The 53,477-nt window shown below is 67.4% G+C and carries 40 protein-coding genes; 18 read left to right on the top strand and 22 right to left on the bottom strand.

Going from position 1 to position 53,477, the window contains the following annotated elements:
• Positions 1 to 108: 108 nt before the first annotated feature.
• The 6 genes from AWC02_RS11380 to mutA all read right to left on the bottom strand — a co-directional run bounded on the left by AWC02_RS11380 (position 109) and on the right by mutA (position 9,747).
• On the bottom strand, positions 109 to 1,866 hold the full coding sequence (locus AWC02_RS11380; RefSeq protein ID WP_085128879.1) for an AMP-binding protein: 1,758 nt from the start codon (positions 1,864 to 1,866) through the stop codon (positions 109 to 111).
• A 548-nt stretch (positions 1,867 to 2,414) separates the two neighbouring features.
• The gene (locus AWC02_RS11375; protein ID WP_085128878.1) at positions 2,415 to 3,131 is read right to left on the bottom strand and encodes a thioesterase II family protein; all 717 of its coding nucleotides are present in this window, start codon (positions 3,129 to 3,131) and stop codon (positions 2,415 to 2,417) included.
• A 76-nt stretch (positions 3,132 to 3,207) separates the two neighbouring features.
• Positions 3,208 to 4,473: an esterase/beta-lactamase LipL gene (gene lipL / locus AWC02_RS11370; RefSeq protein ID WP_085128877.1), complete on the bottom strand. Its 1,266-nt coding sequence runs from the start codon at positions 4,471 to 4,473 to the stop codon at positions 3,208 to 3,210.
• 76 nt (positions 4,474 to 4,549) lie between these two features.
• The gene (gene meaB / locus AWC02_RS11365) at positions 4,550 to 5,539 is read right to left on the bottom strand and encodes a methylmalonyl Co-A mutase-associated GTPase MeaB (protein ID WP_085128876.1); all 990 of its coding nucleotides are present in this window, start codon (positions 5,537 to 5,539) and stop codon (positions 4,550 to 4,552) included.
• Entirely contained in the window at positions 5,540 to 7,828 is a 2,289-nt protein-coding gene (gene scpA, locus AWC02_RS11360) for a methylmalonyl-CoA mutase (protein ID WP_085128875.1), read from the bottom strand.
• A gap of 5 nt (positions 7,829 to 7,833) precedes the next feature.
• Positions 7,834 to 9,747, bottom strand: a complete 1,914-nt coding sequence (mutA, locus tag AWC02_RS11355) for a methylmalonyl-CoA mutase small subunit (RefSeq protein ID WP_085128874.1) — start codon at positions 9,745 to 9,747, stop codon at positions 7,834 to 7,836.
• A gap of 164 nt (positions 9,748 to 9,911) precedes the next feature.
• Here mutA and AWC02_RS11350 point away from each other — a divergent pair, with 164 nt between their 5' ends.
• Together AWC02_RS11350 and AWC02_RS11345 are read left to right on the top strand one after the other, a co-directional pair.
• A complete protein-coding gene (locus AWC02_RS11350) occupies positions 9,912 to 10,694 on the top strand; it encodes a TVP38/TMEM64 family protein (RefSeq protein ID WP_237160431.1) in 783 nt (260 codons plus the stop codon).
• A gap of 195 nt (positions 10,695 to 10,889) precedes the next feature.
• Positions 10,890 to 11,570, top strand: a complete 681-nt coding sequence (locus AWC02_RS11345) for an MIP/aquaporin family protein (RefSeq protein ID WP_085128872.1) — start codon at positions 10,890 to 10,892, stop codon at positions 11,568 to 11,570.
• A 10-nt stretch (positions 11,571 to 11,580) separates the two neighbouring features.
• Here AWC02_RS11345 and AWC02_RS11340 read toward each other — a convergent pair whose 3' ends face one another.
• From AWC02_RS11340 to AWC02_RS11330, 3 genes are read right to left on the bottom strand one after another with little or no spacing between them, the layout of a single operon-like run.
• A complete protein-coding gene (locus AWC02_RS11340) occupies positions 11,581 to 11,964 on the bottom strand; it encodes a DoxX family protein (protein WP_085128871.1) in 384 nt (127 codons plus the stop codon).
• The gene (locus AWC02_RS11335; RefSeq protein ID WP_085128870.1) at positions 11,961 to 13,109 is read right to left on the bottom strand and encodes an SPFH domain-containing protein; all 1,149 of its coding nucleotides are present in this window, start codon (positions 13,107 to 13,109) and stop codon (positions 11,961 to 11,963) included. Before AWC02_RS11335 ends, AWC02_RS11340 begins: the two co-directional genes overlap by 4 nt.
• Before the next feature lie 14 nt (positions 13,110 to 13,123).
• Positions 13,124 to 13,558 carry an NfeD family protein gene (locus AWC02_RS11330; protein WP_085128884.1) on the bottom strand — a complete coding sequence of 145 codons (435 nt, stop codon included), beginning with the start codon at positions 13,556 to 13,558 and terminating at the stop codon, positions 13,124 to 13,126.
• Positions 13,559 to 13,637: 79 nt separating this feature from the next.
• On the opposite strand from AWC02_RS11330, the gene AWC02_RS11325 reads away from it, so the two are divergent.
• Positions 13,638 to 14,468, top strand: coding sequence for a hypothetical protein (locus AWC02_RS11325; RefSeq protein ID WP_085128869.1), 831 nt, complete (start codon positions 13,638 to 13,640; stop codon positions 14,466 to 14,468).
• A 10-nt stretch (positions 14,469 to 14,478) separates the two neighbouring features.
• Here the strand turns inward: AWC02_RS11325 and AWC02_RS11320 are convergent, their stop codons facing one another.
• The 9 genes from AWC02_RS11320 to AWC02_RS11280 all read right to left on the bottom strand — a co-directional run bounded on the left by AWC02_RS11320 (position 14,479) and on the right by AWC02_RS11280 (position 23,346).
• Positions 14,479 to 15,507 carry a ferrochelatase gene (locus AWC02_RS11320; protein ID WP_085128868.1) on the bottom strand — a complete coding sequence of 343 codons (1,029 nt, stop codon included), beginning with the start codon at positions 15,505 to 15,507 and terminating at the stop codon, positions 14,479 to 14,481.
• Complete coding sequence (gene inhA, locus AWC02_RS11315) at positions 15,508 to 16,317, bottom strand: NADH-dependent enoyl-ACP reductase InhA (RefSeq protein WP_085128867.1); 810 nt, start codon at positions 16,315 to 16,317, stop codon at positions 15,508 to 15,510.
• Positions 16,318 to 16,351: 34 nt separating this feature from the next.
• Positions 16,352 to 17,095 (bottom strand): 3-oxoacyl-ACP reductase FabG1, encoded by a 744-nt coding sequence (fabG1, locus tag AWC02_RS11310; protein ID WP_419179242.1) that lies wholly within the window; start codon positions 17,093 to 17,095, stop codon positions 16,352 to 16,354.
• A gap of 96 nt (positions 17,096 to 17,191) precedes the next feature.
• A complete protein-coding gene (locus tag AWC02_RS11305) occupies positions 17,192 to 18,199 on the bottom strand; it encodes a VWA domain-containing protein (protein ID WP_085128865.1) in 1,008 nt (335 codons plus the stop codon).
• 28 nt (positions 18,200 to 18,227) lie between these two features.
• Positions 18,228 to 19,139, bottom strand: a complete 912-nt coding sequence (locus tag AWC02_RS11300; protein ID WP_085128883.1) for a DUF58 domain-containing protein — start codon at positions 19,137 to 19,139, stop codon at positions 18,228 to 18,230.
• Between the two features lie 62 nt (positions 19,140 to 19,201).
• Entirely contained in the window at positions 19,202 to 20,317 is a 1,116-nt protein-coding gene (gene moxR1 / locus AWC02_RS11295; protein ID WP_085128882.1) for a chaperone MoxR1, read from the bottom strand.
• Positions 20,318 to 20,449: 132 nt separating this feature from the next.
• Positions 20,450 to 21,088 (bottom strand): NlpC/P60 family peptidoglycan endopeptidase RipB, encoded by a 639-nt coding sequence (gene ripB, locus AWC02_RS11290; protein ID WP_419179244.1) that lies wholly within the window; start codon positions 21,086 to 21,088, stop codon positions 20,450 to 20,452.
• A 73-nt stretch (positions 21,089 to 21,161) separates the two neighbouring features.
• On the bottom strand, positions 21,162 to 22,592 hold the full coding sequence (gene ripA / locus AWC02_RS11285) for an NlpC/P60 family peptidoglycan endopeptidase RipA (protein WP_085128864.1): 1,431 nt from the start codon (positions 22,590 to 22,592) through the stop codon (positions 21,162 to 21,164).
• Positions 22,593 to 22,842: 250 nt separating this feature from the next.
• A complete protein-coding gene (locus tag AWC02_RS11280) occupies positions 22,843 to 23,346 on the bottom strand; it encodes an Rv1476 family membrane protein (protein ID WP_336385674.1) in 504 nt (167 codons plus the stop codon).
• Between the two features lie 177 nt (positions 23,347 to 23,523).
• Here AWC02_RS11280 and AWC02_RS11275 point away from each other — a divergent pair, with 177 nt between their 5' ends.
• Both AWC02_RS11275 and AWC02_RS11270 read left to right on the top strand, forming a co-directional pair.
• Complete coding sequence (locus AWC02_RS11275; RefSeq protein ID WP_207568043.1) at positions 23,524 to 26,358, top strand: aconitate hydratase; 2,835 nt, start codon at positions 23,524 to 23,526, stop codon at positions 26,356 to 26,358.
• Between the two features lie 12 nt (positions 26,359 to 26,370).
• The gene (locus AWC02_RS11270) at positions 26,371 to 26,934 is read left to right on the top strand and encodes a TetR/AcrR family transcriptional regulator (protein WP_085128862.1); all 564 of its coding nucleotides are present in this window, start codon (positions 26,371 to 26,373) and stop codon (positions 26,932 to 26,934) included.
• Between the two features lie 102 nt (positions 26,935 to 27,036).
• On the opposite strand, the gene AWC02_RS11265 is transcribed toward AWC02_RS11270, so the two are convergent.
• The 4 genes from AWC02_RS11265 to trxA form a co-directional block, all read right to left on the bottom strand.
• Positions 27,037 to 27,237 (bottom strand): helix-turn-helix domain-containing protein, encoded by a 201-nt coding sequence (locus AWC02_RS11265; RefSeq protein ID WP_085128861.1) that lies wholly within the window; start codon positions 27,235 to 27,237, stop codon positions 27,037 to 27,039.
• A gap of 115 nt (positions 27,238 to 27,352) precedes the next feature.
• Positions 27,353 to 28,990, bottom strand: a complete 1,638-nt coding sequence (locus tag AWC02_RS11260; RefSeq protein WP_085128860.1) for an ABC-F family ATP-binding cassette domain-containing protein — start codon at positions 28,988 to 28,990, stop codon at positions 27,353 to 27,355.
• A 27-nt stretch (positions 28,991 to 29,017) separates the two neighbouring features.
• On the bottom strand, positions 29,018 to 29,839 hold the full coding sequence (locus AWC02_RS11255) for an enoyl-CoA hydratase (protein ID WP_085128859.1): 822 nt from the start codon (positions 29,837 to 29,839) through the stop codon (positions 29,018 to 29,020).
• 26 nt (positions 29,840 to 29,865) lie between these two features.
• Positions 29,866 to 30,240, bottom strand: a complete 375-nt coding sequence (trxA, locus tag AWC02_RS11250) for a thioredoxin (RefSeq protein WP_064999940.1) — start codon at positions 30,238 to 30,240, stop codon at positions 29,866 to 29,868.
• A 176-nt stretch (positions 30,241 to 30,416) separates the two neighbouring features.
• Here trxA and AWC02_RS11245 point away from each other — a divergent pair, with 176 nt between their 5' ends.
• From AWC02_RS11245 to AWC02_RS23025, 13 genes are all read left to right on the top strand, one after another.
• Entirely contained in the window at positions 30,417 to 31,058 is a 642-nt protein-coding gene (locus tag AWC02_RS11245) for a DUF5666 domain-containing protein (protein ID WP_085128858.1), read from the top strand.
• Positions 31,059 to 31,119: 61 nt separating this feature from the next.
• Complete coding sequence (locus tag AWC02_RS21945) at positions 31,120 to 31,548, top strand: hypothetical protein (protein WP_165757894.1); 429 nt, start codon at positions 31,120 to 31,122, stop codon at positions 31,546 to 31,548.
• Entirely contained in the window at positions 31,494 to 32,234 is a 741-nt protein-coding gene (locus AWC02_RS11240) for an exonuclease/endonuclease/phosphatase family protein (protein WP_085128857.1), read from the top strand. The genes AWC02_RS21945 and AWC02_RS11240 overlap by 55 nt, the downstream gene beginning before the upstream one ends.
• 114 nt (positions 32,235 to 32,348) lie before the next feature.
• Positions 32,349 to 37,472 (top strand): DEAD/DEAH box helicase, encoded by a 5,124-nt coding sequence (locus AWC02_RS11235; protein WP_085128856.1) that lies wholly within the window; start codon positions 32,349 to 32,351, stop codon positions 37,470 to 37,472.
• The gene (locus AWC02_RS11230; RefSeq protein WP_085128855.1) at positions 37,472 to 40,351 is read left to right on the top strand and encodes a helicase-related protein; all 2,880 of its coding nucleotides are present in this window, start codon (positions 37,472 to 37,474) and stop codon (positions 40,349 to 40,351) included. The genes AWC02_RS11235 and AWC02_RS11230 overlap by 1 nt, the downstream gene beginning before the upstream one ends.
• Complete coding sequence (locus AWC02_RS11225) at positions 40,348 to 44,466, top strand: Eco57I restriction-modification methylase domain-containing protein (protein ID WP_085128854.1); 4,119 nt, start codon at positions 40,348 to 40,350, stop codon at positions 44,464 to 44,466. Before AWC02_RS11230 ends, AWC02_RS11225 begins: the two co-directional genes overlap by 4 nt.
• A 97-nt stretch (positions 44,467 to 44,563) precedes the next feature.
• On the top strand, positions 44,564 to 45,943 hold the full coding sequence (locus AWC02_RS11220; RefSeq protein WP_085128853.1) for an AAA family ATPase: 1,380 nt from the start codon (positions 44,564 to 44,566) through the stop codon (positions 45,941 to 45,943).
• On the top strand, positions 45,940 to 46,449 hold the full coding sequence (locus tag AWC02_RS11215; protein WP_085128852.1) for a PIN domain-containing protein: 510 nt from the start codon (positions 45,940 to 45,942) through the stop codon (positions 46,447 to 46,449). Before AWC02_RS11220 ends, AWC02_RS11215 begins: the two co-directional genes overlap by 4 nt.
• Entirely contained in the window at positions 46,446 to 47,141 is a 696-nt protein-coding gene (locus tag AWC02_RS11210; RefSeq protein WP_085128851.1) for an RNA ligase family protein, read from the top strand. The genes AWC02_RS11215 and AWC02_RS11210 overlap by 4 nt, the downstream gene beginning before the upstream one ends.
• Before the next feature lie 29 nt (positions 47,142 to 47,170).
• On the top strand, positions 47,171 to 47,389 hold the full coding sequence (locus AWC02_RS21640; protein WP_133055629.1) for a hypothetical protein: 219 nt from the start codon (positions 47,171 to 47,173) through the stop codon (positions 47,387 to 47,389).
• A 15-nt stretch (positions 47,390 to 47,404) separates the two neighbouring features.
• The gene (locus AWC02_RS11205; RefSeq protein WP_085128850.1) at positions 47,405 to 49,504 is read left to right on the top strand and encodes a UvrD-helicase domain-containing protein; all 2,100 of its coding nucleotides are present in this window, start codon (positions 47,405 to 47,407) and stop codon (positions 49,502 to 49,504) included.
• A gap of 13 nt (positions 49,505 to 49,517) precedes the next feature.
• Positions 49,518 to 51,782: a GmrSD restriction endonuclease domain-containing protein gene (locus tag AWC02_RS11200; protein ID WP_085128849.1), complete on the top strand. Its 2,265-nt coding sequence runs from the start codon at positions 49,518 to 49,520 to the stop codon at positions 51,780 to 51,782.
• Between the two features lie 131 nt (positions 51,783 to 51,913).
• The gene (locus AWC02_RS23025) at positions 51,914 to 53,404 is read left to right on the top strand and encodes a serine/threonine-protein kinase PknH/PknJ (protein WP_419179243.1); all 1,491 of its coding nucleotides are present in this window, start codon (positions 51,914 to 51,916) and stop codon (positions 53,402 to 53,404) included.
• Positions 53,405 to 53,477: the final 73 nt, after the last annotated feature.

The following is a 53,477-nucleotide window of genomic DNA, read 5'->3' as shown; positions in this document are numbered from 1 at the left end:
CGCAGCGCCTCAGCAACAATCGCCCGACGATCCGGACCCCCCACCGACGCAGCACTCTTCTCGCTCAACTCAACCTCCCCGTGAGCCACGCGAGCAGCTCGTCATCTGTCATACAGACCGAGCAGTCGCATCCAGTCGCTCGAACCCATCCCGCTGATAGATCTCCACACAGCTGGAGCGACGAATCTTGCCGCTGGTGGTGATCGGGATGGCGCCCGGCGGAACCAGAACCAGGTCCCCGCTCACCAAGCCGTGCGCCTTGGACAGCGCGGCGGTCACCTTACGTCGAACCTCGGTCAGCCGATCCAGGATCTCCTCCTCGGATCCCCCCTTGTTCTTCAACTCGGCGATCGTGACGAGCTGCTCGGACTCGCTGTTCGGGATCGAGATTGCCGCGACGCGCCCACCGGTGATCTCCTGGACGGTGGCCTCGATGTCGTCCGGATAGTGGTTGCGTCCATCCACGATCAGCAGGTCCTTGATTCGCCCGACGATGTACAGTTCGCCGCCGGAGATGACGCCGAGGTCACCGGTCATCAGCCAGGGTCCCTGCGGCGTCCCGGGCGACGGATTGACCAGCTTGCCGCCGAAAGTCGCCTCAGTGGCTTGCTGGTTGTGCCAATAGCCGGCCGCAACGTTGGGGCCGTGCGCCCAGATCTCGCCTACCTTCCCCTCGGGGTTCTCGGTCTGGGTTTCCGGGTCCACGATACGCACGGTGCACGCGCGTGGCACCCCGCAGCTGACCAGTTCCACCCCGCCCTCGGCCCCACCCGGCTCAGCGGTCCCTGCCGCCAGCTTCGTGTAGTCGAAGCGCGCGGTCGGCGGCGGGTTGCCAGGAGTGTTGGAGGTGAGGTAGACGCTCGCCTCGGCCAGCCCGTATCCGGGCCGCAGCGCCGCCGGGTTCAGGTCGAACTTGGCGAACCGGTCGACGAACCGGCGCAGCGTCGCGGCGTGAATCCGCTCGGCACCGAAACAGAAGGTGTGCACGTTGCCCAGGGTGAGCCCGGCCATGTCCTCGTCGGAGGTCCGCCGCACGGCCAGCTCATAGGCGAAGTTCGGCCCGCCGGTGAAACCGACCGGGGCCTTGGCCAGTTCCTGCATCCACCGGGACGGCTTGGCCAAAAACGCCATCGGGCTCATGTGCACCGTGTGCACCTGCAGCACCATCGGGTAGATGACGGTGCCGAGCAGGCCCAGGTCGTGGTAGAAGGGCATCCACGACACCACGTTGAGCTCCGGCGGTGCCATGCCGCCGGTCAGCGCGAAGGTGTCCGAAGCCATCTGCACCATGTTCGAGACGGCGTTGGTGTGGGTGACCATGACACCGGCCGGGGTACGGGTCGAGCCGGACGTGTACTGCAGGAACGCGACCTTGGTGTGCGCGGTCGCCGACGGCGCGAACGCCGGCTCGGAGTCCAGGTCCAGGGCGTCGATCTCGATGACCACCGGCGTCTTGCCGGCCAGGCCCTTGATGGAGCTGGCGATGTCGCCGACAGCCGCCGTCGTCGTCAGGATCGCCGAGGGCGAGCTGTCGCGCAGGGCCGCCGACACCCGCTCGTCGTGCACGCCGAACATCGGCACCGGCAACGGAACGGCGATCATGCCCGCCTCGAGTGCACCGTAGAATCCGACGACGTACTCCAGGCTCTGCGGCGCCAGGATCGCGACCCGGTCGCCCGGCGACGCGCAGGTCGCGAGCTCGGCAGCAACCACGCGCACCCGGTTGCGCAGCTGGGACCACGTCAGGGTCTCCCGGTAGCCGGCAGGGTCGACGTCGTAGTCGATGAAGGTGTAGGCCGGGGCATCCGGCTTGTCCCGTTCCAGGTTCGCCAACAGGGTCGGGATGTGCGTTTCATGTGCCGACATTGCGTTGTCTTCTCCTTGTGCTGTCACCCTCACCTGCGGAGCTCTTCGCCCCGCACGGTGTCCGAGCTGACGGTTTCGCTGTGCACGGTCCCTGCACAGCGGAGGTATGCAATTGGGTGAGCGACATTTAGGGATGCTTCCCCCGCGAGATCAGACGTTGCGAGCACCCCAAACGGAATTGCTCAGCTGAATACGTCAACCCCAGCGCAGGTCGGTTGCTGGCAGTGCCGAGCCAAGACGGGGGCGGGGACCTCCAGGCGCCGAGATCGCCCGGCAGCCATGGCCGGTGCGGAGGATTCGATCATCGACACGGGTACCCCTTCTGGATGTATGGAACCTTCGCAAGAACTCCTTGGACCCCGACATCCCAGGTGTTTCCCTCCCGCGGAGGCTATCACGGTCGCACAGCTGACAGGCAATTTGTGGCTGTCAAGCAGCGCAGATACAGCAGTCCGCCATAGTAGCGGAGAACTCATTACCGCACCACCGATGTCGCCCGTCACGGCGGCGAATCCAGGACTGCGCGCCGGGCGGAAATGGCGGAGATGTCAGCGCTCGAGCAGCCGCGCGAGCTTGCCTTCGATGTCGCCGACCAGTTCGGTCAGGTGATCGTTGAGGTAGAAGTGGTGACCGGGCGCGGTGAACACCCGCGCACTGAACTCCCCGGTGGTGCGCTGCGCCCAGGGCCCCACTTTTTCGTCGGTCGCGACGTCGTCTTCGTCACCATGGAAGGCGAATATGGGGCACGACACCTGCGCCTCCGGCGGGCAGTCGTAGTTCGCGATGGCTTTGAGGCCGCGCAGGGTGGGCAGAATCTTGGCCGCGAACTCCTCGTTCTCCAGGAACTCGGGGTTGACGCCCGTCATCGAGCTCATCGCATCCAGCAGGCCGCGGTCGGACTCGGGGATGTTGTCGTAGCCCGCCCGTCCCGGAGCCCCGGCCGCCGAGACGAACAGGGCGGCGATCCGGTGTCCGTCCGCCTCGAACCGGCGCGCGACCTCGAAAGCCAGCAGCGCGCCCATGCTGTGCCCGAAGAAGGCCACCGGCCCGTCGGAGGACGTGGGCGGCGCAACGGTCTTGCAGACCTGGTCGGCGAGGTCGTCGATGCTGGTGAAAGCGCCGAGGTCATGCGTTCCGCCCTTGCCGGGATACTGCACCCCGATCCGTTTGACGTCGGTGGTGAACGCCTTGGAGAACTCGACGTAGTACTGCGGCGATCCGCCGGCGTGCGGGAAGATGTAGAGCTTCGGCGTGCGGTCAGTCACGCGCCAACCCTACCGGCGGCCCGCCGTACCTCTGGGAGTCCCCGGCCCCGGACCGGCCCACCCGGGGCACGGGGCGCTAGCCGGTTGCGGCGTCGGGCTGCGCGAACGGCTCCCCCAGCTGCGGCACCGGGGTGTAGCCCTTCCGGCGTGCCTGGGCCGCGCCTCGGCGGATGAGCGCCGCGGTGGCCACGAAACCGCCGTGGTCGACGCCGATGAACGGGGTCAGTAGCCGGTTGTGCACGAAACCGATCGCCAGCCCGGAAGCCGGGTCGGCCCAGCCCATCGAACCGCCCAGCCCGATGTGGCCGTAGCCGGGCAGCGCGGAACCGAACGGAACCGCGTGATAGCCCAGATGGAACGCCAGCGGGATCACGACCGTGCGGTCCAGCTGCAAGGAGCGCCGGCCGTTCAGGCCGTCCACGGTCCGCCGCGACAACAACTGGGTGCCGTCGATCTGGCCGCCGTTGGCCAGTGCGCCGTACAGGCGGGCCAAGCCGCGCGCGGTGGCCACCCCGTTGACGGCGGCGGCTTCGGTGTCCAGCAGCGGGATGTCGCCGCGCACCGCGTCCATCACACCGGGGAAATAGATCGCGCCGAAACCCCCGTAGGGCAGCAGCGCGGCGGCCTTGGGCGCCAGCAGGTTCACCATCCGGTTCGATCGGCTGCGCTGGGGCATGATGATCTCCGCGGCCCGGGTCGGCGCGTCGACCGGCGGACGGCCCAGGTGCAGTCCGTCGATTCCCAGCGGCCCGGCGAGCTCGGAGCGGAACAGCTCCCGCATGCTCATGCCGGTGACGCCGCGGGCCAGCCCGGACAGCAGCCACCCATAGGTGAGTGCGTGATAGGCGGGCTTTCCGCGTTCGGGCCCCGGGGCCGCCGCGGCCAGCCGCGCCTCCATCGCCCGGTGGTCCAACAGGTCGGCCCTGCTGACACCGTTGAGGTGGGTCAGCCCGGCCCGGTGCCCCATCAGCTCGCGCACCGTGATCGCGGCCTTACCCCGGGCCGCGAACTCCGGCCAATACCGGGCGACCGGCATGTCGTAGTCGATGAGGCCGCGGTCGACCAGTCGGTGGATCACCGTCGAGGCCGCGCCTTTGGTGGCCGAGAAGACCATCGCGCCGGTGTCGGCCGACCAGGGAACCCGCCCGGCCCGGTCCGCCCAACCGGTCCAGACGTCCACGACCGGCTTACCGTCCAGGTACACAGCCAGGGCGCCGCCGCCGAAGCGCCGGCCCGGGAACGCCGCCGCGAAGGCACGCACCGCCCAGGAGAAGTTCGGGTCGGCCGCGCCGCGTATGTTCGCCGGCAAACCTGCCGCCGAGCCCTGGAAAAACTGTGTCATACCTGGCAATCTACTCCGCCGGAAGGCTGCCATAAGTCGAATTACCGCAACCGACAGATAGATTCGGGTGCGACGCCTAGTCCCAGACTGCCTCGAGGATGCGCTGGGCCGCCAGCGCGGGGGTCAGCTCCCCGCTGAGTACCTGTTCTTCCACTTCGGTCCGCACCGCGCGCACCGCGGGGGCGGACAGCGCGCGTTCGAGCACCGCGTCGCGCACCAGCTGGTGTGTCCACTCCACCTGCTGCGCCCGCCGCCGGGCCTCGAACTCGCCGGCGTCGATCAGCGTCTGCCGGTGCCGCTCCACCGTCTCCCAGAACTCCGCCACCCCGGTGCCCTCGATTGCGCTCATGGTCAGCACCGGAGGTCGCCAGAGCGTCTCACGCGGGTAGATGAGCCGGATCGCTGCCGACAGTTCCCGGGCGGCGGCCCGCGCCTCGGCGAGGTGGTGGCCGTCGGCCTTGTTGACCACCACGATGTCGGCAAGTTCCAGGACACCCTTTTTGATGCCCTGCAACTGGTCCCCGGTGCGGGCCAACGTCAAGAAGACGAAGGTGTCGACCATGTTGGCGACGGTGACCTCGGACTGGCCGACGCCGACGGTCTCGATCAGAATCACGTCGAAACCGGCGGCCTCCAACAGCACCACCGTCTCGCGGGTGGCCTTGGCGACCCCGCCCAGAGTTCCCGACGTCGGTGACGGCCGGATGTAGGCGCGTTCGTGCGCGCCGAGCCGCTGCATGCGGGTTTTGTCCCCGAGGATCGACCCGCCGGTGCGCGTCGACGACGGGTCGACGGCCAGCACCGCCACCCGGTGCCCCTGCTCGACGAGGTGCATTCCGAGCGCTTCGATGGTGGTGGACTTGCCCACACCGGGAACACCGGTGATGCCCACTCGGCGTGCCCCGCCGGCATCCGGCAGCAGAGCCAGCAGCAGTTCCTGCGCCTGCTGACGGTGGTCGGGTCGGGTCGACTCGACCAGGGTGATCGCCCGGGGAAGCACGGAGCGGTCCCCGGCGCGCACCGCCGCCGCCAACTCGGCGACGGTGTCGGACACGTTGTCGGCCATCTACGCGTGGTCTGCGGCCGGTCCTGCGGGGTCGGAGAGCTCATAGCCCCGCCGGGCCGCGAGCGTGTGCAGCAGGTCCACCGCGGCGTCCGCGATCACCGTGCCGGGCGGGAAGATCGCGGTCGCCCCGGCGGCATAGAGCTCGTCGAAGTCTCCGGGCGGGATCACCCCGCCGACCACGATCATGATGTCGGGCCGGCCCACCTGCGCCAGTGCGTCCCGCAACGCCGGCACCAACGTCAGATGGCCGGCGGCCAGCGACGACACCCCGACCACGTGCACGTCGTTGTCGGCGGCCTGGCGTGCCACCTCGTCGGGGGTGGAGAACAGCGCGCCGACGTCGACGTCGAACCCGATGTCGGCGAACGCGGTGGCGATCACCTTCTGGCCACGGTCGTGCCCGTCCTGGCCCATCTTGGCCACCAGGATGCGGGGCCGGCGGCCGTCGGCCTCGGCGAACTTCTCGACCAGGGCGGTTGCGCTTGCGATGTTGCTGCCCTTCCCCACTTCGTCACGGTAGACGCCGGAAATCGTCCGGATCTCGGCCTGGTGGCGACCGTAGACCTTTTCCAGCGCGTCGGAGATCTCCCCGAGCGTCGCCTTGGCCCGGGCGGCGTCGATGGCCAGCGCCAGCAGGTTGTTGCCCAGGCCGTCGGCCCCGGCCGCACCACTGGCACCGGCCGCGCGGGTCAGCTCGGCCAGTGCGGCCTGGCAGGCGGCCTCGTCACGTTCGGCGCGCAGCTGCTCGAGCTTGGCCAGCTGTTCGGCGCGCACCCGGCTGTTCTCGACCTTGAGCACCTCGATCTCTTGGTCCTCGGCGACCTGGTACTTGTTGACCCCGATCAACGGCTGGCGCCCCGAGTCGATGCGGGCCTGGGTACGCGCGGCGGCCTCCTCGATGCGCAGCTTCGGGATGCCGTCGCTGATGGCCTGGGCCATCCCGCCGTGCGCCTCGACCTCGGCGATGTGGGCCCGGGCCCGTTCGGCCAGCTGGTGGGTCAGCCACTCCACGTAGTAGGACCCACCCCACGGGTCGATCGGCCGCGTGGTGCCCGACTCCTGCTGCAGCAGCAGCTGGGTGTTGCGGGCGATGCGGGCGGAGAAGTCGGTGGGCAGCGCCAACGCCTCGTCGAGGGCGTTGGTGTGCAGCGACTGGGTGTGGCCCTGCGTGGCGGCCATCGCCTCGATGCAGGTTCGGGCGACGTTGTTGAAGACGTCCTGGGCCGTCAGCGACCATCCCGAGGTCTGGGAATGCGTCCGCAGCGACAGCGATTTCGCGCTCTTGGGGTCAAACCGTGCGACCAGCTCGCTCCACAGCAGGCGGCCCGCACGCAGCTTGGCGACCTCCATGAAGAAGTTCATCCCGATGCCCCAGAAGAACGACAGCCGGGGCGCGAACTTGTCGATGTCCAGTCCGGCGTCCAGACCGGCCTTGATGTAGTCCACGCCGTCGGCCAGCGTGTAGGCCAACTCCAGATCGGCCGTGGCGCCCGCCTCCTGGATGTGGTAGCCGGAGATGGAGATCGAGTTGAACTTCGGCATCTTGGCGCTGGTGTAGGCGAAGATGTCGGAGATGATCCGCATCGAGGGCTTCGGCGGGTAGATGTAGGTGTTGCGCACCATGAACTCTTTGAGGATGTCGTTCTGGATGGTGCCGGCCAGTTTCTCCGGCGGCACCCCCTGCTCCTCGGCGGCAACCACGTACAGCGCCAGGATCGGCAGCACCGCACCGTTCATGGTCATCGAGACGCTCACCGCGCTCAGGTCGATCCCGTCGAACAGCTGCCGCATGTCCAGGATGGAATCGATTGCCACCCCGGCCATTCCGACGTCACCCTGTACCCGCGGGTGGTCGGAGTCGTAGCCCCGGTGGGTGGCCAGGTCGAAGGCCACCGACAGACCCTTCTGGCCGGCCGCGAGGTTGCGGCGGTAGAAGGCGTTGGAGTCCGCCGCGGTGGAGAATCCGGCGTACTGACGAATGGTCCAGGGCTGGTTGACGTACATCGTCGGGTAGGGCCCGCGCACGAACGGGGCGTCGCCGGGGAAGCTGTCCAGCGGGTAGCCCTGCGCGACCGCGGCGGCCCGGTCGGCGGCGGTGTACACCGGCTTGACCGCGATACCCTCCGGGGTGTCCCATTCCAGCTGTTCGGGAGCGTAGCCGTGTGCGGCCGCGGCGCCCGCGACGTACTCGGCGACCGCTTCGGCGGTCACCGGGTCGGCGGTGCGCTCCCCGTGCAGGGCGACCTCGGCGAAGCTGCCCAGGGTGTTGTGCGAAGTGCTGGTGGTCATGGCGCTCAGGCCCCCAATCGGGTCAGTAGGTCCGACAACACCGCTACGGCATCGATTTTCATCGTCAGGTAGTCGTCCGGCCGGTTTTCGGGGTCGCCCTGGTCCCCCACGGCCTTCGCCGGGCCGGCAAGGTAGACCCGGGCGATGCCTGCGGCGCGCGCCGCCCCGACCACCGCGGCGGCTTCGTCGCCGTAGCGGGCGTCGCTGCCGCACAGCACCGCCACCTCCGGCGAGCCGGCCTGCGCCGCAGCCGCGGCCACCTGCTCGGCGCCGACCGTCCCGGGGTTGATCGCCGCGATACCGCCGGAGGCCAGCAGGTTGGTGGCGAAGGTGGTCCGGATGTTGTGTTCGGCCATGGGCCCCAGCGGCAGCAGCAGCACCTGCGGCCGGGCGCCGGTGCGCGCCAGGTAGGCGTCGGAGCGGTCGCGCAGAGCCTCGAACTGCGCCGCGTAACGCCGCAGGCCCGCCGGGTCGGCGGTGGTCGCCGAGGCCGGCAACGGCGGCTCGTCCAGGTTGGGGTACTCGTTGACCCCGGTGATGGCGCTGCGCCGGTGGGCGACGTTCTCGGCCCGGGCGGCGGCGACTCCGGCGATCCGCTCGCCGAGGTGCTCGCGGGCGGCCTGGAATCCGCCGAGCGCTGCGTATTTTTCGAGCTCCTGGAACTGCCGCCACGCCTGCTGCGCCAGCTGCTCGGTGAGGTCTTCGACGAACCAGGATCCGCCGGCGGGGTCCAGCACCTGGCCCAGGTGCGACTCCTCCAGGAGCAGCAGCTGGGTGTTGCGCGCGATCCGCCGGGAGAACGTCGCCGAGGTGCCCGGCTGCCCGCCGGGGATCGCAGTGTCGAACGGCCAGACCAGCACGGTGTCCGCGCCGCCGACGCCGGCGCCGAAGGCAGCCAAAGTGGTGCGCAGCATGTTCACCCAGGGGTCCCGCTGGGTCATCATCGCCAGTGAGGTCTCGGCATGAATCAGGGCGCCGCCGGCTTCCGGCGCTCCGGCCACCTCGGCAACCCGCGCCCAAAGCTGGCGCGCCGCACGGATTTTGGCGATGGTGATGAACTGGTCATCGTCGGCGGCGATCCGGAAGCTGATCTGGCGGGCGGCGTCGGCCACCGGCAGGCCGGCTTCGGTGAGCAGACGCAGGTAAGCGACCGCCGCGGCCAGCACTCCCGCCAGCTCGTCGGCGGCACCGGCGCCCAGGTTGTGCAGGCCGGGACCGTTGACGGCGATGGCCCGCACGCCCCGGCGCTCGGCGCAACGCGTCGCCACCGCGACCACGTCCTCGGTGGACGGCGCCGCGCGCTGCGTCAGCGGCGCGGTCAGCGGATCGGCACCCAGGTCCACCGACAGGTTGGCCCGATCGCCCGGTTCCAGCGCGTCGACCAGGGCCAGCATGGTCTCGGCCGCGGCGGTGTAGTCGCCGGCGCCCGCTCCGTCGAGGAGCACCGGCACCAGGCCCAGGTAGACGTCGTCGAAGACCTGCCGCAGCTGCGCGGCCGGTACGCCCTCCTCGCCGACCCGCAGGACCAGGGCGCTGGCGCCCTCGGTCAGCGCCGTTAGGACTGCGGCGTTGGTGTCGGCGGCAGAACCCGAGCCGTTGGGAAACGCCTCGGCCACCTTCCATCCGGTGTTGACGTCGCGGGTGGGGTCGGCGCCGCGGACGAAGGGCCACTGGCCGGGCAGGGGCTGCTCGGGCAGTGCGTCGAACGAGGTGTAGAGCGGGCGAATGGCGAATCCGCCGTCGCCCGCCAGCCCCTCGACGGGGGTGTCCAGCAGCCGTTCGGGCTCACCGCCGGTCTCCGCCTCGATGTCGGCGGCTTCGCGGCGCGTGCTCTTGGCCAGCACCCCGGCAACAGCGGCACGCCACCGAGCCCGGGCCTGCTCCATACCGGCGGGGTCTGCGGACACGTCGATTGACACCGGAAACTCCTGTGGTTACTCGCGGGTAGCTCTCGAAGTGCTACCCGACACGTGTCAACCAGGCTAAATGATCCCCATCGGCCGGCACGGACGAGGTATGCCCACCGGCGAAACTCCATTTGAGCGACGCAATGCGTTCACCGACGGCCCGTAGTCTTGCTGCCGTGAGGACCGCCGCGACCCGTTTCCCACACGTGCTGCGCGGCGCGTGGTCGACCTTCGTCGCCACCGCGCGCCAGGTCGCCCTGCGGCGGCTGGCACTGACGACGGCGGTGGTTGTGAGCCTGCTGGCGGTGGCCTGGCTGGTTCCGGTGCCGACCGCGGTCCAGCTGCGCGACTGGGCGCAGACGCTGGGGCCGTGGTTCCCGGCGGCGTTCCTGGTGGCGCACACCGTCGTCACGGTCTTCCCGTTCCCCCGGACCGCCTTCACACTGGCCGCCGGTTTGCTGTTCGGCCCCTGGCTGGGCGTCGTCCTGGCGGTGGTGGCCAGCGCGCTCAGTGCCGTGGGAGTGCTGATCCTCATGCGTGTCTTCGGTTGGCAGCTGAGCCGGGTGGTCAACCATCCCCGTCTCGACTCGCTGGACGCCCGGTTGCGCCGGCGTGGCTGGCCGGCGGTGATATCGCTGCGCCTGATTCCGGCGATCCCGTTCTCGGTGATCAACTACGCCGCGGGCGCCTCGGCGGTGCGGCTGGCGCCCTACACCCTGGCCACCCTGGTCGGGCTGCTGCCGGGGACGGCCGCTGTGGTGGTGCTCGGGGACGCCCTGACCGGAGACGTCAGCCCGCTGCTGTTCGCGGTGTCGGCGTGCACCGCCGCGGTCGGGGTGTCGCTGCTGGTCTACGAGGTGCGCGCGCACCGACGGGAGCAACCGGCCGGGCCGGGTGCACCGGCCGATGCCGAGGCGGGAAGCGATGCCCCGGTGACGTGTCCGTCCGGCCGCCGCTGAACCCGGGCAGCCGGCCGTTGCCGGCGGGGCCGGGCCAACAACACGGGGCGCTGCGCATTCCGGCAACAATTCGGTGTAAGGCCCTCCGGCTTTGACCGCCGGCAGTACCGGCCGTCGTTACAGTCGAATACGTGCCCTTGGGCCGGCACGACAGCAATTCGCAATGTGCTCGACGCAACTGAAGGGACCGGATCAATGGCTGATCGCAGCGCTGCGGTGCGTAAATATCTGACCGAAATGATCGGGACGTTCGTATTCATGTTCGCGGTGCTGGGAATCGTCTTGTCCGGCGCCGACTGCGTTGCCGCCACCGCACTGGGCATCGGCTCGGTGCTGATGGTGATGGTCTATGCCAGCGGGCACATCTCCGGTGGCCATCTGAACCCCGCCGTCTCGGTCGCGGCGTATCTGAGGGGCGCCCTGCCGCTGTCCGACCTGGGCCCCTACATCGTTGCGCAACTGGTCGGCGCGCTGGCCGCGTTCAGTGTGGGCTTCGGGCTCTGGCACGACAAGTACGCCGGCGGGGCACTTGACCTGACCGGCAACCTCTGGCCGGCGTTCCTGGCCGAACTGGTCTTCACCTTCGCGCTGTGTTACGTGGTGCTGCACACCGCCACCAGCAAAGACAGCGCCGGCAACAGCTTCTACGGCCTGGCGATCGGGTTCGTGGTGACCGTCGGCGTGGTTGCGGTGGGCGCCATCTCCGGCGGCGCGTTCAACCCCGCCATCACCTTCGGCCTGATGCTGTCGGGGGTCTTCGCCTGGAAATACCTCTGGGTGTACCTGATCGCCCAGCTCCTCGGTGCGGTCGCGGGCGCCTACGCCTACAAGGCCACCACCCTCGACGAGCACACCGCGGCAACCCGACGGGGATAACCGCTCGGACCTAGGACTCGACGCCTCGGGCCCCGCCACCGGCGGGGTGCGGGCCCTGGACCGTCATCGCGGCGAACACCATCAGCAGCAGCACCGCGGGAACGATGTTGGCGATGCGGTTGCGCACCCGCAGGTGGATGCCGAGCGCCCCGGCGAAGTACAGGGTCAGCAGCCCGGTGGTGAGCCGCGCGACGGCCGGGAAACGGAACACCGCCGCCAGGCCCACCGCGGTGGCCGCCTTGGCCACCGGAACCGCCCAGCGGACCTCGGCGGGAATCCGCATCGCATCCATGTTCTTGGCCACGTACGGCACCGGAACCGCCGAGGCGACCGCGTCACCGGCCAGAAACGCCGCCAGCGCCGCGTAGCTCGACCGCGCCGTCAGCGCCCTCACGCCAGACCGGGATCGAGCTGGGGTGGCAGCACCGAGCCCTCGACCGGCTTGCGGGCATCGGCCTCGGCCTTGGCGACCGCCTGCGCGATCGCCGGATCGGTCTGAGTGGTGAACCAGTCGGCGACCTCTTCGCTGTCGTCCTCGTACCGGTTCGGGTGGTCGTCGACCGGTGAGGGCTGATAGCGGAACACGCCGTCCTCGCCGGGCGCGCCCAGCAGCTTGGTGAAGCCCTGCAGGGCGGTGCCGAAATCACTGGGCACCACCCACACCTTGTTCGCCTCCCCGCGCGCCATCTCCGGCAACACCTGCAGATATTGGTAGGCCAGCAACTCCGGGGTGGGCCGGGCCGCCTTGATCGCCGCGAAGGTCTTCTCGATGGCTTTGGCCTCACCCTGTGCCTGCAGGTACGCGGCGGCGCGCTCACCTTGGGCCCGCAGCATCCGGGACTGCCGCTCGGCCTCGGCGGCCAGGATCGCCGCCTGCTTGGCGCCCTCGGCGGTCAGGATCTCCGCCTGCTTCTGGCCCTCGGCCTGTTTGATCGCCGCCTCGCGCTGGCCCTCGGCGGTCAGGATCATGGCCCGCTTCTCGCGGTCGGCCTTCATCTGCTTTTCCATCGACGCCTGGATCGACGGCGGCGGGTCGATGCTGCGCAGCTCCACCCGGGCCACCCGCAGGCCCCACCGGCCGGTCGCCTCGTCAAGTACTCCGCGCAGCTGGCTGTTGATCACCTCACGCGAGGTCAGGGTCTGCTCCAGCGTCATCCCGCCGACGACATTGCGCAGCGTGGTGGTGGTCAGCTGTTCCACACCGACGATGTAATTGCTGATCTCATACACCGCGGCCTTGGGGTTGGTCACCTGGAAGTAGACGACGGTGTCGATGTTGAGTGTCAGGTTGTCCTCGGTGATCACCGGCTGCGGGGGAAAGGACACCACCCGCTCCCGCAGGTCGATGCGGGCCCGCACCCGATCGATGAAGGGCACCAGCATCGTCAACTGACCGCTGACGGTCCGGCTGTAGCGACCCAGCCGTTCGATCACCGCCGCCTCGGCCTGTGGGATCAGGGCGACCGATTTGGCCACCACGATCACCGCGAACACCACCAGCACGGCCAGCAGCAGCAGGCCGGTTGTCACACCCTCCATGACGTGTCCTTTCGTTACACGATCTTGCCGACCACCGCGGTAGCCCCGTCGATGTGCATCACGGTGACCTGCTCCCCCGGTTCGAACACGTCGCCGTCGGCGAGCGGGCGGGCGGTCCAGACCTCGCCGTTCAGCTTCACCCGGCCGGCGTGCAGTTCGACGCGGTCGAGCACCAGGGCGGTCTTGCCCTGCAGCGCCAGCACCCCGGTTTCGTCACCCGTGCCCGCCCACATCCGGCGGCGCAGCGCGGGTCGTACCAGCACCAGCAGCAGCACCGAGACCACCAGGAACACCGCGCCGTCGGTCCACAGCGGCCAATCGGTCAACGCACTGGCGGCCGCCGCCGAGAGCGCACCGCCGGAGAGCATCAGCAGGAACATGTCACCCGTGAGGGCCTCGGCTCCCGCGAGCCCAAGTGCGAAGACCAACCAGATCAGGGCAGTCGGCATGCGGCCAGAATAGCCCGAGAACACCCCGAACCTGTGCGGTCCGACAGGGACAAATCGGACAACTACACTGCCTTGCATCATGTGGTGCCCGAGTACTTCGCTGGCGGTGTGGGCCAACGCCTGGCTGGCGGGCCTGGCCGCCCCCGACGACGTGTTGGACGCCCTCTCGGCGTGGGCACCGATGCAGGCGGTGGCGGCCTATGACGTGATCAGCATCGGCGAGGCCGCGGTGCCCTGGGCCGGGGGCGGCGATGGCGGCGCGGCCGCACTGCTGCAGTTGGTGCGCGGCGCCGGCACCGCGGCCGGCGACGGCATCCGGCCGGTGTTTCCGGTACCCGGCGATGTTCGGGGGCTGCCGGCCGGGACGACGTTTCAGCGCGAGGCGATTCTTGCCGGTGAGGCCGTAGTGATCGGTTCGGCCGACGCCTCGCCCCCGATCGGTCTGGTGCCGGCCTACTCCGAAGACGCCGACGACGAGTCCGCCGCCGAACTGTGCTGGACCGCCTTCCCGCTGACCGGCATGCCGGCCGCCGAACACCACGATCTGGGCGAGGCCGAATACGGCTTGCGGTCTGCCATCCGCACCGCCACCGACGTGCTGGGATCCACCGGTTCGCGATGGGCCGACTACGGCGTGGAGGACCCACGACTGCAGGTCGAACAGCTGGTGGAAGCCGTACTGCTGCACCGGATTCCCGAGCACGCCCCGCCGCGTGCGGTCCGCGTTCTGCACAGCGCCGCGCACGTCGAGGCGATCCTGACCGTCAGTGCCGATCTACTGACCGCGAGCGCACAGTCGGCCGCCGCGGTCCAGCGCGCCGTCGACGCGGTTGCGCCGCTGAACACGGTGGTGCGTTCGGCGCGCAGCGCCGCGGTGACGGCGATCCTGCACTCGGCCTGGCGGCGGTAGCCGCCGCCGATCAGCTGTCCGGCGCCACGATCGCGGCGCAGTGCGCCGCACCGCACGACGCACCGTTGACCCCGAACCCGCAGCCCAGGCCTTCTGAACCCGCGGCCCGTTGCGGCGCGGCACCGTCGCGCAGCTCCTCGATCAGGCTTCGGGCAAGCCGGGCCAGCCGGTTGTCCGCGTTCGGGGTGGCCGCCCGTGCGTAGGCGATACCGGCCGCCTGCGCCTGGGCCCGGACCTGCGTGTCGAGATCCCACACCACCTCGATGTTGTCGCTGAGAAAGCCGATCGGGCACAGGATCACCGCCGGGACACCTGACTGCGCCAGCGTGGCCAGGTGCGCCTCGACGTCGGGCTCCAGCCAGGGCACCTGCGGCGGGCCGGACCGCGACTGCCACACCTGGTCGTAGTCGGGGTAACCCGCAGCCGCCGCCACCAGCCGCGTGGCGTGCGCGACCTGGCGGCTGTAGAGCTGCGGACCGTAGCGCTGGTCGGCGCGCACCGGGATCGAATGCGCGGTGAACACGAGCCGGGCGTCCGATCGCAGCGCCGCGGGCAGGCTGTCGGCGGCGACGGCGATCGCGTCGGCGAACATCGCCACGAACAACGGGTGATCGAAGTACTGGCGCAGCTTCACCAGTTCCGGGGCGCCGTCGCCGGCGGCCCGCCGGGCTCGGGCGATGTCCTCGGCATACTGCTCACAGCCAGAATATCCGCCCCACGCCGAGGTGGCAAACACCGCGGCGCGTCGCACGCCGTCGTCCGCCATCGCCGCCACGGCGTCCTCGACATAGGGCTCCCAGTTGCGGTTGCCGAAATACACCGGCAGTCCGGGCAGTTCGGCGCGCAGCTCGTCGGCCAAGGCCCGGTTGATGCCGTTGATCGGCGAGACACCACCGAAGTGCAGGTAGTGCTCGGCGACGGCGTCGAGCCGGGCCGGCGGCACACCGCGCCCCCGGGTGACGTTCTCCAGAAACGGCCGCACCTGCTCGGGCCCTTCGGGCCCGCCGAATGACAGCAGCAGGACGGCGTCCAGCTCCATCTAGAGCAACTGGGTGTGCGCGCCGCCGTCGGCGTAGACCACCGTTCCGGTGGTGGCCGGCAGCCAGTCGGACATCAGGGCGCACACCGTCTTGGCCACCGGTGTCGGGTCTTTCATGTCCCAGCCGATCGGGGCCCGCTGGTCCCAGCCCTCTTCGAGCAGGCGGATCTGCTCACCGGCGCCTTCGCCGAGCGCCCCGCCCACGATCGCGCTCATGGCCAGGGTCCGGATTGGCCCGGCGGCAACGAGATTCGACCGCACGCCGAGGGGTCCGGCCTCGCGCGCGACGAAGCGATTCACCGATTCCAGGGCGCTCTTGGCCACCGTCATCCAGTTGTAGGCCGGCATCGCCCGGGTCGGGTCGAAGTCCATGCCCACGATGGAGCCGCCGGGGTTCATGATCGGCAGCACCGCTTTGGCCAGCGACGCGTACGAATACGCCGAGATGTGGATGCCCTTGGCCACATCCTCGTAGGGCGCGTCGAAGAACGGGTTGACGCCCATGCCGGTCTGCGGCATGAATCCGATGGAGTGCACCACACCGTCGAGCTTGTTGCCCTCGCCGATCACCTCGGTGACGCGTGCGGCCAGCGTGTCGAGGTGCTCGTTGTTCTGTACGTCGAGTTCCAGCAGCGGCGCCGGCTCCGGAAGCCGGTCGATGATGCGCTGGATCAGCCGCAGCCGGTCGAACCCGGTGCAGACCAGCTGGGCGCCGGCCTCCTGGGCGACCTTGGCGATGTGAAACGCGATCGAGGAGTCGGTGATGATCCCGGTGACCAGGATCCGCTTGCCTTCGAGAATGCCTGCCATTGAAGTTTCCCTATCTTGGTCTCTGAACGGTTCGTTAGTGGCCCATGCCCATGCCGCCATCGACGGGGATGACCGCGCCGGCGATGTAACCCGCGTCCTCCGAGGCCAGGAAGCTCACCGCCCCGGCGACCTCCTCGGCGGTGCCGACCCGCTTGGCGGGGATGAAGTCCAGGGCGCCGGCCTGGATCCGTTCGTCGAGCGCACGGGTCATCTCGGTGTCGATGTAGCCGGGGGCGACGACATTGGCGGTCACGCCGGCCTTGGACAGCTCGCGAGAGATCGAGCGCGCCATGCCGATCAGGCCCGCCTTGGCCGCCGCGTAGTTGGCCTGGTTGCCGATCCCCCACATGCCGGAGACCGATCCGATGTAGATGATCCGGCCGAAGCGCTTACGCTGCATGCTGCGCGACGCCCGCTGGGTGACCCGGAAAGCGCCGGTGAGGTTGGCGTTGATGACCTCTTCGAAGCGCTCCTCGGTCATCCGCATCAAGAACGCGTCCTTGGAGATGCCGGCGTTGGCCACCAGCACCTCGACCGGACCCTGGTGCTCCTCGACTTCGGTGAACGCACGGTCCACGGCCTCGTTGTCGGTGACGTCGCACACGACACCGAACAGCCCCTCGGGGACCCCGGAACCACGGTGGGTGACCGCCACCTTGTGGCCGTCGGCGGCCAGTCGCTGTGCGATCGCCAGCCCGATCCCCCGGTTTCCACCGGTCACGAGGACCGAACGGGACACGAATGGCGGCTTTCCGGTGGGCGTTTCGCTGTCAGTCACCGGCATAACCTATCAGTGCCCGGCGTTGACTCTGCGCTCACCAAAGCGCCCACTCGCACTTTTGCCTGGTAGCCGCAGAGTCAACGAGGAGGTGGGTCAGGCGGGCAGGCGGCGGTTGAGCAGCAGTGCCGCCAGCGCGGCCAGCGCCAGGACGAACGAGCCCAGCCGCAGCCAGCCCGTGCTGGCGTCGCCGCGGATGGTCTCGAAGCCGATCTGGTCCTGCAAGGTGGCGTAAACCTCTTTGAGCTGGGTCAGGCTGGAGGCGGTGTAGGCGGTGCCGCCGGACAGATCGGCGATCTTCTTCAACGAGTCGTCATCGACCGGCACCGGCTGGCGCTGCTCGTTGATCTCGACGTAGCCGTAAGCCGTGCCGAACGAGATCGTCGAGACCGGCACCCCTTGATCCTTGGCGGTGCGCGCCGCGGTGAACGCCCCCTTGGGGTTGTCGGGATTGGACGGCACCGTCTCCTTGCCGTCGGACAGCAGCACGATCCGGGCCGGCGGCGGGGTGTCGCCCCCGCCGATGACGGCCCCCACCGTGGCGATCGCCTGCAGCGCGGTGAAGATGCCTTCGCCGGTTGCGGTCCGGTCGGCCAGTTGCAGTTTGTCGATCGCGGCCTTGGTCGCCTCGCGGTTGGTGGTCGGCGAGGTCAACACGGTCGCGGTGCCGGCGTAGGCGATCAGGCCCAGGTTGATGCCGGCGGTCAGCTCGTCGGCGAACTGCTTGCCGGCTTCCTGCGCGGCGGCCAGCCGGCTCGGCGCGACGTCGGTGGCCCGCATCGACTGCGAGACGTCGATCACCAGCATCACCACCGCGCGGTTGCGCGGAATCCGGACGTCGTGCGTGGGGCCGGCCATCGCGATGGTGAACAGCACCATCGAGGTGACCAGCAGGATCGCCGACAGGTGCCGCCAGCGCGTCGGCGTCTTGGGCGCCACGCTTTCCAGCAGCTCCATGTTGGCGAACCGCAGAATCCGGCGGTGCCGCGCCACCTGCATCACGACATACAGCGCGACCAGACCCAGGATCACGAGCAGGAACAGGAAGAACCACGGGTGCGCGAAGCCCGACAGGGTCATCGGCCCCAGTAGCGGCAGTGTCATAACAGACCTGTCTGGTAACGGGTCGAGGTCACGGTGTACCCGCCAGCGCGCCGCGCCGGCGTGACTCGACGAATCGGACAATGTCGGCGATCCAGTCCCGGTCCGTCCGCAGGCTCAACAGCGGTGCGCCGCAACTGCGCAGCGCCCGCGCGACGTCGGCGCGGTGGGCCACGGCTGCCCGGGCGAAATCGTCCCGCAGCTTGGCGTCGATGGTGAACTCGCGGGTGACCCCGGTTTCGGTGTCCTGCAGCACCACGTCGCCGACGTCGGGCAATTCCACGTCGCGCGGATCGAGCACCTCCACGCCCAGCACCTCGTGCCGGGCGGCGATCGCCCGCAACGGGCGCATCCAGTTGATGGGGCCCAGGAAGTCGCTGATGATCACCGCCATGCCCCGCCGCCGCTCGGGCCGGCGCAGCGCGTCGATGGCCGCCGCCAGGTCGCCGCGAACCCCCACCGGGGCCCGGGGCGTGGTGGCGATGGTGCGCAACAGAGTCTGCTCGTGGTTGCGCCCGGACCGTGCCGGCACCCGCACCACGCGCTCGCCGTTGGCCACCAGCGCGCCCAGCCGGTTACCGCCCCCGCTGTTGAGATAGACGATGGCCGCTGCCGCGGCCACGGCCAGATCACGCTTCTCGCAGCCGGCGGTGCCGAAATCCATGCTGGCCGACATGTCCACCACCAGCCAGGTCTCCAGCTCGCGGTCGGCGATCATCTGCCGAACATGCGGGTGGGTGGTGCGCGCGGTGACCGACCAGTCCATCCGTCGCACGTCGTCGCCCGGCTGATACAGCCGGGATTCGCCGGGCTCGGAACCGGGGCCGGGAATCAAGCCCAGGTGGTCGCCGTGCAGAACACCGTCGAGCTTGCGCTTGACGGTCAGTTCCAGGGTGCGCAGTGCCGCCGCCAGTTTGGGGTCGCGGATCTCTCCGCGCAGCATCGACGGCGGAGCGGTGCTGGTTCCGGCAGGCTGCGACGATCCAGCCCCGGTGTCGGGCTCGCTCACCGACCGCCGGCCACAGCCGCCGCGGTCGGGGCACCCGGTGCCGGCGAGTGCTGCTGCGGAACGGCGTTCACCTGCGGCAGCGGCACCGTCTGCAGCAACCGGTTGATGACGATCTCCGGGCTGATCTCATCGGCGAGCGCGTCGTAGGACAACACCAGCCGGTGCCGGAGCACATCCGGAATGACCTCGATGACGTCTTGCGGGATCACGTAGTCGCGGCCGCGAACCAGCGCCAGCGCACGGGCGGCGGCGATGATGCCCAGCGAGGCACGCGGCGACGCGCCGAACGACAGCCAGTTCTTCACGTCCGGCATGCCGAACTGCTCGGGTTGGCGCGTCGCGGTGATCACCCGCACCACGTAGTCCACCAGTGCGTGGTGCACGAAGTTGTTGGCCGCCAGGGTCTGCAGCCGCACCAGGTCTCCGGTCCCGAGGATCTGCTTGGGCTCCGGCGGCGTGACACCCATCCGGTAGATGATCTCGCGCTCTTCCTCCGGCGAGGGGTAACTCACGTTGATCTTGAACAGGAAGCGGTCGCGCTGCGCTTCGGGCAGCGGGTAGACGCCCTCGTGCTCGATCGGGTTCTGCGTGGCCATCACCAGGAACGGGTTGGGCAGCGCGAAGCTCTTGCCGCCGATGGAGACCTTGCGCTCCTGCATGACCTCCAGCAGTGCCGACTGCACCTTGGCCGGCGCTCGGTTGATCTCGTCGGCCAGCAGGAAGTTGGCCATCACCGGACCGAGTTCGGTGTCGAACTCCTCCCGGCCCTGGCGGTAGATCCGGGTGCCGATGATGTCGGTGGGAACCAGGTCCGGGGTGAACTGAATCCTGGCGAAGGAGCCGCCGACCACGCGGGCGAAGGTCTCCACGGCCAGGGTCTTGGCGACGCCGGGCACACCTTCGAGCAGCACGTGCCCCTTGGCGAGCAAGCCGACCAGGATGCGCTCGACGAGCTGGTCCTGGCCGACGATGACGCGCTTGACCTCGAAGATGGCCCGCTCCAGCGTGTGTACGTCGGCGGCGAGCCCGCTACCGCCGACTGTGCCTGGCTCGGCACCGGCCGAGCCGGGGAAACCGCTGGCGCCCGCGGGCGTCCCATCCGATGACGTCATCGACAAATCCTCCACAAAGGTCGGTCAGACACAACTGCTTGCACGGCACACGCCGAGGGGGCAGCGTTGTGCCCTCGTTTCACTATTCCAGGGTTCGAAGCATCCGTCGACGCCAAGCCCGGTCCCGGCGCGTCAGTACTCGATGATCCGGGTCAGATACGGCGTCATCCCGGCGGTCCGCACCGGGCTGACGACCACCTTGCCGGCACTGCCGGAGGCTTCCAGCATCTTTCCGCCGCCCAGGTACATGGTGACGTGCTGGCCGCCGCCGGGGCCGTAGAACATCAGGTCGCCACGGCGGGCCTGGCTGGGCGGAATGTGCCGGCCGGCGTTGTACTGGTCGCCCGAGTACCGCGGGATGAGGACCCCGACACCGGCGAAGGCGTAGCGCATCAGGCCCGAGCAGTCGAAACCGACCGTGCCCGCGCCGGAGTCGACGCCCTTGCTGGGACCGGTGAGCGAGCCACCGCCCCAGGAATAGGGCACCCCCATCTGCGATCCGCCGCGACGGATGACGTATTCGATGGCCTGCTTGCCCTGTACCCGCTTTCCGGGCGCCACATTGCCGGTGGCCTCGTCGCCGACATTGAACCCGAGGCCGGCCAGGAATTTGCGGCCCAGGTCCATGGTGGTCTGGGTGGCCTGCGCGGTGGCCTGCAGCGACGCGTTGGCGATCGCCAGCGGATCACCGGGCGCCCCCGCGCTGATCGTCGCCGGCAGCGTCGGGTCCCAGCCGGGGTCGGCAGCAGCGGGCCCGGCCAGGCCCAGCATCACCGGGATCGCCACCACCAGCGATCCGAACAGACGAGATAGACGTAGTGCACTCAATCGCATTGCTCCGCCGTCAGTATTCGATGTATCGGACTACGAAGGGCGTCATGCCGCTCTTGCGCACCGGCGATACCTTCACCACCTGGCCCACGTCCGGGGCCTCGAGCATCAGGCCGTTGCCGAGGTAGAGCGTGACGTGCTGGCTGCCGCCGGGACCGTAGAAGATGACGTCGCCGCGCCGCGCCATAGCCGAGGGGATCTGGCGGCCCATCTTGTACTGCGAACCGGAGTAGTGCGGCAGCTTGATGCCCACTCCGGCGAACGCGTAGAGGATCAGCCCGGAACAGTCGAAACCGACCGTGCCGGAACCCGAGCCGATACCGCGTCCGGGTCCCGCGGCGGTGCCACCGCCCCACGAGTACGGCACGCCGCGCTGCGAGAGGGCACGGCGGATCACGTATTCGGAGGCCTGCTTGCCGTATACCCGCGGGATCTTGCCGTTGTTGATACCGGTGTCGTCGGGCTTGGCCAGCCCCAGCGACTGCAAGAATTTCTGGCCCAGGTTCGCCGTCACCTGCGCCGAGGTCTGCGAGATCCCGAGCACCTGGTTGATGACCGCGATCGGGTCCCCGGGGATGTTCGCGCTGGGGATCATCGGCAGGGTCGGGTCCCAGGGGCCGTCCCACCGCTGGGGCTGTTGGGTGTTCGCCGGGCCGCCGCCGGGCGCGCCGGGATTGCCCCACCGGTCACCGGCGGGGGCGCCGGCCGGTGCTTCGGGTTGCGCGTGGCCACGGGCGGCCACGAGCTTGGCCTGGGCCTCGGTGCGTCGTGCCGCCAGCCGGTCGATCTCCTGCTGTTGTTCGGCGAACTTGCGCTGGGTGTCGGTGAGCGCTGCCACCGCGGCATCCTGGCTGGACTGTGCCTGCGCCACCGCCTGGTCGGCCTTCTGCTTGGCCAGCCGGGCAGCCGATTCCTTGTTGACCTGCTCGGTGCGGGCCCGTCTGAGGTTGTCCAGCGCCTGCTCGGAACTGAGCGCGAGCAGCTGGCCGGCCGCGGCCGTGGCGATCATGTCGGTGGGGTTGGCGGCGGTCAGGTAGCTGTCCGAGGGGCCGTTGACGTAGGTGGAGGCGGCGAAGGTGTTGAACCGGCGCTGCGCGGCGGCGATGGCGGCGTCGGCGTCGGCGATCGCGCGATGGCCGGCCTCCACCTCCTGCTGTGCGGCGTCGGCTTCCTCGCGCGCGGTCTGCAGGTCCACCAGGGCCTTGTTGACGCCTTCCTTCTCCTCGGCAATCTGGGCGCCCAGGTTCTGCAGCTGCTGGTTGGCGTCGGCGACGTCGGCGATCAGCGCGGCGATGCCGTCGGGGTCGCGGGCGGGTTGCGCGGCTGCCAGCCCGGGGGTGCCCAGCAGGAGGGCAGCACTGAGCACCGACACCGTCATGGGTCGGGCGAACCGGGTCACCGGCGGGAATGCAGAGCCATCGGAGCCACAGCGGATGCGTCTCATTCGGCTTGGATCTCCTCGGACTCAGGCAGGCGCCGTGCTTACACCGGCGGCACAAGCACAGGAGCAACACCTACATCAGTTGCGCCTTTTGAGACCATACGTCACATCAGTCACGGGAGAACCGTTCGTAACAAACTACATTGTTGTAATTAAGCGGCTTGTGACCATTCGGTGACCTGATGCATTTTCGCGACCGCTCGCACAGCACAATTCCCCGCCCGGCACGGGCGGGGCGCAGAGATCTCCGCTACTACGCGGCGGCGGGGCGCTCGGCAGCTTTTCTGCTGCGTCGCTGCAGGAATCGGGTGCCGACGGCCGCCGCCGCCACCCCGATCAGCAGGACCACCGTCATCCCCGTCCACGGCAGATCGGGGGTGGTCAATTCGTGCAGGAAATTCTGCGCCGACGTAACCGGGTCACCGGTTTTGGCGTGATCTTCGGCGGCCTCCAGTTTTGCCCGATGAAACTGGCCGCTGTAACTGCCGACATAGTTATTACTGAGCACCAGGACGGTCGCCTCGGGATAGTCATAGCCCACCACGGTGGCCACGTCGCGCAGCGCAGTGTCCATCCCGGGGTTGCGGGCCACCTCGATGATCTTGAGGTCGATCCCGTCGTGGGCCGCCTGCGCCACCACGTCGCGCAGCGCCGGCACATCGGCCGCCGGCGCGCTCACACCGTCGGCCGCCACGGCCACCTTGACCAGTGCCATGCAGTCATCGGGCGGCGTGGAGGGGTCGAGTCCGACGGTGATGCAGAGCTCGCCGGGAATGTAGGCCGGCGGGTGCTGGATCGTCACGGAAGATGACGGTATCAACCCCCGTCAGGTGAGGTAAACCTTACTTTATACAGGACAATCGTACTGTTAGAGTTGTCCCGCCCGTCGGCGCGGACCCGTCGATGGATGAGGACTCGATCTCGGGGAGTTGAAGTGAGCAGCAAAGATTCGGTGAATTCGTTCGGGGCGCGCGACACTCTCACCGTCGGCGACCAGAACTACGAAATCTTCCGCCTCGACGCCGTGCCCGGCACCGACAAGCTGCCCTACAGCCTCAAAGTGCTCGCCGAGAACCTGTTGCGCACCGAGGACGGCGCCAACATCACCTCCGATCACATCAACGCGATCGCCAACTGGGACCCGGCCGCCGAGCCGAGCATCGAGATCCAGTTCACCCCCGCCCGGGTGATCATGCAGGACTTCACCGGCGTGCCCTGCGTCGTGGACCTGGCCACCATGCGTGAGGCCGTCACCGCCCTGGGCGGCGACCCCAACAAGGTCAACCCGCTCTCGCCCGCGGAGATGGTCATCGACCACTCGGTCATCCTCGACGTCTTCGGCACCGCGGACGCCTTCGAGCGCAACGTCGCCCTCGAATACGAGCGCAACGCCGAGCGCTACCAGTTCCTGCGCTGGGGCCAGGGTGCCTTCGACGACTTCAAGGTCGTCCCGCCGGGCACCGGCATCGTGCACCAGGTCAACATCGAATACCTCGCCCGCACCGTGATGGTCCGCAACGGTCAGGCCTACCCCGACACCTGCGTCGGCACCGACAGCCACACCACCATGCAGAACGGCCTGGGCGTGCTGGGCTGGGGCGTCGGCGGAATCGAGGCCGAGGCAGCCATGCTGGGCCAGCCGGTGTCGATGCTGATCCCCCGCGTCGTCGGCTTCAAGCTGACCGACGAGATCCAGCCCGGCGTCACCGCCACCGACGTGGTGCTCACCGTCACCGACATGCTGCGCCGCCACGGTGTGGTCGGCAAGTTCGTCGAGTTCTACGGCAAGGGTGTGGCCGAGGTGCCGCTGGCCAACCGCGCCACGCTGGGCAACATGAGCCCCGAGTTCGGCTCCACCTGCGCGATCTTCCCGATCGATGAAGAGACCATCAACTACCTGCGCCTGACCGGCCGCAGCGACGAGCAGCTCGCACTCGTCGAGGCCTACGCCAAGGCGCAGGGTATGTGGCACAACCCCGACCACGAGCCGGCCTTCTCCGAATACCTCGAGCTGGACCTGTCCACCGTGGTCCCCTCGATCGCCGGCCCGAAGCGTCCGCAGGACCGGATCCTGTTGTCGGAGAGCAAGACCGCCTTCCGCAAAGACATCCACAACTACGTCGAGGAACAGCACCCGGCGCCGGAGACCAAGCTCGACGAAGCCCTCGAGGAATCCTTCCCGGCATCCGACCCGGCCTCGCTGTCCTTCGCCGACGACGGTGCCGTGGACGTGCAGTCCGCCGCCAACGGCGCCGAGGGCCGGCCGAGCAAGCCGATCCGGGTCACCGGGGAGCGCGGTGAGTTCATCCTCGACCACGGCGCCGTCGCGGTCGCAGGTATCACGTCCTGCACCAACACCTCCAACCCCTCGGTGATGATCGGCGCCGCACTGCTGGCCCGCAACGCCGTCGAGAGGGGCTTGTCCTCCAAGCCGTGGGTCAAGACCAACATGGCCCCCGGCTCGCAGGTCGTCACCGACTACTACGAGAAGGCCGGCCTGTGGCCCTACCTGGAGAAGCTCGGCTTCTACCTGGGCGGTTACGGCTGCACCACCTGTATCGGCAACACCGGCCCGCTGCCCGAGGAGATCTCCAAGGCGGTCAACGAAGAGGACCTGACCGTCACCGCGGTGCTGTCGGGTAACCGCAACTTCGAGGGCCGCATCTCCCCCGACGTCAAGATGAACTACCTGGCCTCCCCGCCGCTGGTGATCGCCTACGCGTTGGCCGGCACCATGGACTTCGACTTCGAGACCGATTCCCTGGGCAAGGACAAAGACGGCAACGACGTCTACCTGCGCGACATCTGGCCGTCGGCCCAGGAGATCGACGACACCATCAAGTCCGCGATCAACCAGGACATGTTCCGCAAGTCCTACGCCGACGTGTTCGCCGGTGACGACAACTGGCGCAACCTGCCGACCCCCGACGGCGACACCTTCGCCTGGGACGAGTCCTCGACCTACGTGCGCAAGGCCCCCTACTTCGACGGCATGGGCCTGGAGCCCGAGCCGGTCTCCGACATCAAGGGCGCCCGGGTGATGGCACTGCTGGGCGACTCGGTCACCACCGACCACATCAGCCCGGCCGGCCCGATCAAGCCCGGCACCCCGGCCGCGGACTACCTCGACGCCCACGGTGTGGCCCGCAAGGACTACAACTCGCTGGGCAGCCGCCGCGGCAACCACGAGGTCATGGTTCGCGGCACCTTCGCCAACATCCGCCTGCAGAACCGCCTGCTGGACACCATCGGCCTGGAGGGCACCCAGGGCGGCTACACCCGGGACTTCACCCAGGAGGGTGGCCCGAAGGAGTTCATCTACAACGCCTGCATGAACTACCAGAAGGCCGGCATCCCGCTGGTGGTGCTGGGCGGCAAGGAGTACGGGTCGGGCTCGTCACGCGACTGGGCGGCCAAGGGCACCACGCTGCTGGGCGTCAAGGCGGTCATCACCGAGTCCTTCGAGCGCATCCACCGCTCGAACCTGATCGGCATGGGTGTGATCCCGCTGCAGTTCCCGGCCGGCGAGTCCGCCGGGTCGCTGGGTCTGGACGGCACGGAGACCTTCGACATCGTCGGGATCGAAGAGCTCAACTCCGGTAAGACGCCGAAGACGGTCAAGGTCACCGCCACCAAGGAGAACGGCGAGAAGGTCGAATTCGACGCGGTGGTGCGCATCGACACCCCCGGTGAGGCCGACTACTACCGCAACGGCGGCATCCTGCAGTACGTGCTGCGCAACATGCTGAAGTCGGCCAAGACCGCGTAGTCGGCGATCACCATGCCCAGGGTCAGCGAGGATCACCTGGCGGCCCGGCGCCGCCAGATCCTCGATGGCGCTCGGCGCTGCTTCGCCGCTTACGGCTACGACCAGGCGACGGTGCGGCGACTCGAGCAGACCATTGGGCTGTCGCGCGGGGCGATATTTCATCACTTCCGCGACAAGGACACGCTGTTCTTCGAACTGGCGCGTGAGGATGCGCAGCGCATGGCCGATCTGGCTTCCCGCGAGGGCCTGATCGGCGTCATGCGGGACATGCTGGCCGCGCCGGAGCAGTTCGACTGGCTGGCCACCCGGCTCGAGATCGCCCGCAAGCTGCGCCACGATCCGGAGTTCGGCCGCGGCTGGGCGGAGCGGTCAGCCGAATTGGCCGCTGCCACAACGGATCGCCTGCACCGTCAGAAGCAGGCCGGCCGACTGCGCGACGACGTGGCCGGCGACGTGTTGCACTGCTATCTGGACCTCGTGCTCGATGGACTGGTTGCGCGGCTGGCCTCCGGCGAGGATCCGCAGCGCCTGTCGGCGGTCCTCGACCTGGTCGAGGACTCCGTGCGCCAGAGCTGATTTCGGCTAGAGATCAATTTTCGCGCCGAGCGTGTACTCAGAACGAATTCTTCGCCGAAATCTCGCTCTGAGTGCACGTTCGGCGAGATGCCCGGAGTTGCGCTAGCGCGAGCGCGTCCGGTGGTTGGGACCACCGCGACTGCGCATCACCGCGCCGGACTCCCGCAGCATGCTGTGCACCGACCCGTACGAGCGCCCGGTCGACGCCGCCAGCGTGCGGATGCTCGCCCCACGCTCGTAGGCGTTACGCAACTCGACCAGCTGACGGTCACGTAGCTTGTTGGATTTCGTCGTCGTTGCCACGTCCCCACACCATCCCCTCGCCGCCTTGACCACTTCAGCGTAGGAAGACGGCCGGGCGCCGGGGCGACTTTGGCACAAATGCGGGCAATCGGCACCGCCGGGCCCCGACGGGGCGCTAGGCCAGCTCGATCAGGTCGCGGTAATCGGCCGACCAGTGGTCCTCGGTGCCGTCGGGCAACAGCACCACCCGCTGGGGGTCCAGCGCTTCGGCCGCACCCGGGTCGTGGGTGACCAGCACCACCGCCCCGGCGTAGCTGCGCAGGGCGTCGAGCACCTGCTCGCGCGACGCGGGGTCGAGGTTGTTGGTCGGCTCGTCGAGCAGCAGAACGTTTGCGGTGGACGCCACCAGCCCCGCCAGTGCCAGCCGGGTCTTCTCGCCGCCGGAGAGCGTGCCGGCCGGCTGGTCCAGCTGCGCCCCGGTGAACATGAACGCGCCCAAGAGCCCACGCAGGTCCTGCTCGGAGGTGTCCGGGGCCGCATGGACGATGTTCTCCCACACGGTTGCGGCGTTGTCGATGGTGTCGTGTTCCTGGGCGAAGTAGCCGATCTTGCACCCGTGACCGGGCTCGAGCTGGCCGGCTTCGGGGGTTTCGACGCCGGCCAGCACGCGCAGCAGCGTGGTCTTGCCGGCGCCGTTGAGCCCCAGCACCACGACCCGCGAGCCGCGGTCGATGGCCAGGTCGACACCGCTGAACACCTCCAGCGAGCCATACATCTTGGTCAGGCCACTGGCCATCAGCGGAGTCTTGCCACACGGGGCCGGGGTGGGGAACTTGATCCTGGCGACCTTGTCGGCCACCCGTTCCTCATCGAGGGCTGCCAGCATCCGGTCGGCGCGACGCAGCATATTCTGCGCCGCAACCGCTTTGGTGGCCTTGGCGCCCAACTTGGCGGCTTGGCTGCGCAGCGCGGCGACCTTGCGTTCGGCGTTGGCGCGTTCCCGGCGGCGGCGCTGCTCATCGGTGGCTCGCGCGTCGAGGTACTTCTGCCAGCCCATGTTGTAGACATCGGCTTCGCCGCGCACCGCGTCCAAAAACCACACCCGGTTGACCACGTCGGCCAGCAGGTCCACGTCGTGACTGATCAGCACCAGTCCCCCGCCGTGGTTCTTCAGAAAGTCACGCAACCAGCCGATCGAGTCCGCATCCAGGTGGTTGGTCGGCTCGTCGAGCAGCAGGGTGGTGTTCGAGCCCGCTCCACCGGAACCGCCCTCGCCGGCAGCGAACAGGATCCGGGCCAGCTCCACCCGGCGGCGCTGGCCGCCGGACAGGGTCCGCAGCGGCTGGGTCAGCACCCGGTCGGGCAGGCCGAGGCTGGTGCAGATCCGGCCCGCCTCGCTCTCGGCGGCGTACCCTCCGAGCGCGGCGAAGCGCTCTTCGAGCTGACCGTAGCGCCGGATTGCCCGGTCGCGCTCGGCGTCGTCGACGACCTCGGCCATCAGCACCTGCTGCTTCTCCAGGTCGGCCAGGATGGCGTCCAGTCCGCGAGCCGAAAGCACGCGGTCGCGGGCCAGCACGTCGAGGTTGCCTTCCCGCGGGTCCTGCGGCAGGTAGCCGATCTCACCGGTACGGGTGATGGTGCCGGCGTAGGGCTCGCCTTCACCGGCCAGGATGCGCAGGGTGGTGGTCTTGCCGGCGCCGTTGCGGCCGACCAGGCCGATCCGATCTCCGGGCTGTACCCGCAGCACCGAATCAACCGAGTCGAGCAGGGTGCGCGCTCCGGCGCGGACCTCCAGGCCCGTTGCGGTAATCACGCGCGCAGTACTCCTGTCGTGTTCTGGCTACTTATCGTCGGTAAAGGCCGGCGGGCGCTTCTCGGCGCGCGCAGCGACGGCTTCCTCGAAGTTGCTGGTCAGCAGGCGCACGTAGAGCTGTCCGAGCCCCTCGGCCTGCATGTGCCCCTCCAGACTACCGGCGTCGAGTCCGCTCCAGAGCGTCCGCTTGGTCAACTCGGCCCCCGGCCGGGAGAAGCCGGCGATCCGCTCGGCCATCTCGTAGCAGGTGTCCAGCAGGTTCGGCTGCTCCACCACCCGCGAGACCAGGCCGATTCGTTCGGCTTCGGCGGCGTCGACGTCGCGCCCGGTGAGCATGATCTCAAACGCCCGCGACGTTCCGATCGCCCGGGGCAACAGGTAGCTCAGGCCCAGCTCGCTGGCGGTCAGACCGTTGTTGATGCCGGCGGCCCGGAAGTAGGCGCCCGACGCGGCGACCCGGATGTCGGCCGCCAGCGCCAGGCATAACCCACCGCCGATGGCTGCGCCGTTGACGGCCGCGATCACCGGCTGGTGCAGGCGCCGCAGCCCCAGGATGATGTCGTCGAGCAGTTCCATCGAGCGCAGGCCGAACGTGGGCCTGGTCAGGCCCTCCACGTGCGGAACCGAACCCGCGGACTTGTGGTCGGCGCCCGAGGAGAATCCCCGGCCCGCCCCGGTCAGCACCACCACCCGCACCAAGTTGTCGTAGCTGACCTGCGCCAGCGCGTCGCGCAGCGGGACCATCACGTCGAACGCCATAGAGTTCATCCGCTCCGGGCGATTCAGCGTGATCAGGGCGACGTGCGGACGGGGACGCTCTACCAGGATGAATTCGGATTCAGAAGACACCGAAGCACGCTATCGCGTGCGCGCCCTCAGACCTGGTCGGGCTTGTCCGCGGCGTTCTGTTCGGCCAGGGCGGCCTCGATGTCGAGATCCTTGACCTGCTGCACCAGGTCCTCCAACGCCGCGGCGGGCAGGGCGCCGGCCTGGTTGAACACCAGCGTGCCCTTCTTGAACGCCATCAGCGTGGGAATGGAGCGGATCTGGGCGGCGGCGGCCAACTGCTGCTCGGCTTCGGTGTCGACCTTGGCGAACACCACGTCCGGGTGCTTCTCCGAAACCGCCGCGAAGGTCGGCGCGAACGAGCGGCACGGGCCGCACCAGGAGGCCCAGAAGTCGACAAGGACGATGTCGTTGTCGGCGATGGTTTCTTCGAACTTCGCTGCGGTGAGGTCTTGAGTTGCCATGACAGAGCCAACGTCCGGCGACGTCGCGGTGTTCCCGCGGGTCGTTTTGCAGAGGGCAAGCGGTCTCCACAGCGGGCTCACAGCTGAGATCTAGGTGCTCGCTAACTCGACCATTGACGGTGATAGCACCGGCAGCGGCAACCGCCGCGGGCTCATCCCAACGAACGGAGACGCCGATGTCCCCCCGCCTGAGCACACCCACCCGTAACCGCACGATCGGCGCCGTGACCGGAGCGACGGCGCTGGTGGCGGCCGGGCTGTTCGTCCCGGCATTGGCCCACGCCCACGGCGACCACGTGATGGGTACGGTCTCCTCGGTGTCCGGCGACACCCTCGAGGTGTCTCGCGCGTCGGGCACCACCACCGTTTCGCTGACCGACAGCACCCGCATCTTCGAGTCGGTGCCCGCCCAGCGCGGCGAGATCACCACCGGCACCTGCATCAAGGCCGGCACCGGGCGCGACAGTGCTCCCGCCGACAGCGGCGCCATCACGGCGAAGTTCGTGGCGATCAGCGACGGTGCCTGCACGCAGCCGCCCGCCGCGACGGCTGACACCCCGGCGCCCGCGAAGGCGCACCACGGCGTCCGCGGGGTGGTCGAGTCGGTCTCCGGTGACACCCTGACCGTCGGCGGGCCGTCGGGGCCGACCACGGTCACGCTCAACGACGACACCGACTTCCGCCGGATGGTCACCGTCAGCGCGCCGTCGATCAGCGCCGGCAAGTGTGTTGCCGCCGGCGGCACCACCAACGCCGACGGCGTGCTGCAGGCCGCCCGGGTCACCGTCTGGGCCGGCGACGGCGACTGCCCCGAGTAGGGGGGCTCGGCCCACACAGGCACGGCTGCCCTGTCGGTGGCACGTGGCAGTGTCTGGTGGCATGACGACTGATGCGAGCACAGTGCGGCTGGTCGAATGGAATGTCGCAATGGGGCTGCACGGCAAAACCCATCTCCTACAGGCTTTAGCGCCTGACATCGCTGTTCTCCCGGAGTCGGCGCACCCCGATCGGGTCGGCGATGCGTTGGCAGCTGTCGGCGCCACCTCGGTGCAGTGGGTCGGCTCCAGTCCCAACAAGGGTCTTCTGGTCATCGCCTTCGGAGACTGGACCTTTCGAATCGACGACGCTTACGATCCCGGCTATCAGTGGGTGATGCCACTGCATGTCGACGGCCCCGTCCAGGTCCGGATGCTCGCGGTATGGGATATGAACCATCGCGGACGCGGGCACCAGAGGGCCCGAAGGTTGGGCGCATGCGCGCCTCGATGGAGCACTATGCCGAGTTCCTCTGCGGACCCGCGGATGTGACTGTCATCAGTGGTGACTTCAACAATTCCGTCTACTGGGACGAGCCCGGCGGCCAGGTCAGGTTCGGCGACTTCATGGATCTGTTGCAGTCGCACGGACTGGTCAGCGCCTACCACCACCAGCATGGCTGCCTACCTGGCACCGAGGCGCACCCCACCCTGTGGTGGACCCGCAACGCCGACAAGCCGTACCACGTCGACTACACGTTCGTCTCCCCCGCCGCCGTGATCGACAACGTCACCACGGGATCGCACACCGAGTGGCTCGCCCACAGCGATCACGCCCCGATGACCGTCGACCTTCGCGTCGTCCCGAACAGGACAGTCCGCAGCCCCGTCGAGGCAAGCACCGCGCAATCAGCAGACAGACAGCCCGATTCAACCCCGCAACAGGAGACAAGGATGACTGGAACACACCAAGCGCGCTTCGACCTCGCGGTCGGTGAGCTCGACGACATGATCTGCGGCAATGACGGGAAGAACTTCACGCAGGCCTTCGGGCCCAGTCACTTCACCGCAACCTGGTCGAACGGCCACGTGGCCGAGGTCAGAATCTGGGGTCCGCGCGTTCTTCAAGACGGCTCGACCGGCGCCCGAATGCTCGATCACTGCTGGCGGAAGCGCCCGATCGACATCAATGACCTCCCCGCGAGAGTGGCGCAGCGCATCCGTGCCGCGAGCCGTTGACTGGCAGCCATCGCCAGGCAACTTGGTCCCAAAATTTGAACTAGCGTCCCACTTGTCGGTCCATGCCAGTATGGTCGGCTCCATCGCGTGTCAGGTGCGCTGACAGGAGGTGGCATGGACGCGTTCGGCGTTCTGCGCGAGGTACTGGAGGACTACCAAGGTTTCGTCTCCGGCTTTTTGGAGATCAAGGACGACACGATCCGCGCCAAGGTCGAGTCGGAGATCGACGGTGGGCTGCTCTGGCCGGAGCCTTGGCTGGCACTTAACCCGGCATTCGAGTCAGGTGGCACAGTCAGCGACCTGGTCAAGCAAGAGGTACTGCACGCCGAGGCTGCAAACATCTTTCGTGCGCGAACCGAACAGGATCCCGTCGGCCGCGAGATCACCTTCCATCGTCACCAAGCCGACGCCTTCGACATCGCCAACCGCGGAGAATCGTATGTCCTGACCACCGGCACCGGCTCGGGCAAATCGATGTCCTACATAGTGCCGATCGTTGACCGGGTGCTGCGGGAGGGCTCGGGCAAGGGCGTACGCGCCATCATCGTCTACCCGATGAACGCTCTTGCCAACAGCCAGTTCAATGAGTTGGAAAAGTTCCTCGGCAAGACCAACCCCAAGGTCACCTTCGCCCGCTACACCGGGCAGGAAGGCCGGGAGGAGCGCGAGGCGACACTGGAGTCTCCGCCCGACATCCTGCTGACCAACTACGTCATGCTCGAGCTGATGCTGACTCGCCCGAGGGAGCGTCAGGCGTTGATCGCCAGCGCAGAGAATCTGTCTTTTCTGGTACTCGACGAGTTGCATACGTATCGGGGCCGCCAAGGCGCGGATGTAGCGATGCTGATCCGTCGGCTGCGTGGCGCGGTCGCCCATGCCGCCGTCCAGTGCATCGGGACCAGTGCGACACTCGCCGGGCCCGGCACCAAGGCCGAGCAACGTCAGCAGGTCGCCGAGTTGGCCACCCGCATATTCGGCGTACAGATCCCCGCCGCCAACATCGTCGGTGAGACCCTGCGCCGAGCGACCACCGGGGAGGCCGCACCGGCCGCCCTGCACAGCAGGCTCAGTCTGCCCACGCCATCAACCTGGGAACAACTGCAGGCCGATCCGTTGGCGGTCTGGACCGAACATCACTTCGGCCTACAAAAGGACGACGAAGGCAACCTCGCCCGCCGCCCGCCTTCCAAACTCACCGACGCCGCCAAAATCCTGAGCGCCGACACCGGTGTCGACCACCAGGTCTGCCACACGAAGCTGCAGGAGCTGCTGCTCGCCGGATCGCAGGCCCGCGACAGCAGCGGCCGCACCCTGTTCGCCTTCAAACTGCACCAGTTCATCGGTAAGGGCGACACGGTCTACACCACGTTGGAACCGCCCGGCACCCGATACCTGACTACGCAGTATCAGCGCAGTGCACCGGGACGCCCGCTTGGACAGCCGCTGTTCCCGCTGGCCTTCTGCCGAGAGTGCGGCCAGGACTTCCTGGTGGTCAATCTGGAGCGCGGCGGTGAGAACTTCAGCCCACGCAGCCTCCGCTCGGATCTCGCCGAAGAGCCCGATGCCCAGGGACTGCTGTACATCACCGAGGCGCCGTGGCCCGATGTCCGGGACCCGGCCCTGCTCAACCTGGTGCCCGACGACTGGGTGGTCGACACCGGGTCGGGCCGGGTCCTCGACAAAGCGCGAGAATCGAAGCTGCCCGCGTCGCTGCGGGTTGATGAGTACGGCACAATCACCGACGACGGCATGCCGGTCGCTTTCTTCGAACGCCTACACTTCTGCCCGTCATGCAAGACCAGCTACGAAAGTGCCCGCCAGTCGGAGTTCTCCCGAGTCGCCAGCCTGGGCACTGAGGGACGTGCCAGCGCGGTCACCGTGTTGTCGCAGTCGGTGGTCCGCACCCTGCGCCAGGAAACCGACCTCGATGACGTCGCCCGGAAATTTCTGGCCTTCAGCGACAATCGGCAGGACGCCAGCCTGCAGGCCGGTCATTTCAACGACTTCGTGCTGGTCGCGCTGATTCGCTCGGCGCTGTATCGCGCCGCCCGCGACCACGCGGGTCCCCTCACTGACGAGGACCTCGGACCCGAGGTGGTCGCCGCACTCGGTGGCACCGCCTTGAAGTTCTTCGCCCGCGATGAGGAGACGGCCGAGGAACCGGTCCCGCGCAAGAAGATTGCCCGTGCCCTGCGGGCCGTGGTGACCTACCGATTGTGGGCCGACCTCAAGCGCGGGTGGCGCATCACCATGCCCAACTTGGAACAGACGGGCCAATTACGGTTGGCCTACGACGGTCTGGCCGCACTGGCCTCCGACGATTCGAAGTGGTCGAACCGCGGCGAGCCGCTGGCGAGCGCCGACCCGCAGACTCGCCACGACCTGATGCATGTCTTGCTCGACGAGCTCCGCCGGAATCTGTGCATAGAGACCGAATTCCTCACCGAAGAGAAATTCGACGCAATGCGCCGCACCAGCCGAGAGTGGCTGAAAGATCCATGGGCGATCTCCGAGGAGAATGGCACCTACAGCGGGACCGCCTATCCGGGCAGCCGACCGAAGACGGCGGGAACGGGGGCAGACCTCTACCTGTCCGGGCTGGGCGCCTACGGACGCTGGCTGCGGCGCCCCAACCGCTTCCCGGGACATCCGCATGAGATCAAGACCGACGATGCCCAGTTGATCATCGAAGCGCTGATGGAGACACTGGCCACCGCCGGAATCCTGGCGCGCGTCAAGGTCCCGAAGCGTCCGACCGGCTACCGGGTCCGCGCCGACCTCATCGAATGGCATCCAGGGACCGGTGAGCACCGTGCACCCGATCCCCTACGCGGCAACCGGGCTCAAGGCCGGGTCAACCCCTACTTCCGCGACCTGTACGCCGGAACCGCGCAGGCATTGATTGGATTAGAGGCCCGCGAGCACACCGCCCAGGTGGAGGCGGCCAAACGTCAGAGACGCGAGGACGACTTCGGCGCTGCCCGCCTTCCGGTGCTGTACTGCTCGCCCACCATGGAACTCGGCGTCGACATCAACAGCCTCAATGTGGTCGGGATGCGTAACGTGCCGCCCACCCCGGCCAACTACGCTCAACGGTCCGGCCGGGCTGGGCGGTCAGGGCAACCGGCGATCGCCCTGACCTACTGCGCCACCGGAAACGCTCACGACGCCTACTACTTTCGGCGCAGCCAGGACATGGTCGCCGGCGCTGTCGCCCCACCCCGGCTGGAATTGGGCAACCAAGATCTCGTACGCGCCCACGCGCATGCCATCTGGTTGGTCACCTGCGGGCTCGACCTCAAGGTCAGCATGGTCGACCTGCTCGACATCGACCAGCCCGGTCTGCCGCTACGCCCTGAGGTGCTTGCGACCATCGAGTCCACGGCCAGCCGCGCCGCAGCCACGGAGGCAATCACGCAGATCCTGTCCGCCGCAACCGAGGTCACCACCGCCCCCTGGTGGTCGCCGAGCTGGGTAACCGAGACCGTCGAGCGTGCCGCCATGCGATTCAACAGTGCCGCCGACCGTTGGCGCGGCCTGTATCGCGACGCGCAGACCGAACTGGACAGCGCCAACACCACACTGAAGACCATCGGCGCCTCCGAGGCATCCAAACAGCGTGCCCGCGGCCGGATCTCGGAAGCCCGCGCCGCGCTCGACCTGCTCAAAGGCCAGGTCGACGACATCATGCAAGGCGATTTCTACACCTACCGCTACTTCGCCTCGGAAGGGTTCCTGCCCGGCTATTCGTTCCCGCGGCTGCCGCTGTCGGCGTTCATCCCCGCCGAGCGGCGTACCCGCAACGGGGAGGGTGACTTCATCCAGCGTCCACGGTTCATCGCGATCAGCGAGTTCGGACCAGGCGCCTTCATTTACCACGAGGGCGCCCGCTACGAGGTGACCCGCGTCGGCCTGCCCGCCCGCGAGGACGGCACCGGAGTCGCCATCACCGAAATCAAGCGCTGTGGAGCCTGCGGCTATCTCCACGACTCGACCACGGTGGACGTCTGCCAGCACTGCGCCAGTCCGACCCTGGACACAATGCCCAACCTGATGCGACTTCTGTCGGTCAAGACCCGTCGCCGTGACCGGATCAGCGCCGACGAGGAGGAGCGGCAGCGCGCCGGGCATGAGATCCTCACCTCCATCCGGTTCGTGCCGCACGGCGAGCGCGCCGGACAGCTCACCAGCACGATCAGTGCAGGCAGCAACCTCCTGGGCACAATCACCTATGGAGACACCGCACTGATCCGGCGGATGAACGTAGGCCTGCGGCGCCGCAAGGACAAAGATGTCCGCGGCCACGTGCTCGACACCGTGGATGGCCGCTGGTGCAGCGAAGCCGATCTGGCCAAGAACGTGCACGGAGAGGCACCGCGTTATCAGCGGGTGATCCCGCATGTCGAGGACCACCGAAACGCGCTGCTGCTGCATCTGGATCCGTCGATCCCAACCGAGCAACGCATGGCCGCCGCGTACGCCCTCAAACGCGGCATCGAGACCGTGTACCAACTTGAGGACAGCGAACTGGCCACCGAGGCCCTGCCGAGTAATACCGGGGATCATGCCTGGTCTCGACTGTTGTTCTTCGAGGCCGCCGAGGGCGGTGCCGGTGTCCTGCGCCGGCTGGCCACCGAGGACGGCCAGCTACGCGCGGTGGCCCGAAAAGCCTTGGAGATCCTGCACTTCGATCCCGACACCGGCGAAGATCGCAAACGCGCACCACACGCCACCGAGGACTGCGCGCAGGCCTGCTATGACTGTCTGTTGTCGTATGCCAACCAGTGGGATCACCAACGCCTAGACCGGCACTGCGTCACCGAGCTACTCCAGCAGCTCACCACGGCGACTATCGCCGTCGGCGCCGGGGGCCAGGAGCGCTCCGAGCACCTGACGAATCTCACACAAGCCTGTGACAGCGAACTGGAGCGCAGGTTCCTCGCACTGCTCGACGAACATGGCTACCGACTGCCGGACGATGCGCAGCAGATCGTCGACGGGTATTACGTGCGGCCAGATTTCGCCTATCACACCGGCGGAATGGACGTGGCGGTCTTCATCGACGGCCCCGTCCACGATTCCGCCTACCAACACGAGAAGGACGAGCAGGCACGGATGAAACTCGAAGACGAAGCCGGTTGGTTGGTGCTGCGGTTCGGCTACCAAGATGCCGACGCAGGATGGCTCAAGACCTTCGCAGAAAAGAGCGACATCTTCGGCCCCCCGAAAGCGATCTGATGACAGTCCTCGACTACCCCGCCGGCGCTTTGGTCACCGCTCGCGGCCGGGACTGGCTGGTCCTGCCGGGATCCCCCGAGGGGGCACTGCTGGTCCGCCCCCTCGGCGGTCACGAAGACGAGACGACCGTGCTGCTGCCCGGTATCGACGAGTTCGCCGCGGCGACGTTCGACCCGCCCAGTGTCGAGGACCGCGGCGACGCCACCCGGGCCCGCCTGCTGCGAGACGCGCTACGCCTGTCGTTCCATGCGGGCGGCGGTCCGTTCCGCTCGTTCGCCCGGCTAGCGGTCACGCCGCGCAACTATCAACTGGTGCCGCTGCTGATGGCGGCCCGCCAGAACACGGTGCGGCTGCTGATCGCCGACGGGGTCGGGATCGGCAAGACGGTGGAGGCCGGATTGATCGCCGCGGAGCTGTTGGCCACCGGTGACGCACAACGGCTGGTGGTGCTGTGTTCACCCCAACTGGCCCCACAGTGGCAGAGCGAACTGCTGCATAAGTTCGGTATCGATGCTCAGCTGTTGTTGCCGTCAACGGTCAACCGACTGTCCCGCAATGTCCCCTTCGGCTCGAATCTCTACCAGCACTATCCGCACCTGGTGATCTCCACCGACTTCATCAAACAGAAGACCCGCCGCGACGAATTCGCCCTGAACTGTCCGGAATTGGTGATCGTCGACGAAGCTCACACCTGTGTGGCCTCGGCCGGAACGGGCGGCGGCAGCCAAGCACATCTGCGCTACACACTGCTGCGCAAGCTTGCCGACGACCATGACCGCCACCTGCTGCTGCTGACCGCGACCCCGCACAGCGGAGACGACACCGCCTGGCAATCCCTGATCGGGCTGCTCGACAATCGTTTGGGTGACCTGCCGACGGACCTGTCCGGCAAGGACCGCGAAGAGGACCGGAAGCTGCTGGCGCAATATATGATCCAGCGCCGCCGCGCCGATATCCGTGAATACCTCGACGAGGACACCCCATTCCCGCAGCGGGAAACCGGCGAGACCGCCTACAAACTCACCGCCGGCTACCGTGCGCTGTTCGACGACGTGATGGATTACGTCCGCGAACAGGTCACCGACCCCAAGCTGTCCGCAGTGCGCCAGCGAGTCCGCTGGTGGTCTGCGATCGCACTGCTGCGCTGCCTGGCCTCCAGCCCAGCCGCCGCCGAGCAGACCCTGCTCAACCGCTCCGCGGTGGCGGCCACCGCAGACGACACCGATGAGGCGGTCATTGACGCCTACGCCGAACCACGCGTGCTGGACTCCGATCTCGATGACGCGACCGAGGCCGAAGACATCACCGTAGGCGCCGACACCACAGCCACCAGCGACAGCCCCGACACCGGAGCCCGAAAGCGGCTGCGAGAGTTGGCCGCAGCGGCGGCAGCGTTGCGGGGACCGCGCCACGACGCCAAACTCAAGCGGGCCATCCCACTTATCAAGGACCTCATCTCCGACGGGTTTCACCCGATCGTGTTCTGCCGCTTCATTCCAACCGCCGAGTATCTGGGCGAGCACCTCGGCGCTGCCCTGGCCAGGGTTCCCGGGCTGAGGATGGAGGTAGTCAGTGGAACGTTGCCGCCGGAGGAGCGCGAAGAACGGGTCGCCGCGCTGACCGCACACGACGGTCCGCGGCTCCTGATCGCCACCGACTGCCTGTCGGAGGGCGTCAACCTGCAGGACGGTTTCAGCGCCGTCGTGCATTACGACCTGGCCTGGAACCCGACCCGCCACGAACAGCGGGAGGGCCGCGTCGACCGGTTCGGCCAACAGGCCCCGGTGGTGCGCACCGTCACCTATTACGGGGAAGACAACGGCATCGACGGCATCGTGCTCCAGGTGTTGATCCGCCGCCACGAAAACATCAAGCGCAGCATCGGGGTGTCGGTGCCGATCCCCGTCGACTCAGCCACCGTGATGAAGGCGATCTGGGAGTCGCTGTTGCTGCGCGGCAAAGACGCCGAACAGCTCACCCTGGACTTCGCAACAGCCACCTCGGCCTCCCTGGCGGAGCAGGTTGAGGTCGCCTGGTCGGATGCCGCCGAACGCGAGAAGGCGTCCCGGTCACGGTTCCGGCAGGCCGGGCTCAAGCCCGACACCGTCGCCCAGGCACTGACCGAAGTGCGCCGGGCCCTGGGCGGGCCGGCCGACGTGGAGTCGTTCACCCGCACTGCGCTGTCGCTGTTGGGGGCGGCCGTCAGCGACACTGCCGACGGGTTCACCACTCGTATCGACACCCTGCCCGCCGCGGTGCGTGACCAGCTGCCACCCACCAAAGCTGCGACGCTGACCTTCCACCGGTCCCTGCCGATGCCGCCGGGCCACCACGTATTGGCCCGCACTGACACGTGCGTGGAGGCCCTGTCGCGCTACGTGCTGGACGCAGCCCTGGATGCCCGGTTGGATGCTGCGGCCCGGCCGGCGCGGCGCGCCGGCGTGATGCGCACCGACGGGGTCCGCAAGGTGACCACCTTGCTGATGGTGCGTCACCGGTTGGAGATCACCCTGCCCGGCACGGCTACCACCGTCACCCAGGTCGCCGAAGAGGCCCGCTTCGTCGCATTCACCGGCAGCGGGGACACGCTGACCTGGCTGCCGCAGTCCGAGGTGGACGCATTGCTGACATTGAGCCCGTCTGGCAATGTCGATGACGTCCTGGCCCGAGCCCAATTGGGCCGCGCCCTTGACCGGCTGCCCGCCCTGGCCGCACAGCTCGCCACCACCGGCGCCGATGCCGCTGCAGCGTTGGTGACTGAGCACCAGGCAGTGCGTACCGCCGCCAAAGCCGGCGGCAGAACCCCCCGGGTGAAGTTCCTACCGCCCGCCGACGTTCTCGGTGTGTATGTCTTTCTGCCCGACGGGAGTTCCACATGACCACCGCATCGGTGTTCCGCGCGATCCGTAGCGTCGGCACCGCCCTGCCCTCCGAGGCGATCCCTCGGGCCAACGAGCTGCGGTTGCCCGGTCAAACCGCCGAGGCATACCAGCTGCCGCCGGGTATGGCCATCAACGCCGCCATCGCCCGCGCTTGGGAAGCCATGCTGGGCGCCCACGCCAAATGGCGAGCCGCACTGGAGAGATTGCCCGCAGGCGACCCCGCCACCAAACTCACCCGCGAACGCTGGCTGCTGCCGCTGCTCTACGAACTGGGATGGGGCCGCCCCGAGGCCATCAGCGGCGGGCTGGCGGTTCCGCCGGGCCTGGGTGAGACCGATGCCCCGCATTTCCCGATTTCCCATCGGTTGTCGTGGCCTGATGCCGCCGCCCCGGCCGCGTGGGCCCCACTGCACCTGCTCGGCGCCGGCGTCGAACTGGACACCAAGACCCCGTCGGTGACCGCCCGCGCCCCCCAAGCCATGCTGCAGGACTACCTCAACCGTGAGGACCGCGCCCTGTGGGGGGTGCTGTCCAATGGGCGAGTGCTGCGGCTGCTGCGAGACGCCTCCACGCTGACTCGGCAGTCGTTCGTCGAGTTCGACCTGGATGCGATCTTCACCGACCAGCTCTACGCCGACTTCCGGGTGCTCTTCTTGACCCTGCACGCCAGTCGGTTCGCCCCGCAGCTCGACGAGAAGGCCGCCAAAGCAGCCAAAAAGGCCGCCGCCGAAGCCGATAACGACAGTGACGACGCGGACGCCGACCTGGATCAGGCTTCACCCAAACTGGACAACTGCCTATTGGAACGGTGGCGCACCACCGCCATCGATGACGGCGCCCGCGCCCTGCTGAACCTGCGCGACGGCGTGGCAGTCGCCCTGCAGGAGTTGGGCACCGGATTCGTCTCCCACCCCGCCAACACCACACTGCGCGACACCCTGGCCGTCGCGGCAAATGCCGACAAGGATCTGCATCGCGCGCTGCTGAACATTGCCTACCGGCTGATCGTGCTGTTCGTCGTCGAGGACCGCGATCTGCTGCATCCCGCCGACGCCTCAGCGGCGGCCCGCCGGCTCTACGCCGACTACTTCTCCACCGCCCGGCTGCGCCGCCTGGCCGACCAGCCGATCGGTGGCTGGCACACCGACCTCTGGGAAGCCCACCGGATCGTCACCGACGCGCTGGCAGGCGACGGGCTGCCGCAGCTCGGGCTGCCCGGGCTGGGCGCGAGCATATTCAGCCGCGACGCCCTGGCCGTGCTCGACGGCGCGGTGCTGCCCAACCGCAACCTGTTGGCCGCGGTCCGCGCCCTCGCACAGATCAATGACCCGGTCACCGGAGCACCCCGCCGCGTCGACTACCGCAACCTCGACAGCGAGGAACTCGGTGGCATGTACGAGGGCCTGCTGGCCTACACTCCGCGATACCACGCCGACGACCGCACCTTCACCCTGGACACCGCGACCGGCAGCGACCGCAAGAAGTCCGGCTCCTACTACACTCCCTCCGCGCTGATCGCGCTGGTCCTCGACGAAGCCCTTGACCCGCTGATCGCCGAGGCCGTTGGTGGCCCCGACCCGCAGCAGGCGCTGCTGGACCTGACCGTGGTCGACCCGGCCTGCGGCAGCGGGCATTTCGTGGTCGCCGCGGCCCGGCGCATCGCCGCCGCACTGGCCACAGTGCGCACCGGGGAGACCGAACCGAGCCCAGCCGAGCTGCGCGCGGCCACCGCCGACGTCATCGAGCGCTGCGTGTACGGGGTGGACCTCAACGATCTCGCCATCGAGATCACCAAAGTCGCGCTCTGGCTCGAAGCGTTCGACCCTGACCGGCCGTTCCCCTTCCTCGACGCACACTTTCGGGTCGGCAATGCCCTCCTGGGCACCACCCCAGAACTGCTGCGCCACAACATCCCGGACACCGCCTTCGCCGTGCTCGGTGATGACGACCCCGACTGGACCAAGAAGCTCAAGGCCCGCAACAAAGCCGAACGCCTATCCGACGATCAACTCAGCCTGGCATTGGGGCCAGACACCCTGGACGTGGCGACTGGACGATTGACCAAGGCCGCGCTCGACGCCGACGCCGGGCACGCCGCGTCGGTCGCGGCGATGCGAGCCCGCGCCGACGCTTGGCGTCGCCTGGAAGAAGACCCGGAGCTGATCGCCGCCAAACGGGTGGCTGACGCCTGGTGCGCGGGGTTCGTCCAGCCCAAGACGGGGGCAACCACCTCGGGGCCGGGTATCACGCATGCCACTTTGCGCGCACTGTCGGAGAACCCGGACTCGGTGCCGGACAACGTCATCGACCTGATCGATCACCTGGCGCGCCAATACCGGTTCTTCCATTGGCATCTGGAGTTCCCCGGCATCTTCACCGTTCCGGAGGATGGCAGCGCCGAAGCTGCAACGGGTTGGAGTGGCGGATTCTCGTGTGTGGTCGGCAATCCTCCGTGGGAGACACTGCAGCTCGAGGACAAGCAGTTCTTCGGCAACATGGGCCGCACCGATATCGAGAAGGCGCCTAACGCTGCCGCCCGCAAGAAGATGATCGCCAAGCTGGAGGACTCCGAACCCGACCTGTTCCAGCTCTATCAAGCCGCACGCCGTCAATCCGACGCCACCAACCACCTCGTACGCGGCGGCCGCTTCCCACTGACCGCGCAAGGCAAGATCAACACCTACAGCGTGTTCGCCGAGAACATGCGCACCGCCACCAGTTCCCACGGTGCGGCCGGCATCATCACCCCCACCGGGCTGGCCACCGACAAGACGACGTCGGAATTCTTCAAAGACACCCTGAGCAATCGGCGGCTCTACGCGTTCTACGACTTCGACAACGAGGCGAAGATCTTCCGAGACGTCCACCACGCCTACCGGTTCGCGGTCACGACCATGACCGGCACCCGACGCCCGGCAGAGCGCACCAAGTTCGCCTTCCTCAACCGGCATGTCTCCGACGTCCCGGAAAAACGGTTCGAGCTCACCGCTGACGAGGTGCTCGCGCTCAACCCCAACACCGGAACACTGCCGATGTTCCGCAGCCGTGCCGATGCCGACATCACCCTCGGCATCTATTCCCGCCATCCTGTCCTGATCCGCGACGACGACGCCGACGGCAATCCGTGGTGCCTATCGTTCAGCCAGGGCCTGTTCAACATGGCGTCCGACGCCGGACTCTTCCGCACCGCAGATGAGCTCGCCTACGCCGGCTTCAACGGGTGGTCCTACGAGCGGGACGGCACTGAATACGTCCCGCTGTACGAAGCGAAGATGCTCAGCCACTTCGATCACCGGTTCTCCACCTACAAAGACGCGACCCAGGCGCAGTTGAACGTCGGCACGCTGCCCAGGTTGTCCGACGAGCAGCACGACGACCCGAATCTGGAGCCGCTGGCACGGTATTGGGTGAAGCGATCCGACATCGACACGGTGCTCAGCGAGCGTTGGGACCGTAAATGGCTGCTGGGTTGGCGAGATATCGCCCGCGCCAGCGATTCTCGGACCTTCGTTCCATCGGTGTTTCCCAAGGCAGCGGCCGGCGACCCTTGCCTCCTCGCGCTGCCCCAAAGTTCGGCAAATGGTCCCCTGCTCCATGCAGTTTGGTCAAGCTCTGTCTTTGACTATGTGAGCCGCCAGAAGCTCAGCGGAACCCACATGAAGTACTTCACCACCAAGCAGCTGGCGTGCCCCGCACCGGAATACTTCGTTCGTCCCGCGCCGTGGCACCCCGCCGCCACCCTCACCGACTGGCTCCTCCCCTACGTCCTCGAACTCTCCTACACCTCTTGGCGATTGCAGCCCTACGCCCAAGACCTCGGCGATAATGGACCGCCGTTCCGTTGGGACCCCGAACGCCGCGCACTGCTGCGCGCCGACCTCGACGCCGCCTTCCTGCACATCTACGGCCTTTGCCGCGACGAGGCTGAGCACGTCCTCGACTCCTTCTTCGTCGTCCGCAAATACGAGGAACGCGACTTCGGCGAGTACCGCACCCGCCGCCTCGTCCTCGAGGCCTACGACCGTATGGCCGCCGCCATCGCAAACGGCGGCACCGACTGGAAGCCGCTGGCGGACGTTCCTGCCGGCCACGGGCCGCGGCATCAGAAGTGAGGGGATGGCGCATGCAGGCGCCCGTCGAGGACGGCAGACATGACTCCACACCGCCAGTAAGGTTGCCCTCGGGTGCCCGCAACAGAAAGGGGGACCGGTGCTCACCAGGCTGCGGCTGAAGAACTTTAAGGCGTGGGCAGACACCGGCGATGTCGAACTTGCGCCTTTGACCATTCTGTTCGGCGCCAACTCGGCCGGAAAGTCGAGCCTGCATCAGTTCCTCCTGATGCTTCGGCAGACGATCGAATCCCCCGACCGCCGGCGCGTCCTGCACACCGGCGATGACCGGACACCCGTCGACCTGGGCAGCTATTCGGGCCTGCTGCGCAGCTCTGGTACCGAGCTTCCCCTTGAGTTTGAACTTGACTGGCGCCGAAGAAGCCAGCTTCGGGTCGACTACGCGCGCAACAACAGGCGATTCAGCGGTCGCGACCTGGGTTTCAGAGCGGCGATCAGCGCGACGGCCGACACGCCACCACGGTTGCGAGTCGACAGCTACGAGTATCGCCTCGGCGCCGACGTCCCGAATGTCCTGCGGCTGGGCAGTGCGCGGAACAGCAAGGGCGAGTATGAAATCCGCGCCGAGGGAATCGAACTGGTGCGCACGATGGGCCGTAAATGGCCGGTGTCGGCGCCCTCTCAGTTCCACGCCTTCCCCGACGACCTGCCGACCCGCTACCAATACCTGGATTTCGCCGCCGACCTGACGCTGGCGCTGGAAGAACAACTGCGCGCAATCACCTATCTGGGGCCACTGCGCGAGAAGCCGAACCGGTTGTATCGATGGTCCGGCGAGGAAGTCGGCCATGTCGGCTGGCGCGGTGAGCACTCCATCGAAGCCCTCCTGGCCGGCCGCACACGGAAGTTCAACTTCGCGGCGAAGCATAAATTGCAGCCCCTGCAGGTTCTTGTTGCGAAATGGCTTCGCGATCTCGGCGTCATCGACAAGTTCTCGGTCGCGCAGATCGGGGCAGGGCGCGACGAGTACGAAGTGCGCGTGACCAGCCCGCGCAGCAGGCAGGAAGTCCTGCTGACGGATGTCGGATTCGGCGTCTCCCAAGTCCTGCCAGTGGTCGTGGAGGCGTTTTACTCCGCTCCGGGCTCGACCGTTGTCATGGAGCAGCCTGAGATCCACCTGCATCCCGCCGTTCAGGCCGGTCTCGCGGATCTGTTCATCGCCGCTATCTCGGCGCGCGAGAACAGCTCGCCGCGCGAGACCCAGTTCATCATCGAATCCCACTCCGAACACCTGCTCCGGCGCCTGTTGCGAAGGGTCGCCGAAGAGGAGGTCGATCCCGCGGATGTGCGGTGCTATGTGGTGAATCCCGGAAAAGGTGGGTCGACCATCGACGCGCTGGATGTCGATGAGTACGGCAACGTGCACAACTGGCCGGAACATTTCTTCGGCGACCCCGCAGCGGACATCATCGCGCAATCCCGAAGTGCCCGAGTTCGTCGAAGTGCCGGACCGCGATGACGAAGGTGATCGACACGAATGTGCCTTTGGTCAGCAAACTTCCGGCCGACCACCCTGCAGAACTCGTCGACGCCTGCGAAGTGATGCTCGAAGATATCATCGAAGGCAAATTTCCCGTCGTCACCGACCTGGCAGGTGAGATCGTTGAAGAGTACTTCCACAAATTGAGTCGAAGCGGTCAGCCCAGTCTGGGGGATGCATTCGCCCGCTACGTGTTCGAGAACCGATATCACTGGGACGACTCAATGCGCCCAGACATCGATCCTGGGGAACCCGACACCAACACCTATGGCGTGCTGGGCGGCGACCACGATGAGATCGATCCGTCCGATCGAAAGTTCGTGGCAGCTGCCAAGGTCGCCGGCGCTCCGGTGGTCCAGGCCTCCGACACCAAGTGGCTCGACTGGGGTGCGGTCCTGGGCCGCCACGGTGTGCGCGTCGAGTACGTCCACGAACCCTCGATCCGAGCCGCCTACCGCGTGAAGTTTGGGCGGGATGCGCCATGACCGAGTTCGCCCGATTTCCGTCGACCCCGTACCTGGTTCGCCCGCCGGGAGTCGATGTCCGCGGCGACAAAGTCCTCACCGATACCGAACGTGCGGAGTTCTTGGCTCAGCCGTTGCACGTTGACGAGAAGGTCGACGGCCAGAACCTCGGCATCTCAATCGGCAGCGACGGGCTGCGGTTTCAGGCGCGAGGCAGTTATGTTCAGCCTGGCGGGCGCCACTTCCGGGGCCTTGCGACGTGGATAGCGCCGCGGCAGCAACGGTTCATGGACGGGCTCAGTGACGAGCTGATCGTCTTCGGTGAATGGTGCACGGTCGAGCACAGCGTGCACTACGACAAGCTGCCCGACTGGTTCCTGGTGTTCGACGTCTACGACCGGGCTACGAGGTTGTTCTGGGAGCCCGACATGCGTGACGCACTCGCGGACGACCTGGGCTTATACACCGTCCCCTTCCTCGGAGCCGGTCGTTTCGACCTCGATGGTCTGATGAGGCTTATGACTCAGAGCAGGGTGGGGCATGAACAGATGGAGGGTGTCGTCGCCCGAACGGTTGGGTCCGACTGCCAGCAGCGTCGCGCAAAGATTGTCCGACCGGAGTTCGTGCAGCAGATCGACCAGCATTGGATGTCTGGGCCGCACAAGATGAACAGGCTGGCAACAATTTCCACAGGTCGCAGGCGTGAGCATTGATGAGAATTGTGATACGCCGAGGACCCCGAGTGGGCACACCGCTCAACGTGACAACGACCGCGCCGCAGGTAAAGCCCTCGGACAGGAGGCGTTTCGACCGTGAGCCGGAACACCCCAGCAACGGCGTGGATGCATTCCAGCCGGAGACGCGCGCGCAACTCGACTGCTCGGCGCCGCCGAAGGAAGGCATCGGATCGATCCGCTCGAAGCCCAGCTGTTTCCGCTCAACATCGCACCGCGCTCAATGAGATACCAAGGAAGCCATGCCCACACTCGCCATCGACAAGGGGTTCCTGAACGACCTGGCCAAGCTGGAGAAGCCAGTCTTCAAACGCGTCACCGAGGTCTTCGATGAGTTCGACTCCGCCACCCACACCGGGCTGCACCTGGAAAAGATCGCCAAGGCCCGCAACCCGCGCTTCCGGTCCATTCGCATTGACCAGTTTTGGCGGGGCATCGTGCTGGCACCCGAGCGCGGCGACGTCTACACGTTGCTGAAGGTTCTCCCCCACGACGACGCCTATGACTGGGCACAGCGCACTAAGCTCTCGGTCAACGCCGCCACCGGTGGCATCGAGATCCGTGACGAAGCCGAACTCGACCGGCATATTCCCCATCAGCCCGAGCCGGCATCCACCGGGGCGGCCCCCCTGTTCGCCGACATCAGCGACGGCACACTGACCAAACTCGGCATCGACGCACAGGTGCTCTCGTTCGCCCGCACCGTCACCGACGCCGCCCAGCTTGACGCGGCGAAGGCATTTCTGCCACAAACCCAGTGGGAAGTGCTGTTCGGGCTGGCCGCCGGCTACACCCCCGAAGAGGTATGGGCGGAACTGGGCGCGGTGATCCTCGACGAACCGGTCGACACCGAGGATCTCGACGCCGCGATCCTGCGCAGCCACGATCGGGTCATGCTGGTCGAGGGCCCGGATGAGCTGATGGATGTCTTCGCCTACCCGTTCGCCACCTGGCGGGTGTACCTCCACCCCACCCAGCGCGCTGTCGTCGATGCCGCCTACGGGGGACCGGCCCGGGTCACTGGTGGTCCCGGCACCGGCAAGACCGTCGTGGCCCTGCACCGCGCACACCGGCTTGCGCAACGCGGCGAGGGCAAGGTTCTGGTCACCACATTCACCTCCACCCTGTCTGAAAGTCTGCAAGACGGTCTGGACATGCTGGTCGATGACGACGCCGCCGAACGGCGCTTAGAGGTCATCCACATCGACAAGCTGGCGCACCGGGTGTTTCGGTCCGCGCACGGAGCCCCGCATCTGCTTGAGTCCGGTGATGAGGACGCGTTGTGGGCGGAGCTCATCGACAGCCTCGGGTTGAGCTTCACCCCGGTGTTCCTGGCCGAGGAGTGGCGGCAGGTGGTGCTGGCGCAGCGTATCGACACCGCTGAGGCTTACATGGCGGCCAAACGAACTGGACGCGGTCGGGGGCTGGGATCGGTCCAGCGGGCACAGGCCTGGCAGGCGATCTACGAGTTCGAGCGCGCCCTGACCGACCGCGGGTTGTGGACGCATGAGACTGTGCGCCGAGAGGCTACTCGACTGTTGGAAACCACCGCCAACAAGCCATATCGCCACATCATCGTCGATGAGGCGCAGGATCTCAGCCCCGACCAGTGGCGGCTGCTCCGTGCCGCCGTGCCCGAGGCACCCGACGACATCTTCATCGCCGGCGACACGCACCAGCGGATCTACCACAATAGGGTCAGCTTTCGCGAGGTCGGCATCAACATCGCGGGCCGCTCGACGCGACTCAACCTCAACTACCGCACCACGGCGGAGATTCTCGGTTGGAGCATGGGATTGCTGCGCGGCCAGCCGATCGATGACATGGACGGCGGACTGGAGTCGATCGCCGGGTGCCAGTCTCACGTGCACGGTCCACCGCCGCGGCTTGAGGGCGCCGCCGACGCAGGCGCCGAGGCCGCTCTTGTTGCTGCCGTCGTGTCCAACTGGCTCGCTGCTGGAGTCGCACCCAACGAGATCGGAATCGCGGTACGCGCCAAATGGTTCGCCACCCAGATCGAGAAGGCGCTGGCCTCCGCGAGCGTCGCATCGGTGCGGCTGGCCGAAGCCTCCGAGTCCGATGACGACGCGGTGCGCGTGGGGACCATGCACCGGATGAAGGGCCTGGAGTTCCGCTGCGTCTGTGTTGCCGGAGTCAGCGCCAAACAGGTACCCGAACCCAACGCCGTCACCGCGATCGAGGACGACCGGCAGACCCACACCCAGGATCTGGAGCGGGAGCGCTGCCTGCTGTTCGTGGCCTGCACCCGGGCCCGCGAGGAACTCGTCATCACCTGGCATGGCGAGCCCAGCCCTTTTCTGACCGCACTATCAACGAACTGACACAGGAGACAGCATGACCCGTCTGTCGACATTGCTGGACGAAATCGACTCCGGCGCCGTGCTGTTGCCTGAGTTCCAACGCGGCTACGTGTGGAACCGCGACCAGGTCCGCGGTTTGATGCGCTCGCTGTACCGCGGCTACCCGGTCGGTGGTCTGCTGATGTGGGAGACCACCTCCGAGGACATCACAGTGCGAGGCGCGGCCGGCGGCAGCGGCACCCGGCAGCTGCTGCTCGACGGCCAGCAACGCGTCACTTCGATGTACGGGGTGATCCGCGGCACGCCGCCACCGTTCTTCGAGGGTGACGCGAACGCGTTCACCGGGTTGCACTTCAACGTCGCAACCGAGACGTTCGAGTTCTACGCACCGATGAAGATGGCCGATGACCCGACCTGGGTGAACGTGACCGAGCTGTTCCGAAAGGGCCCGTTCGAATACCTCACCGCATTTCCCGACGTCGAACGCGATGTGCTCAACACCTACCTGGAACGGCTCAACCGGATCAAAGAGATCGAGAACCGGGACTTCAATCAGGAGAAGATCACTGGCTCAAGCAAGACCGTCGACGAAGTGGTCGATATCTTCAACAAGGTCAACTCTGGTGGAACCAAACTCACCAAGGGTGACCTCGCTCTGGCCAAGCTCTGCGCCGAGTGGCCCGATGCCCGCAAGGAGCTGCGTGAAAACTTAGAGCGCTGGCGCGCTGCGGGTTTCAAGTTCTCGTTGGACTGGTTGCTGCGCAACGCGACTGCGGTGGCCACCGGCCGTGCGCTGTTCTCCTCACTCGGGACGGTAGGTGCCGACGAATTCGAAGTCGCGCTCCAGAATTCGGTCAACCACGTCGGCACCTTTCTCGATGCCGTGTCCGGCCGCCTGGGACTCGACCATGATCGGGTCCTCATGGGCCGCTACGCCGCCCCGGTGATCACGCGACTGCTTCACCTCAACGGCGGGCGGTTCGCGGACAGCACGCACCGAGACAAGGTGCTCTACTGGTATGTCCACTCTGCCTTGTGGGGCCGGTTCAGCGGCTCCACTGAGACCGTGCTGCAGCAGGATTACGAAACGGCCGAGCGCGGCGGGATCGATGCCCTGATCGCGACATTGGAGCGCGCCCGGGGCGGCCAACTGACTGTCGGACCCGACGACTTCGCAGGCGCGACCCGCGGGGCACGCTTCTACCCCCTGCTGTACCTGCTGACCCGTGTCGATGGCGCCCGCGACTTCGGCAGCGGACTGGAGCTGCGCGCCGAGTTACTGGGCAAGCTGACGTCCCTTCAAGTGCATCACATTTTTCCGAAGGCGCTGCTGCGCAAGCATGGCTATGACCGTGGCGACATCAACGCACTGGCGAACTTCTGCTTCCTCACCCAGGCAACCAACATTGCGATCGGGATGCGCGACCCGGCTGAGTACCTGCCCGAGGTTGCCGCCAAGCACCCAGGGGTCCTTGAGTCACAGTGGATTCCCGCCCACCCCGAGCTGTGGCAGGTCGAGCGTTACCACGATTTCCTCGCCGCCCGCCGCGAGCTGCTGGCCGAATCCGCACAACGGTTTCTCGCGAGCCTGCTCAGCGCAGAAAGCGCACCCGAAGGCGCAGCCTTGGAGCCATTACAGGTCGCCGACGAAGTCGTGGATGACCCGCGCGCCCAGCAGGTACAGGCTGCGATCGCCGAGCTGACCGAGCGAGGGTTCGCCACGCCCACCGTCGACGCTGAGATCGCCGATCCGGCCAGCGGGGTTCCATTGGCGGTGGCCGAGGCGTTCTGGCCTGACGGATTGCAGACAGGCGTCGGCGCTCCCGTCGTTCTTGAGCTCGACCCCGATGACGCTGATCTTCCTCGGCTTGAGGAACTCGGCTACATGGTGTTCACCTCGGTCGATGCCCTCCGCGGTTTTGTGGACAAAGAGAGTGTCGATGCCGCCGGGGAGCAGGCCGAGGTGACCGAAAGCCCTGAGGCCGCGGGGGATAGCGACGAGGTGCAGCGGGAGTTCGCCAGCCGGATGGTCGACTTGTACCGGCGTGCGCTTGCCGAAGTCGGCGTACACGCTAACTATTTCCGCAGCATGATCGCCGAGCTCGGTCCGCTGGCAACCGCGCACAAGTTGCTGGCGGCGCCCGCGGTATCCGACGGCTTCGCCGCACTGTGGGAACGCGGACGGATGGACCTCACCGTGGAAGCCGTCGTGGTGGAGCCTAAGTTCGCGGAGTTGTTCAGCACCGATGAGATCGCCGTGGCGCAGCGGCGGTTGGAGCAGTTCGGGTATGCCCGATGAACTCGCCGGCTCGCCAACTCGGGCAGATTTGCAACGTCAGGGGAGTCGGCGATGCCGTTGCACAGCGGTGAGGTATTCGCTGGCTTCAAGATTGTGCGCCTCTTGGGCTCCGGTGGCATGGGTGAGGTCTCCTGGCTGAACATCCTCGACTCCCACGCCGTGATGCCCTGAAAATACTGCCGAGCAGCATCTCTGGAGACAGAGAATTTCGCCTGCGTTTCGCGCGAGAGGCCGACCTGGCGTCGACCCTGTGGCATCCGCACATCGTGGGTGTGCATGACCGAGGCGAATCTGAAGGCCAACTATGGATCTCCATGGACTTCGTGGACGGACTCGATGCCGGCCGAAAGCTTGCCGAATCGCACCCGTCAGGGATGCCAGTCGATGAAGTCTTAAGGATCGTCACCTCAGTGGCAAGTGCATTGGACTATGCCCACAAACGGGGCCTACTGCACCGCGATGTCAAGCCGGGGAACATCATGCTCGCCGACGCAGACGACACTGCTGAGCAGCGAATCTTGCTGACCGACTTCGGGATCGCCCGCACCATCGACGAAATCAGTGGTCTTACCGCGACCAATATGACCGTCGGCACGGTAGCCTACTCCGCGCCCGAACAACTTATTGGCGAAGAAATCACAGGTCGCGCCGACCAGTATGCACTGGCCGCCACCGCCTACCACCTGCTGAGCGGTTCTCACCTGTTCCCGCATTCGAATCCAGCTGTCGTCATCGGTCGTCACCTCAACTCCGCGCCGCCTTCAATCGCCGACACCCGGCCCGAACTGGCCGCCCTCGATGAGGTGCTGGCATCAGCCCTCGCGAAGGATCCTGGCGAGCGGTTTGCCCGATGCACCGAGTTTGCTCACGCTCTGGCAGAACAGATATCCGCACCGCCGGACACTGTGCGCGCGACACGTGCTCGGCCAGTTTCTACAGCGCGCCGAACACCGCCGAACACACCCGCGCCAGTAATTGCACATCCTGACAAGTCGAACGCCCCTGGCGCGCGATCCCGGAGAGGCTTACTGGTAGCCGCAGGCACAGCAACGGCTCTTTCCAGCGCCGTGGGAGCCGCCCTCGCCTGGCACCCGTGGACAAGACACGACAGCTCCGCCCCCAGCAGCCGTTCGATAGCTTCCGCCACCACAACGATTGCCCCAGTCATTACCGCCCCGACTCCTCCACCACCTCCACCGGTGTTCGCAGCATCAGATATCGACACCGTCTTGCTCAAGCCGTCGGAGATCGCGAATATGACCAGCGACCACTTCCGCGGCTATTCACCCGACGGACACCTGGAAGTCCTCGCCTCTTCGTTAGGTATGTCGGACAACGCATTCGCGATCGATCCGCCCGACTGCGCCGGCGTCATCTTCGGCGCCGAACGACAGGTGTATGCCGACACCGGCTACCAAGCGATCCGCGACCAGACGCTCGGCAAAGACGGGACCACTATCGACGGATTGATCGAGCAGACCGTTGTCGTCTTTCCCACAATTGCAGAGGCGCAAGCAAGCCTGTCCGCATCGACATTCCAGTGGCGGAAGTGCGCTAGCGGTCACCCCGACCCCGACCCGCGCTTCCCGGCCGCGACGCAGGTGGAATTTTCGATCGGGTGAGGTGAGCCCCTCGTAGTGGTCCAGTTGTTGTGCGACTCTGATGCCCGGTGTTCGGGCAGGAAGAATCAGCAAC

Origin of the sequence: Mycolicibacter engbaekii (genome assembly GCF_002101585.1) — a bacterium.
Lineage (GTDB): Bacteria > Actinomycetota > Actinomycetes > Mycobacteriales > Mycobacteriaceae > Mycobacterium > Mycobacterium engbaekii.
This window is presented reverse-complemented; position numbering and strand designations above follow the sequence as displayed.

Excerpts from the sequence above, each read along its gene's own strand:
- AWC02_RS11380 (WP_085128879.1), bottom strand. The coding sequence starts at position 1,866 with ATGTCGGCACATGAAACGCACATCCCGACCCTGTTGGCGAACCTGGAA.
- lipL (WP_085128877.1), bottom strand. The coding sequence starts at position 4,473 with ATGACACAGTTTTTCCAGGGCTCGGCGGCAGGTTTGCCGGCGAACATA.
- meaB (WP_085128876.1), bottom strand. The coding sequence starts at position 5,539 with ATGGCCGACAACGTGTCCGACACCGTCGCCGAGTTGGCGGCGGCGGTG.
- scpA (WP_085128875.1), bottom strand. The coding sequence starts at position 7,828 with ATGACCACCAGCACTTCGCACAACACCCTGGGCAGCTTCGCCGAGGTC.
- AWC02_RS11345 (WP_085128872.1), top strand. The coding sequence starts at position 10,890 with ATGGCTGATCGCAGCGCTGCGGTGCGTAAATATCTGACCGAAATGATC.
- AWC02_RS11335 (WP_085128870.1), bottom strand. The coding sequence starts at position 13,109 with ATGGAGGGTGTGACAACCGGCCTGCTGCTGCTGGCCGTGCTGGTGGTG.
- AWC02_RS11330 (WP_085128884.1), bottom strand. The coding sequence starts at position 13,558 with ATGCCGACTGCCCTGATCTGGTTGGTCTTCGCACTTGGGCTCGCGGGA.
- AWC02_RS11325 (WP_085128869.1), top strand. The coding sequence starts at position 13,638 with ATGTGGTGCCCGAGTACTTCGCTGGCGGTGTGGGCCAACGCCTGGCTG.
- AWC02_RS11320 (WP_085128868.1), bottom strand. The coding sequence starts at position 15,507 with ATGGAGCTGGACGCCGTCCTGCTGCTGTCATTCGGCGGGCCCGAAGGG.
- inhA (WP_085128867.1), bottom strand. The coding sequence starts at position 16,317 with ATGGCAGGCATTCTCGAAGGCAAGCGGATCCTGGTCACCGGGATCATC.
- AWC02_RS11305 (WP_085128865.1), bottom strand. The coding sequence starts at position 18,199 with ATGACACTGCCGCTACTGGGGCCGATGACCCTGTCGGGCTTCGCGCAC.
- AWC02_RS11300 (WP_085128883.1), bottom strand. The coding sequence starts at position 19,139 with ATGCTGCGCGGAGAGATCCGCGACCCCAAACTGGCGGCGGCACTGCGC.
- moxR1 (WP_085128882.1), bottom strand. The coding sequence starts at position 20,317 with ATGACGTCATCGGATGGGACGCCCGCGGGCGCCAGCGGTTTCCCCGGC.
- ripB (WP_419179244.1), bottom strand. The coding sequence starts at position 21,088 with ATGCTGGGCCTGGCCGGGCCCGCTGCTGCCGACCCCGGCTGGGACCCG.
- ripA (WP_085128864.1), bottom strand. The coding sequence starts at position 22,592 with ATGAGACGCATCCGCTGTGGCTCCGATGGCTCTGCATTCCCGCCGGTG.
- AWC02_RS11270 (WP_085128862.1), top strand. The coding sequence starts at position 26,371 with ATGCCCAGGGTCAGCGAGGATCACCTGGCGGCCCGGCGCCGCCAGATC.
- trxA (WP_064999940.1), bottom strand. The coding sequence starts at position 30,240 with ATGGCAACTCAAGACCTCACCGCAGCGAAGTTCGAAGAAACCATCGCC.
- AWC02_RS11245 (WP_085128858.1), top strand. The coding sequence starts at position 30,417 with ATGTCCCCCCGCCTGAGCACACCCACCCGTAACCGCACGATCGGCGCC.
- AWC02_RS21945 (WP_165757894.1), top strand. The coding sequence starts at position 31,120 with ATGACGACTGATGCGAGCACAGTGCGGCTGGTCGAATGGAATGTCGCA.
- AWC02_RS11240 (WP_085128857.1), top strand. The coding sequence starts at position 31,494 with ATGCGCGCCTCGATGGAGCACTATGCCGAGTTCCTCTGCGGACCCGCG.
- AWC02_RS11235 (WP_085128856.1), top strand. The coding sequence starts at position 32,349 with ATGGACGCGTTCGGCGTTCTGCGCGAGGTACTGGAGGACTACCAAGGT.
- AWC02_RS11230 (WP_085128855.1), top strand. The coding sequence starts at position 37,472 with ATGACAGTCCTCGACTACCCCGCCGGCGCTTTGGTCACCGCTCGCGGC.
- AWC02_RS11225 (WP_085128854.1), top strand. The coding sequence starts at position 40,348 with ATGACCACCGCATCGGTGTTCCGCGCGATCCGTAGCGTCGGCACCGCC.
- AWC02_RS11215 (WP_085128852.1), top strand. The coding sequence starts at position 45,940 with ATGACGAAGGTGATCGACACGAATGTGCCTTTGGTCAGCAAACTTCCG.
- AWC02_RS11210 (WP_085128851.1), top strand. The coding sequence starts at position 46,446 with ATGACCGAGTTCGCCCGATTTCCGTCGACCCCGTACCTGGTTCGCCCG.
- AWC02_RS11205 (WP_085128850.1), top strand. The coding sequence starts at position 47,405 with ATGCCCACACTCGCCATCGACAAGGGGTTCCTGAACGACCTGGCCAAG.
- AWC02_RS11200 (WP_085128849.1), top strand. The coding sequence starts at position 49,518 with ATGACCCGTCTGTCGACATTGCTGGACGAAATCGACTCCGGCGCCGTG.